This is a genomic window from Pseudomonas sp. NBB (genome assembly GCF_032701105.1).
Taxonomy (GTDB): Bacteria; Pseudomonadota; Gammaproteobacteria; order Pseudomonadales; family Pseudomonadaceae; genus Aquipseudomonas; species Aquipseudomonas asiatica.
The window spans coordinates 1,762,906-1,820,576 of the sequence record NZ_CP103994.1 but is presented as its reverse complement, the minus strand read 5'-3'; the positions used below and the strand labels follow the sequence as shown (position 1 = coordinate 1,820,576).

At 63.2% G+C, this 57,671-nt stretch carries 48 protein-coding genes and 4 tRNA genes (2 of these 52 only partly in view); 21 read left to right on the top strand and 31 right to left on the bottom strand.

Annotated features, from left to right (window positions below; translation table 11 throughout):
- From NY023_RS08515 to NY023_RS08500, 4 genes are all read left to right on the top strand, one after another.
- Positions 1-611, top strand: partial view of a winged helix-turn-helix domain-containing tetratricopeptide repeat protein gene (locus tag NY023_RS08515; protein ID WP_013971652.1) — the 3' end only. It extends 955 nt beyond the left edge of the window; only the last 611 of its 1,566 coding nucleotides appear in the window; its start codon lies off the left edge, out of view; its stop codon occupies positions 609-611.
- Positions 612-773: 162 nt separating this feature from the next.
- Positions 774-1,634, top strand: a complete 861-nt coding sequence (locus NY023_RS08510) for a CAP domain-containing protein (RefSeq protein ID WP_013971651.1) — start codon at positions 774-776, stop codon at positions 1,632-1,634.
- Positions 1,635-1,855: 221 nt separating this feature from the next.
- On the top strand, positions 1,856-2,638 hold the full coding sequence (locus NY023_RS08505) for an aldolase (protein WP_015269467.1): 783 nt from the start codon (positions 1,856-1,858) through the stop codon (positions 2,636-2,638).
- 44 nt (positions 2,639-2,682) lie between these two features.
- Positions 2,683-3,570, top strand: coding sequence for a dihydrodipicolinate synthase family protein (locus NY023_RS08500; protein ID WP_013971649.1), 888 nt, complete (start codon positions 2,683-2,685; stop codon positions 3,568-3,570).
- A gap of 37 nt (positions 3,571-3,607) precedes the next feature.
- On the opposite strand, the gene NY023_RS08495 is transcribed toward NY023_RS08500, so the two are convergent.
- Complete coding sequence (locus NY023_RS08495) at positions 3,608-5,119, bottom strand: PLP-dependent aminotransferase family protein (RefSeq protein ID WP_013971648.1); 1,512 nt, start codon at positions 5,117-5,119, stop codon at positions 3,608-3,610.
- 102 nt (positions 5,120-5,221) lie between these two features.
- Between NY023_RS08495 and NY023_RS08490 the strand changes: the two genes are divergently transcribed.
- On the top strand, positions 5,222-6,436 hold the full coding sequence (locus NY023_RS08490) for a benzoate/H(+) symporter BenE family transporter (protein WP_024086547.1): 1,215 nt from the start codon (positions 5,222-5,224) through the stop codon (positions 6,434-6,436).
- 59 nt (positions 6,437-6,495) lie between these two features.
- Positions 6,496-7,692: an MFS transporter gene (locus tag NY023_RS08485; RefSeq protein WP_013971646.1), complete on the top strand. Its 1,197-nt coding sequence runs from the start codon at positions 6,496-6,498 to the stop codon at positions 7,690-7,692.
- Between the two features lie 88 nt (positions 7,693-7,780).
- Here the strand turns inward: NY023_RS08485 and NY023_RS08480 are convergent, their stop codons facing one another.
- Positions 7,781-9,088 carry a T6SS phospholipase effector Tle1-like catalytic domain-containing protein gene (locus tag NY023_RS08480; protein WP_013971645.1) on the bottom strand — a complete coding sequence of 436 codons (1,308 nt, stop codon included), beginning with the start codon at positions 9,086-9,088 and terminating at the stop codon, positions 7,781-7,783.
- Between the two features lie 231 nt (positions 9,089-9,319).
- On the opposite strand from NY023_RS08480, the gene NY023_RS08475 reads away from it, so the two are divergent.
- The 7 genes from NY023_RS08475 to NY023_RS08445 all read left to right on the top strand — a co-directional run bounded on the left by NY023_RS08475 (position 9,320) and on the right by NY023_RS08445 (position 16,849).
- Positions 9,320-10,279 (top strand): AAA family ATPase, encoded by a 960-nt coding sequence (locus tag NY023_RS08475; protein ID WP_013971644.1) that lies wholly within the window; start codon positions 9,320-9,322, stop codon positions 10,277-10,279.
- A gap of 4 nt (positions 10,280-10,283) precedes the next feature.
- Entirely contained in the window at positions 10,284-11,228 is a 945-nt protein-coding gene (locus NY023_RS08470; RefSeq protein ID WP_013971643.1) for a DUF58 domain-containing protein, read from the top strand.
- A gap of 13 nt (positions 11,229-11,241) precedes the next feature.
- The gene (locus tag NY023_RS08465) at positions 11,242-11,736 is read left to right on the top strand and encodes a DUF4381 domain-containing protein (protein WP_013971642.1); all 495 of its coding nucleotides are present in this window, start codon (positions 11,242-11,244) and stop codon (positions 11,734-11,736) included.
- A complete protein-coding gene (locus tag NY023_RS08460) occupies positions 11,729-12,805 on the top strand; it encodes a vWA domain-containing protein (protein WP_013971641.1) in 1,077 nt (358 codons plus the stop codon). The genes NY023_RS08465 and NY023_RS08460 overlap by 8 nt, the downstream gene beginning before the upstream one ends.
- Complete coding sequence (locus tag NY023_RS08455; RefSeq protein ID WP_044046927.1) at positions 12,802-14,520, top strand: vWA domain-containing protein; 1,719 nt, start codon at positions 12,802-12,804, stop codon at positions 14,518-14,520. The genes NY023_RS08460 and NY023_RS08455 overlap by 4 nt, the downstream gene beginning before the upstream one ends.
- Positions 14,517-16,151 (top strand): BatD family protein, encoded by a 1,635-nt coding sequence (locus NY023_RS08450; RefSeq protein ID WP_316927891.1) that lies wholly within the window; start codon positions 14,517-14,519, stop codon positions 16,149-16,151. Before NY023_RS08455 ends, NY023_RS08450 begins: the two co-directional genes overlap by 4 nt.
- 431 nt (positions 16,152-16,582) lie before the next feature.
- Entirely contained in the window at positions 16,583-16,849 is a 267-nt protein-coding gene (locus NY023_RS08445; protein WP_023661137.1) for a hypothetical protein, read from the top strand.
- A 207-nt stretch (positions 16,850-17,056) separates the two neighbouring features.
- On the opposite strand, the gene NY023_RS08440 is transcribed toward NY023_RS08445, so the two are convergent.
- From NY023_RS08440 to NY023_RS08410, 7 genes are all read right to left on the bottom strand, one after another.
- The gene (locus NY023_RS08440; protein WP_013971637.1) at positions 17,057-17,488 is read right to left on the bottom strand and encodes a DUF2628 domain-containing protein; all 432 of its coding nucleotides are present in this window, start codon (positions 17,486-17,488) and stop codon (positions 17,057-17,059) included.
- A gap of 262 nt (positions 17,489-17,750) precedes the next feature.
- Complete coding sequence (locus NY023_RS08435) at positions 17,751-18,104, bottom strand: hypothetical protein (RefSeq protein WP_023662512.1); 354 nt, start codon at positions 18,102-18,104, stop codon at positions 17,751-17,753.
- A gap of 519 nt (positions 18,105-18,623) precedes the next feature.
- Positions 18,624-19,061 (bottom strand): YrhA family protein, encoded by a 438-nt coding sequence (locus NY023_RS08430; protein ID WP_044047230.1) that lies wholly within the window; start codon positions 19,059-19,061, stop codon positions 18,624-18,626.
- Between the two features lie 42 nt (positions 19,062-19,103).
- Positions 19,104-19,595: an SMI1/KNR4 family protein gene (locus NY023_RS08425; RefSeq protein WP_024086542.1), complete on the bottom strand. Its 492-nt coding sequence runs from the start codon at positions 19,593-19,595 to the stop codon at positions 19,104-19,106.
- A 51-nt stretch (positions 19,596-19,646) separates the two neighbouring features.
- The gene (locus tag NY023_RS08420) at positions 19,647-20,003 is read right to left on the bottom strand and encodes an HNH endonuclease (protein WP_023662515.1); all 357 of its coding nucleotides are present in this window, start codon (positions 20,001-20,003) and stop codon (positions 19,647-19,649) included.
- A 70-nt stretch (positions 20,004-20,073) separates the two neighbouring features.
- On the bottom strand, positions 20,074-20,490 hold the full coding sequence (locus tag NY023_RS08415) for an SMI1/KNR4 family protein (protein ID WP_013971636.1): 417 nt from the start codon (positions 20,488-20,490) through the stop codon (positions 20,074-20,076).
- Entirely contained in the window at positions 20,484-24,716 is a 4,233-nt protein-coding gene (locus NY023_RS08410; protein WP_316927890.1) for an RHS repeat-associated core domain-containing protein, read from the bottom strand. Before NY023_RS08410 ends, NY023_RS08415 begins: the two co-directional genes overlap by 7 nt.
- 307 nt (positions 24,717-25,023) lie before the next feature.
- Here NY023_RS08410 and NY023_RS08405 point away from each other — a divergent pair, with 307 nt between their 5' ends.
- From NY023_RS08405 to NY023_RS08395, 3 genes are read left to right on the top strand one after another with little or no spacing between them, the layout of a single operon-like run.
- Entirely contained in the window at positions 25,024-26,262 is a 1,239-nt protein-coding gene (locus tag NY023_RS08405) for an exonuclease SbcCD subunit D C-terminal domain-containing protein (RefSeq protein WP_013971635.1), read from the top strand.
- Positions 26,259-29,903 carry an AAA family ATPase gene (locus tag NY023_RS08400; RefSeq protein ID WP_013971634.1) on the top strand — a complete coding sequence of 1,215 codons (3,645 nt, stop codon included), beginning with the start codon at positions 26,259-26,261 and terminating at the stop codon, positions 29,901-29,903. The genes NY023_RS08405 and NY023_RS08400 overlap by 4 nt, the downstream gene beginning before the upstream one ends.
- Positions 29,900-30,493: a glutathione S-transferase gene (locus NY023_RS08395; protein ID WP_044046925.1), complete on the top strand. Its 594-nt coding sequence runs from the start codon at positions 29,900-29,902 to the stop codon at positions 30,491-30,493. The genes NY023_RS08400 and NY023_RS08395 overlap by 4 nt, the downstream gene beginning before the upstream one ends.
- A 164-nt stretch (positions 30,494-30,657) precedes the next feature.
- Here NY023_RS08395 and NY023_RS08390 read toward each other — a convergent pair whose 3' ends face one another.
- From NY023_RS08390 to NY023_RS08340, 11 genes are all read right to left on the bottom strand, one after another.
- Positions 30,658-30,837, bottom strand: a complete 180-nt coding sequence (locus NY023_RS08390; protein ID WP_012271225.1) for a hypothetical protein — start codon at positions 30,835-30,837, stop codon at positions 30,658-30,660.
- Between the two features lie 122 nt (positions 30,838-30,959).
- Entirely contained in the window at positions 30,960-32,090 is a 1,131-nt protein-coding gene (locus NY023_RS08385; protein ID WP_023660912.1) for a lactonase family protein, read from the bottom strand.
- Positions 32,056-32,346 (bottom strand): DUF5629 family protein, encoded by a 291-nt coding sequence (locus tag NY023_RS08380; RefSeq protein WP_013971631.1) that lies wholly within the window; start codon positions 32,344-32,346, stop codon positions 32,056-32,058. Before NY023_RS08380 ends, NY023_RS08385 begins: the two co-directional genes overlap by 35 nt.
- 135 nt (positions 32,347-32,481) lie before the next feature.
- Positions 32,482-34,857: an efflux RND transporter permease subunit gene (locus tag NY023_RS08375; RefSeq protein WP_024086538.1), complete on the bottom strand. Its 2,376-nt coding sequence runs from the start codon at positions 34,855-34,857 to the stop codon at positions 32,482-32,484.
- A gap of 20 nt (positions 34,858-34,877) precedes the next feature.
- Entirely contained in the window at positions 34,878-35,897 is a 1,020-nt protein-coding gene (locus tag NY023_RS08370) for a WD40/YVTN/BNR-like repeat-containing protein (RefSeq protein WP_013971629.1), read from the bottom strand.
- A gap of 267 nt (positions 35,898-36,164) precedes the next feature.
- Positions 36,165-38,822: an aminopeptidase N gene (gene pepN / locus NY023_RS08365; RefSeq protein ID WP_013971628.1), complete on the bottom strand. Its 2,658-nt coding sequence runs from the start codon at positions 38,820-38,822 to the stop codon at positions 36,165-36,167.
- A gap of 13 nt (positions 38,823-38,835) precedes the next feature.
- Positions 38,836-39,666 carry a DUF2797 domain-containing protein gene (locus NY023_RS08360; protein WP_013971627.1) on the bottom strand — a complete coding sequence of 277 codons (831 nt, stop codon included), beginning with the start codon at positions 39,664-39,666 and terminating at the stop codon, positions 38,836-38,838.
- Entirely contained in the window at positions 39,663-39,923 is a 261-nt protein-coding gene (locus tag NY023_RS08355; protein ID WP_003260154.1) for a YeaC family protein, read from the bottom strand. The genes NY023_RS08360 and NY023_RS08355 overlap by 4 nt, the downstream gene beginning before the upstream one ends.
- 13 nt (positions 39,924-39,936) lie before the next feature.
- Positions 39,937-40,824, bottom strand: coding sequence for a rhomboid family intramembrane serine protease (locus NY023_RS08350; protein ID WP_013971626.1), 888 nt, complete (start codon positions 40,822-40,824; stop codon positions 39,937-39,939).
- Positions 40,821-41,792, bottom strand: coding sequence for a metallophosphoesterase (locus NY023_RS08345; RefSeq protein WP_013971625.1), 972 nt, complete (start codon positions 41,790-41,792; stop codon positions 40,821-40,823). Before NY023_RS08345 ends, NY023_RS08350 begins: the two co-directional genes overlap by 4 nt.
- Positions 41,792-42,682, bottom strand: a complete 891-nt coding sequence (locus NY023_RS08340; RefSeq protein WP_013971624.1) for an NAD(+) kinase — start codon at positions 42,680-42,682, stop codon at positions 41,792-41,794. Before NY023_RS08340 ends, NY023_RS08345 begins: the two co-directional genes overlap by 1 nt.
- Before the next feature lie 88 nt (positions 42,683-42,770).
- On the opposite strand from NY023_RS08340, the gene NY023_RS08335 reads away from it, so the two are divergent.
- Both NY023_RS08335 and cybB read left to right on the top strand, forming a co-directional pair.
- Complete coding sequence (locus tag NY023_RS08335) at positions 42,771-43,703, top strand: DUF1853 family protein (protein ID WP_013971623.1); 933 nt, start codon at positions 42,771-42,773, stop codon at positions 43,701-43,703.
- A gap of 224 nt (positions 43,704-43,927) precedes the next feature.
- A complete protein-coding gene (gene cybB / locus NY023_RS08330) occupies positions 43,928-44,473 on the top strand; it encodes a cytochrome b561 (RefSeq protein WP_013971622.1) in 546 nt (181 codons plus the stop codon).
- On the opposite strand, the gene NY023_RS08325 is transcribed toward cybB, so the two are convergent.
- Entirely contained in the window at positions 44,464-45,354 is an 891-nt protein-coding gene (locus NY023_RS08325) for a 1-aminocyclopropane-1-carboxylate deaminase/D-cysteine desulfhydrase (RefSeq protein WP_013971621.1), read from the bottom strand. The two genes, cybB and NY023_RS08325, sit on opposite strands and share 10 nt — an antisense overlap.
- A 153-nt stretch (positions 45,355-45,507) precedes the next feature.
- Positions 45,508-47,544, bottom strand: coding sequence for an NADPH-dependent 2,4-dienoyl-CoA reductase (locus NY023_RS08320; protein ID WP_013971620.1), 2,037 nt, complete (start codon positions 47,542-47,544; stop codon positions 45,508-45,510).
- Between the two features lie 191 nt (positions 47,545-47,735).
- Between NY023_RS08320 and NY023_RS08315 the strand changes: the two genes are divergently transcribed.
- Both NY023_RS08315 and NY023_RS08310 read left to right on the top strand, forming a co-directional pair.
- Positions 47,736-48,854, top strand: a complete 1,119-nt coding sequence (locus tag NY023_RS08315) for a nitrilase-related carbon-nitrogen hydrolase (protein WP_013971619.1) — start codon at positions 47,736-47,738, stop codon at positions 48,852-48,854.
- Positions 48,855-48,858: 4 nt separating this feature from the next.
- On the top strand, positions 48,859-49,899 hold the full coding sequence (locus NY023_RS08310; RefSeq protein WP_013971618.1) for an AraC family transcriptional regulator: 1,041 nt from the start codon (positions 48,859-48,861) through the stop codon (positions 49,897-49,899).
- Between the two features lie 347 nt (positions 49,900-50,246).
- Here the strand turns inward: NY023_RS08310 and NY023_RS08305 are convergent, their stop codons facing one another.
- On the bottom strand, positions 50,247-51,656 hold the full coding sequence (locus NY023_RS08305; protein WP_044046924.1) for a PLP-dependent aminotransferase family protein: 1,410 nt from the start codon (positions 51,654-51,656) through the stop codon (positions 50,247-50,249).
- A gap of 121 nt (positions 51,657-51,777) precedes the next feature.
- Here NY023_RS08305 and NY023_RS08300 point away from each other — a divergent pair, with 121 nt between their 5' ends.
- Positions 51,778-52,647: a DMT family transporter gene (locus NY023_RS08300; protein WP_013971616.1), complete on the top strand. Its 870-nt coding sequence runs from the start codon at positions 51,778-51,780 to the stop codon at positions 52,645-52,647.
- A gap of 207 nt (positions 52,648-52,854) precedes the next feature.
- Here the strand turns inward: NY023_RS08300 and NY023_RS08295 are convergent, their stop codons facing one another.
- The 8 genes from NY023_RS08295 to purF all read right to left on the bottom strand — a co-directional run.
- The gene (locus NY023_RS08295) at positions 52,855-53,694 is read right to left on the bottom strand and encodes a DUF2242 domain-containing protein (protein WP_013971615.1); all 840 of its coding nucleotides are present in this window, start codon (positions 53,692-53,694) and stop codon (positions 52,855-52,857) included.
- Between the two features lie 200 nt (positions 53,695-53,894).
- Positions 53,895-53,971 (bottom strand) — tRNA-Asp (locus NY023_RS08290).
- 141 nt (positions 53,972-54,112) lie between these two features.
- A tRNA-Asp gene (locus tag NY023_RS08285) sits at positions 54,113-54,189 on the bottom strand.
- A 99-nt stretch (positions 54,190-54,288) separates the two neighbouring features.
- Positions 54,289-54,365: transfer RNA gene (locus NY023_RS08280), tRNA-Asp, on the bottom strand.
- Positions 54,366-54,431: 66 nt separating this feature from the next.
- Positions 54,432-54,507 (bottom strand) — tRNA-Val (locus NY023_RS08275).
- Between the two features lie 240 nt (positions 54,508-54,747).
- Positions 54,748-55,521 carry an SDR family oxidoreductase gene (locus NY023_RS08270; RefSeq protein WP_013971614.1) on the bottom strand — a complete coding sequence of 258 codons (774 nt, stop codon included), beginning with the start codon at positions 55,519-55,521 and terminating at the stop codon, positions 54,748-54,750.
- Positions 55,518-56,729, bottom strand: a complete 1,212-nt coding sequence (locus NY023_RS08265; protein ID WP_003258500.1) for an O-succinylhomoserine sulfhydrylase — start codon at positions 56,727-56,729, stop codon at positions 55,518-55,520. Before NY023_RS08265 ends, NY023_RS08270 begins: the two co-directional genes overlap by 4 nt.
- Before the next feature lie 16 nt (positions 56,730-56,745).
- A protein-coding gene (gene purF, locus NY023_RS08260; protein ID WP_013971613.1) for an amidophosphoribosyltransferase crosses the window boundary here: on the bottom strand, positions 56,746-57,671 show its 3' portion. 580 nt of this gene lie beyond the right edge of the window; 926 of the gene's 1,506 nt are visible here — the last part of the coding sequence; the start codon falls outside the window, past its right edge; it ends in the stop codon at positions 56,746-56,748.

Below are 57,671 nucleotides of genomic sequence, written 5' to 3'. Positions count from 1 at the left end.
GGCGCAAGCTCAATGGCTGGATGGATGATCGCGCCCAGGAAATCACCGAGGGTGCCCGGCTTGCGCGCCTGGCAGTGGAACTGGGGCGTGACGATGCCGTGGCGTTAACCCGCGGCGGCCATGCCCTGGGGCACCTGACGGGTGACCTGGACGGCGCGATAGCGCTGCTTGACCGGGCACGCCTGCTCAACTCCAACCTGGCGCCGGCCTGGTACCTGGGCGGGATACTCAGGGCGTTACGCGGCGAGACACAGACCGCCATCGACAATCTCAAGCACGCCACACGGCTGAGCCCACTGGACCCGGAGATGTTTCGCATGCAGGTGGGCATGGCGTTGGCGCATTTCTTTGCCGGGCGGCTGGATGAGGCTGTGGAGTGGGCGGAAAAGTCGCTGGGGAATCTGCCCAGTCTGCTGGCGGCGGTGGCCCTGCTGGCGGCCAGCCATGCACTGAGCGGGCGGATGGACAGCGCGCACCGGGCGATGGAGCGCTTGCGAGCACAAGACCCAGGGTTAAGGGTGTCGACCTTGCGCCAGTGGCTGCCGATTTACCGCGATGAGGATCTGGCCCGATTTGCCGAAGGGTTGAGGTTGGCGGGGTTACCGGCTTGATCGGGGATGCATGAAACCCTGGCCTGGATTGCCTTCGTTGGAGTACCGAAACTCCAACTACAAATTTGTACCCACCACCAGTGAACCTGGATTGAGGCGCACAGTCTTAGCCGAGCCCTAAATTCGGCCTTGCCGCCGCCATTCACCAGAGCCATTCACCCCATGCGCCACGCAGTCCGTCGCTCCCCCTTTGTCTCGCTCTGTCTCATTCCTTTTTTCCACCTGTTCGCCAACCCCGCCCATGCCAGCGGGGAAAGGCAACTGGTGGCAGCCATCAACGACTATCGCACCCAGCCACAGCGCTGCGAGCGGCGCATTATCCGGGGCTCGACGCCGCTGGTGCTGAAACCGAAACTGGCGTTGCCGGTCGGCTACGGCGGGGGGTTGCGGGAAGGATTGAAGGCTGCGGGTTATCAGGCCGTGAAGGTGCGGGCCATCCGCCTGGTCGGCGCGCAAGATGCCGAGGAGGCCTTCGACATGCTGCGCAGCGACTACTGCACGGCGCTGCTCGATAGCCAATATGCCGATATCGGTGTGAGTCGCTCACGCAACGAGTGGCGGGTGCTGCTGGCTCGGCCCCTGCTCGATGCCCAGCTCGGCGATGGGCGATCGGCAAGCAAAGCGTTGCTGGCACAGGTGAACGCTGCACGGGCGAAACCACGCCTGTGTGGTCGCAAGCGCTTTGCCGCTGCACGCCCGCTGGCCTGGAACACCGCCCTGGGAACAGCGGCGCAGCGCCACAGCCGGGCGATGGCCAACGACAATTTCTTCGCGCACCGCGACCTCGACGGTGATCTACCCGCGGATCGGGCATGGGATGCCGGCTACCGTGGGCGGCAGATCGGCGAGAACATTGCCGCCGGCCAAGGGTCACCGAGCAAGGCGATGGCAGGCTGGCTGGCCAGCCCCGGGCATTGCGCCAACCTGATGAACCCGATGTTTACCCAGGTGGGTGCGGCCTTTGCCGAGAACTCGCGTAGCGATAACGGCGTGTACTGGACGATGCTGTTCGGCGCACCTTGAAGGGCACGTGCCAGCCCTGTGACCAAGGCTGGCCTGCCGATCGTTGCCTGCACCACCTCTGACAACCCCGCCATACCTCCCCCGCGCAGTCTCAGATGACTGGCGCTGGCGATGACACATCGCTTGCATATGACACCTTGTGTCATTAATATCGCACTTGTGTCCTGACGGTGTCCTCGCCGATCAGCAATCCATCGCCCTTCCCCATGCAGGTACAGCCCATGACGACCACCATGCAGACCCCCAAGGATCAGCTCGTCAAACTCGCCCAGCAGCAGATGCTGACGGCGCTGGCCGACAACACCTACACTCCTCGCCAGAAACTCGCCCTTACCTGCCGCATCCTGTTCGACGGCGGCCACGATTCGGGCCTGGCCGGGCAGATCACCGCCCGCGCCGAGCAGCCTGGCACCTACTACACGCAACAACTCGGCCTGGGCTTCGACGAGATCGCCGCTTCCAACCTGCTGGTGGTCGACGAAGACCTCACCGTGCTGCAAGGCCGCGGCATGGCCAACCCGGCCAACCGCTTCCATAGCTGGCTGTACCGCGCACGCCCCGACGTCAACTGCATCATCCACACCCACCCACTGCACAGCGCCGCCCTGTCGATGCTGGAAGTGCCACTGGCGATCTCGCACATGGACCTGTGCCCGCTGTTCGACGACTGCGCGTTCCTCAAGGAATGGCCCGGCGTACCGGTGGGCAACGAAGAAGGTGAAATCATTTCCAGGGCGATCGGCGACAAGCGCGCGATCCTGCTTTCCCACCACGGTTTGCTGATCGCCGGCCGCTCGATCGAGGAAGCCTGCGTCCTTGCCATGCTGTTCGAGCGCGCGGCAAAGATGCAGCTGCTGGCCATGGGCGCCGGTGAAATTCGCCCCATCCCGGATGCCCTGGGCAAGGAAGCCCACGACTGGATCTCCACCCCCAAACGTCATGGTGCCGCGTTCAGCTATTACGCGCGCCGTGCCTTGCGTGCCCATGGCGACTGCCTGGGCTGACTGAAGCTGTACTCTTTCCCCAACAACGGCAAAGGTGCCTGGTTATGTCTACACCTGTAATTCGCGGCGTTATCGGCTACACCATCACTCCCTTCACGGCAGACGGCGCGCTCGACCTGGATGCCCTGGGCCTGTCCATCGACCGCCTGATAGAAGACGGCGTGCACGCCATCGCACCGCTGGGCAGCACCGGCGAAGGCGCCTACCTGTCCGACAGCGAATGGGAAACGGTGGTGCGCTTCAGCCAGGCACGCATCGCCGGCCGCGTGCCCAGCGTGGTCAGCGTCTCCGACCTGACTACCGCACGCACCGTGCAGCGCGCCCGCCTGGCACAGGCCTGCGGCGCCACGGCGGTGATGGTGCTGCCCATCTCCTACTGGAAGCTCACCGAAGCCGAAGTGGTCGCCCACTACATGGCGGTGGGCGCGGCCATCGACATTCCGATCATGCTCTACAACAACCCGGGCACCAGCGGCACCGACCTGTCGGTGGAGCTGATCCTGCGCATCCTCGGCGAAGTGCCCAATGTGACCATGGTCAAGGAAAGCACCGGCGACATTCAGCGCATGCACCGCCTGTTCAAGGCCACCGATGGCCAGGTGGCCTTCTACAACGGTTGCAACCCGCTCACCCTGGAAGCCCTGGTGGCCGGTGCCACCGGCTGGTGCACCGCCGCGCCCAACCTGATTCCGGCACTGAACCTGGCGCTGTGGGACGCGGTGCAGCAAGGTAACCTGGCCGAAGCTCGCGCGTTGTTCTACCGCCAGTACGAACTGCTGGAGTACATCACCCGCCGTGGCCTGCCCACCACCATCAAGGCCGGTTTAAAACTGCTCGGCCAGGATGTCGGCGCTCCACGCCTGCCCCTGCAACCGCTGGATGCGCAAGCCAGCGACTACCTGAAGAGCATGCTGGTAGAACTGGCCGACTGACCGTGACAACTGCCCGGCGGCGTCTTGCTGCCGGGCTTCATCCTGGCAACGTTGCTCGCCCTTGGCCAGACTCGACCTGGCGCAACACCTTCGCCAATTTCGCCACGGCCATCGCCAGCTCGCCAGGGGTATGCGCCGCAAACCCCATCAGCAATCCCGCCTCCCCTTTCGTCGACGCATACAGGCCACTTAGCCCCAGCAGGTCTATACCAGCGGCCTGCGCCGCCTTCACGACCTGCTCTTCAGGCATCGGCCTGGTGAAAACACAAGGCATCTGCATGCCGCCTGCGGGCACACGCGCGACAAGAAAGTCCGACAGCTGTGCCTGCACCAATGCCGCCAGGGCATCGCGGCGCTCCGCATAGATCGCCCGCATCAAGCGCACATGGGCGCCGAAGTGCCCGCCTTCGATGAACCTGGCCAAGGTCAGTTGTGCCAGCGAAGCCGTATGCCCGTCCTGCAAGGTTCGCGCAGCGGTCATCGGCTCGACCAGTTGCGGCGGCAAGACCATGTAGGCAATGCGCAAGCCGGCGAACAGGGACTTGGTGAACGTGCCGATGTAAACCGTACGGTCGTGGGCATCCAGGCCTTGCACGCACGCGGTGGGTTTGCCGGCATAGTGAAACTCGCTGTCGTAATCGTCCTCGATGATCCAGGCGCGTTGTTGCCGGGCCCACTCGATCACCGCCAGACGCCGGTCCAGGGACAGGGTCACACCAGTAGGGAACTGATGCGAAGGGGTCAGGAAAACAGCCCTGGCATGGGGAGCCAGCCGTGTTATCTGCGCGACCTGCATGCCGTCCGTGTCCACGGCCACGGCGATGCAATGCAGGCCAGCAGCACCCAGCGCCTTCCTGACCCCATGGTAGGCCGGGTCTTCGATAACCACCTGATCGCCCGCGTCGGCCAATACGTGAGCACACAGGCTGAACGCCTGCTGTGAACTGGTAAGGATTAGCACGCGGTCAGCCGTGGCCTGTGCGCCACGTTCAAGATTGACGTAATCGGCAATAGCCCGCCGCAGTGGCTCGGTACCTTGCGCGCTACTGGGCTGCAATGCCTGGGAGCCATGTTCCTTGAACACCTGCCGTTGCAGCTTTTCCCAGGCCTGCAACGGGAAATTGCGGGTTTCCGCCACCCCCGGCGCAAACGGCCGAGAAACGAAGAAATTGTGCACTCCGCCCTCCTGGCACAGCGCCTGGCCACGACGGCTGATTGCCGGCGGTTCGTCCGGGGCTTTCACCTTGCGGGCCCGGGGCGGGGCCGGAAGGTGCTGCGCACGGGGTGAAACGAAGCTGCCACTACCCACCCGGCGCTCGATGAAGCCTTCGGCGTGCAGCTGGCCATATGCAGCCTCGACCGTATCCCGTGACACAGCCAGCGAGGCCGCCAGCGCACGGGAGGCGGGCAACGCCTTGCCCACGGGCAACGCCCCTTCGAGAACAAGCTGGCGTATCGCACGCTGGATTCTTACGTGCAACGGCAGTGACGCGCGCTCTGGGTCGCCGATCCAGGCTTTCACCGACTCCAGTTGTGCATGCTTGAACATTGGTATGGCCATGTGTGGAAAAGTGGTGGGGCTATACCGGCCATTCTAGCGCTATAAAAACCAGCCTTTCCAACCCTATGCGCCAGAACGACCGAGGCCTCGATGAACACGCCCGCACACACTGTTCCAACCCCGCTACGGCTGACAGACATCCTTCACCCCGTGGTGGCGGGGATCGTTTCGGTAATAGTCAATTATGGCGGCACCTTCATCCTGGTGTTCCAGGCCGCCAAGCTGGCCGGGCTGAGCCCGGCGCTGACCTCCTCGTGGGTCTGGTCAGTGTCGATCGGCGTCGGGCTCAGTGGCCTGGTCCTGTCCTGGTACAGCCGCGAGCCGGTGATCACCGCCTGGTCCACGCCGGCCGCTGCGTTCCTGGTCACAGCGCTGGCCAGCGTGCCCTACAGCGACGCCATCGGTGCCTACCTGCTGTCGGCAGCCGGCTTCGTGATGCTGGGAGTGACCGGTTACTTCGAGCGCCTGGTGCGGGCCATCCCGGGCGGAATTGCCGCCGGCCTGCTGGCGGGTATCCTGTTGCAATTCGGCATTGGTGCATTCGGCGGCCTGTCGGTCGACCCCGCCCTGGCCGGGCTGTTGATCGCGGCCTATGTAACATTCAAACGCTTTACCGCCCGCTATGCCGTAGTAGGCATTCTGCTGCTAGGCCTGGGCTACCTGCTACTGCAGGGCCAGGTGGACCTGACAGCGCTCAGGCTGGAATTCGCCACGCCGTTGTTCACCGCGCCCACCTTCTCCCTCAACGCCGCCCTGAGCGTGGCCCTGCCGTTGTTCCTGATCACCCTTACCGGTCAGTACATGCCAGGCATGCTGGTGCTGCGCAACGATGGCTTCAAGACCAGCGCCAATCCGATCGTGGCAGTCACTGGCCTGGGGTCGTTGCTGATGGCACCGTTCGGGTCGCACGCCTTCAACATCGCTGCCATCACCGCCGCCATCTGCACTGGCAAGGAAGCCCACGAAGACCCGGGCAAACGCTGGGTCGCGGGCATCGCTGCCGGCGTCTGCTACATCCTCGTAGGGGTATTCGGGGTCACCCTGGCCAGTGTGTTCATGGCCCTGCCGGCCACCTTCATCACCACGCTGGCCGGCCTTGCACTGCTGGGCACCATCGGCGCCAGCCTGGCCAACGCAATGGCAGATGCCCGTTCACGCGAAGCGGCACTGATCACATTCCTGGCCGCGGCAGCCAACATCAACCTGTTTGGCATTGGCGGGGCATTCTGGGGGCTGGTCATTGGCTTGCTGGCCTATGCCGTATTGAACGGCCGCCTACCCGGTTTCTGCCACTTCTCCCGGTAAGCGGGCTTTCCACCATCCTGCCGTGCGCCAGGTGCGCACGCCGTACAACAGGTATCGACATGCCCAAAGCTGGCCCCAAGCTTCTTACCCAAATTGCTGCCGTACACTTCGTCAGCCATGTGCACATCATGCTTATCCCGGCGCTGCTACCCGTGCTCCCCGACTTGCTGGGGGTAGGGTTCGTCGAACTCGGCGCAGCCCTGGCCGTGTTCAATATCGTCTCCGCCCTGGTGCAGGCACCGCTAGGCTATGCCGTCGACCACTACGGTGCGCGCAAGGTGCTCAAGGCGGGCTTGCTGCTGGGCAGCATCAGTTTCCTGCTGGTTGCTGTCAGCCCCAGCTACATCCTGCTGTTGGTGGCGATGGCCATGGCCGGCCTGGCCAATGGCGTGTACCACCCGGCCGACTACGCGCTGCTGGCCAACGGCATCGAACAAGGCCGCCTGGGGCGGGCGTTCTCGATCCATACCTTTGCCGGCTTCCTCGGCTCGGCGGTAACGCCAGCGATATTTCTCGGCATCGCTGCACTATTCGGCACGCAGGCTGCCCTGATGGCGGGCGCGGCTGCGGGGGTTGCCGCCTTGCTGTTGATATCGGTTCCAGGCAGTGGAATCCACCACGTTGCCAAGCCTGGCAAAGGCGGCTCTGGCCCCACTGCAGCAGGTCGCGCGCGACTGTTCACGCCCATGCTCGGGCTGCTGACGGTCCTGTTCATCTTGCTCAACCTGAGCACCAGTGCCATCGAGAAGTTCTCCGTGGCCGCCCTGGTCCAGGGCCAAGACCTGACCCTGGCCTGGGCCAACACGGCACTCACGGCCTTTCTGCTCAGCAGTGCTGCAGGTGTACTGTGCGGTGGGGCCTTGGCTGACCGGACCCGGCGTCACGGCCTGGTGGCGGCCTCGGCCTTTGCCCTGGCTGCCGCGTTGACAACGCTGGTGGCCCTCGGGCTGCTTCGGGGCTGGGGGTTGGTGGTGGTTCTCGGTGCCATTGGCTTGCTGACCGGGATCATCGCCCCGTCGAGGGACATGCTGGTGAAGGCAGCGGCACCGAGCGGCGCCGAGGGCAAAGCGTTCGGGCTGGTCTCGACCGGCTTCAGCATCGGCGGTGCCCTAGGGCCGGTGGCGTTTGGCTGGATGCTCGACCAACGCCTGCCTCATGGCATCTTCGTGGCATCGATCGTGTTCATGCTGCTGACGGTGCTGCTGACCTTGGCACAGGAAGCCTACCTGGCCAGGAAGCACCGACAGCCTGTCTAGCCCCAGGGCTGCTTTGCAGCCCTTTCGCAATGCAAGGCAGATCCTGCGGAACAGCACATGGCCATTGATTCATCTGCGCACTGGCTACTCAGGTGACCGGATTGGCATGCACCACCCGCCCACCTGCCCCCGGCCGATTGACGAACAACACATCCAGCACACTGCCGTGCAACCCCTTCAACGCATTCCAGTTCGCTGATGCATGCACGTACCTGTCTCGCAACAATCGCTGCTCATCCTCGGTCAACCCAGGCTGTTCGCATTCACCCAGGGCAAACGCATGCAACTTGCGGCTGATGCCCAGCAGTTCATCCGGCAGCCGGTGCTCAACCTGCCCGCCCAGTTGCGCAAACGGCACACCAGCGCGCACCGCCAGCTCCCGCATGATGCTCAGGTACACCCGCGACAGCTGCCCCGCCACTTCCCGTTCGCGGTACACCGCCGCATACACCTGTTTCTGCGCCTCGCTAGGCAGGCCACCGGCAATCGGAACCTCCCAGGCCAGCACACGCGGCCTGGGCGCGCCCATTTCGCCAAACGACGACGCCAGCAACGCACTGACTGTGGCATGCACACGCGTGTGCTCGGCGCGCATTCTCAGCGGCACCCGCTGAGAATGCGGTTTGCACAGCAGCACCTGCTCCTGCGTGGTATCCGGGTAACCACCGCCAATGTTCGAGTGCACGCCTGGCAACACGATGTCATGGCCGCTGCGTACCAGCGGGAAGTTGTGCCGCTGCTCGTCCCCCGCCACCAGTTGCACCATTTGCCGGGCAATGCCCGCGACCAGACCCAGGCGCAAGCCACCATGGCGGTCGTCGGCAGGATCGAAGTCGCCCTGCAGCGGCGCGATAATCGCAGCAACCGTGTCGAACAGACCGATGAAGTTGATCACGATGCCACAGGGCACAGCCAACAGGCTGCTGCCGCCATCATGCAGCAGGTTGGCCAGATGACGCACAGCCGCAGCGCCGCGGCTGAAACCGAACAAGTCGAACTCGACCCGCTCGAGCCTTGCCTGTGGGTGCGCCTGGCGCCAGTCCCGCAGTTGCCCGGCTATCCCCGCCAAGGCCTCGGTGACCCGCGCCTCGGCCCCTCTACGCCCACACCCGGTGGCCGAGGCATAGGCATGATCCGCCTCCCCCGCCAGGGTGCCCACGCCCTCGACATAGCGCTTCAGAAACGCCATGGTCCCATCAGCATTGGCCCCCTTCGTCGGGTACAGTGCATGCAACAGGGCCACATTGCTCATGGCATTGGCATAACTGCCCCCTTTACCCACCGGTGCATCCACCGCCATCACATTGTTCAGGTTGTTACCGGTGCCATCGAAGAACACGCCAAAACGCAGAGTGACCGGCGTGATGCGTGCAGTGCTACAGCTGTTCAGGTCCATTGTCCTGCCTCCTGCTTGTACAAAAAGCACAAGCAGGCGCCAGCACACCGCCGCGGAACATCAGCCAATGGCCAGCCATATGCAGGACATTTCCGGACCTGCATGGCCCCCGGCAAGGATAAATTTCCCTACCGCCATTGGTCGCCACCCCCCCGGATGGATTAAAGTATCACCCCTTGCCAGGGCAGCTGCTTCCAGCCGCCTGCGGCCCCATACCAGGAACCGTCACCGATGGAACACCGTGAAGCGCTGATCGCGCTGCGCACCTTTCTTTCTTCCCAGATCCTAGGCCAGGAGAAACTGGTCGAGCGGCTGTTGATCGTGCTCCTGGCAGACGGCCACATGCTGGTCGAAGGCGCGCCGGGCCTGGCCAAGACCAAGGCCATCAAAGAGCTCGCCGAAGGCATCGAGGCGCAGTTCCATCGCATCCAGTTCACCCCCGACCTGCTCCCGGCCGACATCACCGGCACCGAGATATACCGCCCGGAAACCGGCAGCTTCGTGTTCCAGCAGGGGCCGATCTTCCACAACCTGGTGCTGGCCGACGAAATCAACCGCGCCCCGGCCAAGGTGCAGTCCGCACTGCTCGAAGCCATGGCCGAACGCCAGGTCAGCGTGGGCCGCAGCACCTACGACCTGTCGCCGCTGTTCCTGGTCATGGCCACACAGAACCCGATCGAGCAGGAAGGCACCTACCCGCTGCCCGAAGCCCAGCTCGACCGCTTCCTGATGCACGTGAAAATCGGCTTCCCCGACGCTGCGGTAGAGCGGCGCATCCTGTTGCAGGCCCGTGGTGAAGCCCTGGGCGGCGAGACCAAGCCCGAGCGCCGGGTCAGCCAGCAGGCGATCTTCGCCGCCCGCAAGGAAATCCTTGGCCTGTACATGGCCGACGCGGTGGAGGAATACCTGGTGCAACTGGTGATGGCCACCCGCACTCCGGCCAAGTTCGATGCCGAACTGGCCGACTGGATCGCCTACGGCGCCAGCCCGCGTGGTTCCATTTCGCTGGACCGCTGCGCGCGCGCGCACGCCTGGCTGGCCGGGCGCGACTTCGTCAGCCCCGAAGACATCCAGGCGGTGCTGTTCGACGTGCTGCGCCACCGCATCATCCTCTCGTTCGAGGCCGAGGCGGCAGGGATCGACCAGGACCGCGTGGTCCAGCGCATCCTCGACGTCGTCGCCGTTGCCTGAGCCCATGCCCACTGCATCGCTGGCCGAACCCGGCATCCGCATCGGCCTTGCCGAGCTGATCGACATGCGCCACCGCGTGCGCGAAATCCAGCTGTTTTCCCGGCCCGGCCAGCGCAGCCCGCTGGTGGGCCTGCACCACTCCAAGCTGCGCGGGCGCGGCGTGGACTTCGACCAGGTGCGCGTCTACCAGGCTGGCGACGATGTGCGCAACATCGACTGGCGGGTTACCGCGCGTACCCAGGAGCCGCATACCAAGCTGTTCCACGAAGAGCGCGAACGGCCAATCTTCATTCTTGTCGAGCAGAGCCAACGGCTGTTCTTCGGCTCGGGGCTGATGTTCAAGTCGGTGCTGGCCGCCCAGGCTGCAGCGCTGTTCGGCTGGGCCGCGCTGGGCCATAACGACCGCATTGGCGGGTTGGTGTTCGGCGACAACGAGCACCACGAAATCAAGCCCCGGCGCAGCAAACAGAGCCTGCTGCAACTGCTCAACCGCCTGGCCAAGGTCAACCAGGCGCTGCACACCGAGGCCACGCCCGGTGCCGACAGCCTCGGCCTGGCCCTGCGCCGCGCCCGCGAAGTGCTGCGCCCCGGCAGCCTGGCCATCGTGATCTGCGATGAGCGCTCGCTCACTGCCCAGGTGGAGCAGCACCTGGCCATGCTCTCGCGCCATTGCGACCTGCTGTTGATGCCGGTGTCCGACCCGCTCGATCATGCCCTGCCCGCCGCTGGCCTGCTGCGCTTCGCCCAGCGCAGCGCGCAGCTGGAGCTCGACACCCTGGACGCCAACCTGCGCCAGGCCTACCGCCAGCAGGCCGAAGCGCGCATCGAGCGCTGGGAGCTGATGGCGCAAAAGCTGCGCGTGCTGCTGATGCCACTGAGCACCCAAAGCGACATGATCGAGCAGCTGCGCGAGTACCTGAACGCCCAGCGGCCACGGAGCGCGTCATGAAGAGCAGCGGCCAATGAACCCGCTTGATCAACTGCAGCCGCTGATCGCCCCCGCGCCGATCGGTCTTTGGCCACCGGCACCCGGCTGGTGGCTGCTGCTGGCCATGCTGCCGCTGCTGGCCTGGGGCCTGTGGCGGGTGCGCCACTGGCGCCCGGGCAAACGTCGTATCGTGCGTGCCGAACAACCCTTGGACCCGGTACGCGTGGAAGCACTGGCCGAACTGGCCCGCCTGCCGCGCCCCTACGATGGCGCGCCGGCCGGGGCGTGGCTGCAACAGATCAACGCCCTGCTCAAGCGCTTGTGCCGCAGCCACTACCCAGGCGCCAACAGCCATACCCTCAACGGCCGCCAGTGGCTGGCGTTTCTCGACAACCGCTGCCCGGCCGCCGGCCTGACCCGCTGGATGGTACTGGTCGAAGGCGCCTACAAACCCGAGTGCAAGCTCGACGACAAGGCCATCGCCGGGCTCAGCCAAGCCGTCGAAACCTGGATTCGCAAGCATGTTTGAACTGGCCTGGCCGTGGGTCTTCGCCCTGTTGCCGCTGCCGTGGCTGGCGCGCCTGGTGCTGCCAGCAGCCGACAGCGGCGAACCGGTGCTCAAGGTGGGCTTCCTCGACGAACTGGAAGGCCTGGCCGGGCGCCGCGCGCGGCTCAACCTGCCAACCTGGCGCCAGCAGGCGCCCTTTGTCGTCATCTGGCTGTTGCTGCTGTGCGCCGCCGCCCGCCCGCAATGGCTGGGCGAGCCGGTGCCAGTGGCCGCCAGCGGCCGCGACCTGCTGGTGGCAGTGGATGTGTCCGGGTCTATGGACTTCCCCGACATGCAGTGGCAGAACGAAGAGATCAGCCGCCTCGACCTGGTCAAGGCGCTGCTCGGCGACTTCCTGCAGGACCGCGAAGGCGACCGCGTGGGCCTGATCCTGTTCGGCAGCCAGGCCTACCTGCAGGCCCCGCTCACCTTCGACCGGCGCACGGTGCGTACCTTCCTCGACGAGGCGCAGATCGGTATCGCCGGCAAGAACACCGCCATCGGAGACGCCATTGGCCTGGCGGTCAAGCGCCTGCGTCAACGCCCGGCACAAAGCCGGGTGCTGGTGCTGATCACCGACGGCGCCAACAACGGCGGGCAGATCCACCCGCTGACCGCCGCCCGCCTGGCCGCCCAGGAAGGCGTGCGCATCTACACCATCGGCATCGGCGCCAACCCCGAAGCCAGCGGCACCCCTGGTCTGCTCGGCCTGAACCCGAGCCTGGACCTGGACGAAGCCTCGCTCAAGGAAATTGCCGACATCACCCACGGTACCTACTTCCGCGCCCATGACGGCGCCGAACTGGACGCCATCGGCGACACCCTCGATCAGCTCGAACCGGTGGCCCAGCAACCGACCCAGGCGCGCACGGCCAAGGCCCTGTATGCCTGGCCCCTGGCCCTGGCCTTGCTGCTGAGCGTGCTGCTGGTGCTGGCCGTGCAATGGCCGGACAACCTGCTGCACCGCCTGCAGCGCAAGCCGCGCTTCCTGCAACCGCACCCGGAATGGCGCCAGCGTCTGAAGCGCCTGCGCCTGAGGAGGCGGCGATGATCGAACTGTGGCCCGAATGGCTGCGCCCGCTCTGGCTGCTGGCCGTACCCCTGCTCGCCTGGCTGCTGTACAAACTGTGGCACCGGCGCAAACGCGCCGGGCGCTGGCAGATGATTCTGCCGCCGGCGTTCCATGGCGTCCTGCTCGGCGGTGGCAGCGGCAGCACCAGCAAGCTGCCGTGGGTGGCGCTGGGCCTGGCCTGGGTGCTGGTGATCCTGGCGCTGCTCGGGCCCAGTTGGCAGCGCGTGGAAGAAAGCCGCCAGCGCCCGGCCGACCCGCTGGTGATCCTGCTCGAACTGACCCCGCAGATGCTCGCCGAGGACAGCCCGCCCAACCGCCTGGAGCAGGCGCGGCGCAAAATCCTCGACCTGCTGGAGCACCGCCGCGACAGCCAGACCGCGCTGGTGGTCTACGCTGGCTCCGCACACACCCTGGTGCCGCTGTCCGATGACTTGGCCACCAGCCGCAACCTGCTCGAGGCGGTCGACCCATCGATCATGCCCAAGCCCGGCCAGCGCGCCGACCTGGCCGTGCAAAAAGGCCTCGCGCTGCTTGCCCAGAGCGGCCTGGGCCAGGGCCGCCTGCTGCTGATCGGCTCGTCGCTCAGCGCCCCGGAGCGCGAAGGCATCGCCCAGGCCCTCGGCCGCCAGGGCCCGAGCCTGCTGATGCTGGGCATCGGCAGCAGCGAAGGCGCACCGGTGCGCCAGGCCAATGGCGAATACCTGAAGGACGACCAGGGCGGCATCCTGTTGCCACGCCTGGACAGCGCCAGCCTCAAGGGCTTCATCAACGGCACCGGCGGGCGCTACCGGCATGCCCGCATCGACGACCTCGACCTGCGAGGCCTGGGCCTGTTCGACAGCCCGCGCACCGGGCGCAATGATGGCCAGACCCTGCAACTGGACAGCTGGGCCGACCAGGGGTACTGGCTGCTGCTGCCGCTGTTGCTGCTGGCCGCCTGTGCCGGCCGACGCGGCTGGCTGTTCTGCCTGCCGCTGCTGCTGGCCCTGCCCCAGCCCAGCCAGGCCTTCGAGTTCAACGACCTGTGGCTGCGCCCCGACCAGCAAGGCCAGCGCCTGCTGGAGCAGAACCGCCCGGCCAGTGCCGCGCGCCATTTCCAGGACCCGCAATGGCGCGGCATGGCCCTGTACCAGGCCGGCGACTATGCCGGCGCTGCCGAAGCCTTTTCCCAAGGCGACACCGCCGCCGCACACTACAATCGAGGCAATGCCCTGGCCCGCGGCGGTGAGCTGGAAGCTGCGCTGGACGCCTACGAACAAGCCCTTGAACGCCAGCCCGACCTGCAAGCGGCGCTGGACAACCAGGCACTGGTGCAGCAACTGCTGCAACAGCGCGAGGCCACTGCCGAGGAACAACCGGCCAGCAGCGATACCCAAGGCACGCCCGGCAGCGAAACCGAAGGCAACAGCAGCTCGGCCAGCAGCCCGGCCCAGGGCACGCCCGGCAACGACGAACAGGCCAGCGCCGAACAGCCCGGCGAAGGCAGTAGCAACAGCCAGGTAACGCCCGGCAACCAAGCGGGCGCGGACGACAGCGTCACCCAGCCGCCGCAGCGCCCGGTATCGACCAGCCTTGATACCGAACAGCGCCAGGCCCTGGAACAATGGCTGCGGGAGATCCCCGACAACCCGGCGGAGCTGCTGCGGCGCAAATTCTGGTATGAACAGCAATTGCATCAGGAAACCTCACGATGAGTCGCTTCGGCGTCTTTCTCCTCTGTCTGCTGTGGGCCGTGCTGGCCCAGGCCGAACCGTTGCTGCGTGCCAGCGTCGACCGTACCCGCCTGGAAGCCGGCGAAAGCCTGGAGCTGACCCTGGAAAGCCAGGACGTCACCCAGTTCGGCAAGCCCGACCTGCGCGCGCTGGAGGGTGACTTCGAAGTGCGCGGCACGCGCCAGCTGAACAGCCTGCACAGCCTCGATGGCGAAACCCGCGCCAGTACCCGCTGGATCATCACCCTGCTGCCGCGGCGCAGCGGCAGCCTGCGCATCCCCGAACTGCAACTGGGCCAGTCGCACAGCCAGGCCATCGAACTGCAAGTGCTGCAGGCCGATGCCAGCCGCCAGGACAGTGCCTCGCAGGTGTTCATCGAAGCCACGCTCGACAGCAGCGAGGTCTACGTCCAGGCCCAGGCCGTGCTCACCCTGCGCATCTACCATTCAGTGGCACTGTACGACGACAGCAGCCTCAGCCCGCTGCAACTGGAAAACACCAAGGTCGAACCGCTGGGTGAATCGCGCACCTATGAAAAGGAAATCAACGGCGTCCGCCACGGCGTGATCGAAACCCGCTATGCCGTGTATGCCCAACAAAGCGGCACCCTCGACATCCCACCGTTGACTTTCACCGCCACCGCCGCCGCTAGCCAGGACGAGGCCCCGCAAGCCAACGGCACGACCCGGGCCGGCCACCAGGTGCAGGTCAGCTCGTTGCCATTGCGCCTGGCCGTGCGGCCGATTCCGGCGGCCTGGCCTGCTGGCGTGCCCTGGCTACCGGCCCGCAGCCTGACACTTGAAGAGCACTGGAACCCCGACCCTGGCAACCAGCAGGTGCAGATTGGCGACTCGCTGACCCGCAACATCACCCTGCGTGCCGAAGGCTTGTCCAGCACCCAGCTGCCACCGCTGCCAGCCACCGAAATCACCGGCCTGCGCCGGTACCCCGACCAGCCATTGCTGCGCAACGAAATCAGCGAACGAGGGATGATTGCCAACCGCGAAGAGCGCGAAGCCTTGGTGCCGACCCACAGCGGCGCGCTGGCCCTGCCGGCGCTGGAAGTGGCCTGGTGGAATACCCGAGAAGAGCACCTGGAGCACAGCAGCCTGCCGGCGCGCACGCTGAATGTGCAGGACAACCCGGCGCTGAGCGCCGACACCCCGGTCGGCGACAACAGCAGTGCCAGCAGCTTGCTGTGGCCCTGGCAGCTGGCCACCCTGGTGTTCGCCCTCACCACCGTGCTGGGCTTTGCCCTGTGGTGGCGCGCCCGCTCGCAGCCAGCGGTGCTGCGTGCCGCGCAGGCCGGGCCGAGCCCGCGTACCTTGCTGGATGATCTCAAGCGCGCGTGCCAGGCCAACGACCCACAGGCAACCCGCCAGGCGCTGGACGCCTGGGCCCGCCAGCAGCCGGAGACCCTGGCCGAGATGGCGGCGCGGTTCGTGCCGTTGTCGGATGCACTGGATGGGTTGAACGGGGCGCTGTATAGCGAGAGCGGGCAGTATTGGCAGGGTGAAGATTTGTGGCGGGCGATCGGTACGATTCCCCCGGCTGAGCAGGTATTGCTGCCGACCGGCGAGAACGGCAGCCTGCCGCCGCTCTATCCCAAGTGATGTGCTGCCTATGCGGGCCTCTTCGCGGGTAAACCCGCTCCCACAAACCTTGCGCAGTACCTGTGGGAGCGGGTTCACCCGCGAACACCGGCGTAGCCGGTGCCACCCGCCGCCGTACGACATTTCTGAACCTGCACCCCAATGCTTCAGAATCAACCCACTTAGGAATTATCCTACGCGCGCTGCCGAACTATCGCTGTTGTCGGGGAAACACCTCACGGATAACGTTTCCGGGTCGCTTCGGTGACCGGGTGTGAGAACCCGACAGAGATTTTACGCAGCACCTCTATGGTGGCCGTACGTGGGCGGGCCTTGGCCTGGCCGAGTCTTTGCGTATTTCTCCTCGGTTTCTCACCCCGCGTACGGCTGCCACCCTCAATCCGTGAGAAAGATTCAGGTGGCAGTTCCCTTCTCCTTCAGAGGAATACGCCATGAAGAAACTCGTCCCCAATCCACCCGTAAAACTAACGGCCCGCCCCTTCTACACCATCAACCAGGACACACCCTCGGTTGACGCCCTGATCCACACCCTCCAGCTGATGGCCGGCATCGAAGACTCGCTGGACGAATACATCTGCGCCAATGCCGGCGAGCCCGGCATCAACATGCTGGTCAACGCGGTGCATCACGTACAGATGACCAAGGCCCTGGCCGAGTTGCTGTTGCACCGGCAAACCGGGGATATCACCTGGCACTGACTACACAGCCCCAAGACATGCGCGGCCCCTGTAGGAGCGGCCTTGTGTCGCGAAAGGGCCGCAAGGCGGCCCCGGCGATTTTGTGGTGGAGCGGAGATCGTGGGGGCGCTTTGCGCCCCTTTCGCGACACAAGGCCGCTCCTACAGAGACCGTGGTGGGAAAGAGGGCTTCATCAACCTGTGAGCAACTGTTTAACTGGCTGACAGCTCAGATGAACCGCTGCCCCTCGAACGGGTTCCAGCTCTGCTGTCCTTTGGTCTGCTTCAGGTAGTAGGCACGGTTGGTCAGGAAGCTGTACAGAAACGCAAACGCCATGCTGATGCCGTTATCCAACGGGCGCGGGATTTCGCTACCCGTCGCGATCTCGTAGTAGCTCAGGAGAACGCCGATGGCGATCATGATGGCCAGCATGACCAGGTTCTTCTTCCACAACCCCAGCACGAACCAGTAGATCGGGCCGAAGAAAAAGGCGATGAAGTTGTTGTTGATCAGCAGCTTCTTACCAAATGGCAAGGCGCGGAAAGCGGCTTTGTAGGGCTCGGAGGTGGGTGCGCCGTACTGATCGAAGAAAGCGAAACGCTCCCGCCATTTTGGCTTGAGGTTATCTGGGGTGGATTGGGTTTGTGGGATGCCTTCCATTGGTGACTCCTGTGATTATCGTCCGTGTGTGTCGAATAGCCATGATCATGGCCGGTTTGGAGGGTAAAACAGCATGCTTTTGAGGGCAAGCTTAATACCTCCCGCAAAGCGAGAGCCAAGTCACGAAACACTCAAGGCTTCCAGATCGGCGCGATCAGAAATTCGTTGTTCACCAATTGATGTCGGTCAGGCGACCCAGCGGGTTGTCGTAGTGCAGGTGAACGCGGGTGCCGCTGAGGAACTTCGTATACCCCCTATTAGACTAACTATTGAGCTGTCGCTCCACCTCATCATCAGCCGCACTCAATATACCCTCCACCAGACTTGAATCGATTTTCCAAATGGATAATTTGGGGTTCCCTACATATTGCTGACCATAGGGAATTTCGTAATAAGACGCATCTACTTTTTCCGCAGTTAGCACAGCACAAACTGATCGAATCATTTTTGCATGATCGTGATAGTCGCCGTCAAAAATTTCCAACTCTAATACTGGCTCATGCGCCAGAATCGTTGATTTCAACTGCAACAATGGGACACCAAGTACACGATGGAGCTTCATAAGGGCTGAAGCTGAGACCCCAGCCCCCTCCATGACAATCGCAATGACAGACATTGTTCTAGGAACATCGTAAGGTGAAAAATATACATCATAACCTTTTAGCTCGTTACAATACGCCGCCTCAAAGATTCAGGCCAATTCATTTTCATACACCTCAATACCCCGAAGGCAAACCATTGACCCGCTGCAGTTCCGAACCCAATTTAGCAGCCTTAGCAATCATGGAAAAACGAAACCCTGGATCAACAGGGATATCTCCATTTTTATATAACCCCCATCCGGAAAATGATCTTGCCCTCTTCTAGGTATTTACCACTTCACTCGACCCTTGGAAGTTTGATTCATAGTTTAACACCTTTACTTGATCCTCGAAGCCAATCGAGAAAAACCTTCCATTTCTGTATATTCCTTCATCGGAACAATCCGCATGCAGAGGTCTCGTAACCTCAAACCCAGGAGGCGCAGGGTTTTTCATGGGGCCAGAGATGCCACGGCAAATTGAGCCCCATCTTGTAGCAGGGGGAGTTCATGGATCACACTCTATCAGAAATTGGAAAACTGCCCCTTAAAAACTCACCCGACCGCCATAAAACCAAACATATTACTTACCATTTCATTAAATGTTGAAAACTCATAGTAAACATTATCGAAGGCCTGGCGATCTCTCACCTGATATATTTTTGAGGACATTTCCAGCACATAAACATCCATATCACTCTCTCCAAAAACCAAGTAATCCTTCATCCATTCCAAATCACGCCAATTCAAATTCATCTCTATAAAATCATTGGTCTCACCGGCACAATCCGAAAATGGTATTCGGCGAGTTGAATACAAAAATACGCCATTCTCCGCAGCCCCATTACAAACACCTAATAGCTCCAGATACTCTGAGGGCGGCATAGCAAGCAACGCCAACTGACAGCGCTGAACAAATAATTCCAGATCTTCTTCGGATGCACCGGGAATAAGTGCAGGCGCACCAGACAACTTGTCGATCATCATTTTCATTTCAATCATCTAATGACCTAATATGCACGCCCCTCAAGGAATCTACTGATCGACCTCACCCTCACCAACCAAGGAGTCAATAAACACACGAAACGAAGAGGACAACATCTTTTGAGCGTTAATGTGATTTATGCGCATGTCAATATCCGGCTGAAAAACATCAACCGCAAAATAAATAACACTACCTCCTTCTTTATCAAGGCAAATAAAATTACCTGCCTCATCAACGGCAAAAGGTACCAAATGTGCTGGCAATACGTTCCTATGCACCATCAAATTGAAGCATCCGCCTATGTATTTAGTCTCGTCTTTGTCAACGATTTCAGCGCTGGCGATGCTTTTAAAATCTTCAATTCTAATCGGCTCATAATTTTCATCGCCCGCCCAAAACTCCCGATTCGGAGTGCCTCCATTGAAAGACAGGTAAAGCTCCCTGAAGTCCGTTGGAAATTGCATGCCAATTTCAGACTCAAGGTTATCAATATCTAATATCGAGACGGGAGCACCAGAATCAAACAGTTCAAAGTCATCCATTATAGAATCTTCAACAAGTTTTTAATGTTGTTTTCTGTGGGCGGCCTTTAGTCAACCCTTATCCTGTGAGATAGCTATAGCTTCAGGTATCCCATAAGATCCAGAAGGCAAACCAAAATATTTTTCGAATTGCGCGACTGAGCCAGTATGCGGCAACGAAGCCTTGTGAGCAGACTGCATTACTAACTGCATAGTACCTTTGCCCGTCACAGGATCGAAATCGTCCAAGTGGTGCCAAGTGTATTTGCCTATTGATTTCACTTGAGCCTTTGTCAGTCCAGCCTGTTTGTAAGCCTCGGTAAAGTCAGAGCACAGTTCAGGCGCACGCTGTTTAGCAAAATCAAAGCGAGCGAAAACCTCAACGCACTCCGGTTCAACCTCGATTGCCGCAACATCTATCAACCCCACAAGCAGTTCTTGCTAAGCGATTGAATCCAGCACTTTAACAACTGAACCTCACCTTAATAAAACAACTATCTCACCCAATGCTCAGCGAATTTACGAAATCATCAAAGCTCGCACAGACCCTCTCCATTTGCAGACCATCTTGAATTAGTAAATATACAGTTCCAGCGTCTTCCTCCCTCAGAGAAAGCATGAAGCTGTTGCCGCCATCGTCATATGCAAAAGGCACATAGCCATGCAAAGCCTTATCTTGAGCATTATATTCTTGCATTAATTTTTCTATCGGTAGCTCCCCGAATTTTACCGAATTGAAACCATTTATACTAAATACATACTCATCACCTTCCACCTCGGTAATCCTGGGAAATCCGCCATTGTTCCTAAGATAAATTTCCTTAAATAGGATCGGAAGCTTACCATTTGCCAAAGTTTCAATTTCTGAAAAATCACCGACATCAATACTGGATTCAGACCCTTCGAGATCTAACATGAAATTCCTCCTGCTTTTTTCGCGGCCACTGGCTTTCTGGCTGGGAATGTATAAGCTTTTCCGGTTGCAGCTTTATATTGAGATACTCCTCCATTATGAGGAACACCTTGATGAGCCCTCTGCTCTACTAATTGCATAGTGCCTTTATTGGTTTTAGGATTATAGTCATCCACATGATGCCACACATAGCCTCGCGGCGTGGTTTTTTGATTTAATTCGGCCACTTTGTTTGCAGCCTCAAAGTCCTCAATATAATTTCCCGTATATTCAATTACCACTATGGGATTGACCCCTGGATTTTTCGCATAAAGCGCATTGCTACCAGAATAATCTAGGCCACCACCTAGTGTTTTAGTTATACCAAAATAACCACGCTCGGCAAGAGTGCTTAATGCATCCAACCCAAAGGGATCAACCCAAACAACCGGATTGTTGGCATATTTATAGAGATTCCATCCCCCGCCCAAGCCAATTGGGTCTTGGGTGATAAATTGCCCTATCTCAGGACCATAGTACCGGAACGTGTTGTAGTGCAGTCCCGTTTCACTATCAAAGTACTGACCTTGGAAACGCAAATTCTGCTCGATCTCATTGATCGGCAGACTCTCTATTGCCCCCCACGAGCGATACGTCGCCTGCCAGACGATCTTACCGTCACTGTCCGTGACCTCCAGCGGCGTACCAATCTGGTCAGTATGGAAATAATAAAGCTTCTGCTCCTCCCCTTCCGCCTGATCGACCCGCGCCAACGGCGCATAGCTACCCGGCTCATACAGATACAGGATGCTCTGCCCCGGCGTCTCCTCCCGCAGCATTCTCAGCCCTTGCCAGAGGAAGCGCTTCTGCTCGACCTGGCCATTGATCTCAGCCAGCTTGGCCACCCGCCGCCCCAGGCTGTCATAACGGTAGTGCCCGGTACTCTCCAGCTTGCCATTGACCCATGTCTCCGCCCGCACCAGCCGGTTTTCACCGTCATAACCGAAGCGCTGCAACCGGTTGCCATATTCCGAGCATTTTTCGATCAGGTTGCCCCACGGGTCGTAACGATACTCCTGGTCCCGCCAGTGTGTGATGCGGTTGTCCCTGGACTTGGCAAATTGCCGGGCATTGAAATCCAAGCGGTTGCCCGCAGGGTCGTAACGAAACTCTTCGCTGCCAACCAGCGAGCCCGTATCGCGGCTGCGCAACTGGCCGTTCGCTTCGTACTCGTACTTGATCTCGCCACGCAGCTTGTCGAGCGTACGCACCAGTTCACCTGCCGGGTCGTATTGGTAACGGCGGTGAATCGGGTTGTACGCATGCTCCACCAGCAATGAGGTATTGATACCGGTGTTGTGCACCTGCGAGAGCTTGTCGGCGGGCAGCATCGAGGCGTATTGCCGCGCCTTGCGCCCCATCTCGTCATAACCGAAACAACTGGTGAGCTTGCCCTGGGTCCGGTAAACCTCGCGGTGCAGGTCATCACGCTCCATGTCGCTGATCACCTGACCGTCCAGGTTCAGTTGGTGCAGATGCCCACAGCCGTAGTACAGGTGATTGACCTTGCGGCCATCCGGCAGGGTTAGCGTAGTCAGATTGCCGAGCGGGTCGTATTCGTAGCCGAGCGTGCCGTCGGAGGTGATTTCTTTGATTAGCCGGCCCAGCAAATCGTAGGTGTACTCCAGCTTTTCTTCGCTGATCCCTAGCTGCTTGCCGATCCCGGTCGGCTGCCGCTCGATGCTCAGCAGCCGGTCGCCGTCGTCATACGCATAGTCTTGACGCGCATCGCGGTTGATCTTGCTGATCAGTCGGCCAATGGCATCGCGCTCGAACAACGTATGCCGCTCCGGGCGCTCGGCATTTTCGCCATAGCCGATCTCATCCAGTCGGGTGAGATGGCCACCCGTGTTGTAGCTGAAGCGCCGGGTCAGGTTATCGATCCGCACCTCTTCAATCAGCCGATCCGAGGCGTCGTAGGCAAAGCTGTACGTGGCGTTGTTCTCGTTCACCAACCCGGTCAGACGCCAGGCCTTGTCGTACTCGTAACGAACCGTCCCTCCTTTCGGGTCCCGGCGGTTACTCGGCAAACCACGGGAAGTGCGTAGCAGGCGGGTGATCTGGCCTTTGCCATCGGTGTGGTCGAGCACCTGACCAAGGTCGTTGTAGGTAAAAGTTTCCGCCGTGCCGTCGGGATGGCTGATGCGCAGCACCTCACCGTCGGGCTTGCGCTCCAGCGTGGTGGTCTGGTTCAGCGCATCGGTTACCGCGACGAGGTGCTGGCGTTCGTCGTAGCGGTACCAGGTATTCTTGCCCGAACAATCCTGGTAACGCTCGACCTGTGCCAAGGTGTTCCACCACAGGTACTTGGACTTGTAGGTCGCGTCGATAATGGTGTGCGGCAGGCCGTCATCGCTGTTCAGGTATTCGGTCATTTGACCCAGGGCATCGAATTCGGCGAGCAGGTTGCCCTTTTCGTCGTAGCGCGCCCGCCAGGTGCTGCCATCCGGGTAACTGACCTGGGTCACCAGCGTGGTCAGGTGGTGATATTCGTAGGTGGTCTTGCGGCCCAGCGGGTCGGTTTCTTCGAGCAGGCGGGAGAATTCGTCGTACTTGAATTGCAGGCGGTTACCGTCCGCCAAGGTCAGGTCGACCATGTTGCCATTGTCGTCCAGCTCGGTGGCGTAGCGTTCGCCGCCGTAGTCGCGGCTGGCGATCACCCGGTGGTCGGGGTTGTACTGCACTTCCAGCTCGCGGCCGAGCACGTCGGTGGCCCAGCTGGTGCGGGCGTCGAGGTCGTAGCGGAAGTGGAAGCGTTCGCCATCGGTGGTCCAGTGCTCGACCACGCGCGGCTGGCCGCCGAGAGTTTCCCAACGGTAATGGCAGCCCAGGCCCAGCGCGTTGCTGTGGGTTACCATCAGGCCTTCGGCGTAGCTGAAACTGCGCACGGTGTGGCCGTTGCGGTTGATCACCGCGCTCAGCTGGCCGTGTTCATCGTAGCGGTACTGGGTGAGCGTTTCGACCGCCTGGTCGTTCACCACGCGCTTGATGTCGGTCAGGCGGCCCAGCGGGTGGTCGTAGTGCAGGTGCACGCGGGTGCCGCCGGTGCCGCTGATGTCGGTCAGCGTACCGTCAGGCGTGCGGGTGAAATGCAGGAAGTGACCGAGAACGTTCTCGATGCGTTGCAGCGGCACTTCGCTGTTGGTGTCTGGCACTTCGCCGAAGTAGAAGAACAGGTTGTCCCGCGTTTGCAGGATGTAGTGGCCGCCCTCGGTGCACACCAGGTACACCTGCTCGTGCGGGTTGTAGATCCGTTCGCCCGGTTGCAGGGTCACGAACGGAACTTTGCGGCCTTGGTTGTCGGTGAGGTAAATGAATGAGCCCCGCCGACGCAGGCTTTGCTCCCAGGGCAGCACCCAGCCGCGCCCGAGCACGCTGTCGACGGTAAGGTCGCTGGCGTAGAAACGTGACCACTCGATCGGCATCAAGCCCGGGAGGCTGAAGTCAATTTCATCGGGGATCAGCTTGCGGCCGGTGGTGAGGTCGACCGGGTTGCCAACCAGTCCACCCAACACCCTGCGTGCCACAGGCTCGACCATGTAGCGGGCGGCCACTTCGCCAGCAATGAAGCCGGCCGTGAATTTCAGGGCACAAGGTAGGGCGGCCTTCATACCGGCCTGGGTACCCATCTTGAGCACATTCGCAAGGCCACTGGCTGCGCCAGCAATCGCCATCAGCACATCCACGGTGGTGCGCAGCCACTCCGGGACTTCGTCATCCACGGGCAGGTAGCGGTAAGTGCCACCGCCGATGAAGACGTTGTTCGAACCCCCGGAAATGGTCGCGCCGCAGGTCAGCTTGTCGCCCTTGCGCACCGCCGCGACGCCATTGATGAAGACATTGGTCGAGCCCTCGGCGATCTGCACCGGGCCGGGGTGCTTGTCGCAGGCACCGATGCTTTTCTCGACGCGGGCGGCCTTGCGGCTATTTATGAAGACGTTGGGCGAGGCCGTCAGTATCGTCCCTGAGGGGGATGAGAACAGACTGCCCAGTGCCTCGCCGGCAGCGGTCAGCAAGCTGCCCCCGAGACCTGCCGCGATGCCGGCCAGCAAAGCCACGCCTAACCCGCAGGTGAAGGTGGCGATGGCCACCGTGGCCACCAGTGCGATACCCAGGGCAGCGCCCAGCAGGAAGCCGCCCAATGCGCCGGTGTGTGAAATCTCGTCGCCAAACCTGGCCGCTTCGAACATGAGGGGTTACTCCTGTTCGGCCAAGTTGTGCAACGTGAATGAACGACAAGACTGAAGCAGCGAGCGCTCGGTCAGATCCTTGATCATTGTTGCGTCCTTGAGGCTTGAAACCCAAGGACGCTAGGAAAACGCCGTTAGGCCGTCAATGAACAAGGCGTTCAGTGCGCGGACCTGCTTGTAGGAAAGCACTTACCCGCCAGGAGCGACTGCCTTGCCGCATAGGCTTGGGTTACCATACCGCCCTTGCGCAACACCCATCACCCAAGCCAAGCCCCCGCTTGCTCGACTCGACACCAACAGGTCATCCATGCGTCTGTTTCATACTTCCGACTGGCACCTGGGCCAAAGCCTGCACGGCCAGGAACGCGACTTCGAACACGCCTGCTTCCTCGACTGGCTGCTCGGCCAGCTGCGCCTGCGCCAGCCGGATGCGCTGCTGATCGCCGGCGATATCTTCGACACGGTCAACCCGCCGGTCAAAGCCCAGGAACGTCTCTACGACTTCATCGTCCAGGCCCACGAGCAACAGCCGAAGCTGGACATTGTGATGATCGCTGGCAACCACGACTCCGGCTCGCGCATCGAGCTGCCCGCGGCGCTGATGCGCCGCCTGCGCACCCATGCCCTGGGCCGTGTGCACTGGCTGGACGAGGGCCAGCTGGATGCCGAGCGCCTGCTGATTCCGCTGACCAACGGCCGTGGCAAGGTCGCCGCCTGGTGCCTGGCCCTGCCCTTCCTGCGCCCGGCCGAGGTGACCGGCCCGCAACTGGGTGACGACTACCTGCAAGGCATTACCCAGGTGCACCAGCAACTGATCGCCGCCGCGCAAAAGAAGCGCAAGAAGGACCAGGCGCTGATCGCCATCAGCCACGCGCACATGGCCGGTGGCGCGGTGTCGGAGGACTCCGAACGCAGCCTGATCATCGGCAACGCCGAAGCGCTGCCGGCCAAGCTGTTCGACAAGGCCATCAGCTACGTCGCCCTGGGCCACCTGCACAAGCCGCAGAAGGTCAACCGCGAAGAACGCATCCGCTACAGCGGCTCGCCGATCCCGCTGTCGTTCGCCGAAATCAACTACCCGCACCAAGTGCTGGAAGTGGAGCTGGACGGCACTGGCCTGGTCAGCGTCGAACCGCGCCCGGTACCGCGCGCCGTGGCCCTGCAACGGGTCGGCCCGGCACCACTGGGCGAACTGCTGGAGCAGTTGGCCGAGCTGCCAGTGATCGACCTGCTCGAAGACCCCAACCGCCAGCCCTGGCTGGAGGTGCGGGTGATACTGGATGAGCCGCAACCCGACCTGCGCCAGCAGATCGAAACCGCACTGCAAGGCAAGGCCGTGCGCTTGATCCGCATCAGTGCCGAATACGCCGGCCGCAACAATGCCGAAGACGATGACCTGGCCTTTGTCGAACTGGCCCAGATGACCCCGCAGGACCTGTTCAGCCGCGCCTGGGAGCAGGCCTATGGCAACCCCGCCGACGAACAGGCGCTGGCCGACTTCGCCCTGCTGTTGCAGGACGTGCAGCAGGAAGAGGAACAGCCATGAAGATTCTCGCCATCCGCCTGAAGAACCTGGCATCCCTGGCCGGCCCGGTCGATATCGATTTCACCGCCGAACCGCTGGCCAGCGCCGGCCTGTTCGCCATCACCGGGCCTACCGGGGCGGGCAAAAGTACCCTCCTCGACGCCCTGTGCCTGGCGTTGTTCGGCACCGTGCCACGGCTGAACGACATTGGCCGCGAGGCCAAGGTGCCGGATGCAGACGGTGAAATCCCTACCTCCGACCCGCGCAACCTGCTGCGCCGCGGCACCGGCAGCGGCTTTGCCGAAGTCGATTTCGTCGGCATCGATGGCCGCCGCTATCGCGCCCGCTGGGAAGCCAACCGCGCCCGCGACAAGGCCAACGGCAAGCTGCAGCACAGCCGCCAGAGCTTCTATGACCTGGACAGCGAGCAGGTACTGGGCAGTGGCAAGAACGAGTACAAACAACTGGTCGAAGCCCGCCTGGGCCTGAACTTCGAACAGTTCACCCGCGCGGTGATGCTGGCCCAGAGCGAATTCGGCGCCTTCCTCAAGGCCGACGACAAAGAACGCAGCGAGCTGCTGGAAAAGCTCACCAACACCGCCATCTACACCCGCCTGGGCCAGCGCGCCTTCAGCAAGGCACGCGAAGCCGGCGAGGCCCACAATGCCCTGAAGGACCGTGCCAGCCACCTGCTGCCGATGGCCGCCGAAGCGCGCGCCGAACTCGACCAGCGCCTGGAGCAGGCGCAACAGCAGTTCAAGGCCGACCAGGCTGGCGAGCGCCAGCTGGAACAGCAACGCAACTGGCTGAACGAGCAGCGCCAGTTGCAGGCCCAGCACGCCGAAGCCGGCACCGCGCTGCAGGCCGCCGAACAGGACTGGCAACAACTGGCTGACCAGCGCCTGGACCTGGTGCGCCTGGAGCGTCTGGCCCCGCAGCGTCACCAGTTCCACCGCCAGCAGACACTGACCGCGCAACTGGCACCGGTGGCAGCGAAGATCGCCGAGCAACAGCAGCAGCAAGCCGAACTGCAAGTGCGCACCAGTGAGCTCGAACAGGCGCTGGACGCCGCGCGTCAGGCGCTTGCCGATAGCCAGGCCCAACACAGCGAGAACGCCCCTCGCCTGCGCCAGGCCTTTGCCGCCCAGGACAACCTGGCCCGCCTGGACCAGGAGCTGGCAGCACAGCGCAGCGCCGGCCAGCAGGCCGAGCAGCAGGTCGCCGAAGGCCAGCAGCACCTGCAGCAGCTCGAAGACAACCAGCAGCGCAGCCTGCAGCAACTGGCGCAGATCGACACCGCGCTCGCCGACAGCCAGCATCTGGCGGGCCTGGCCAATGCCTGGCACGCCTACCTGCCGCAACTGAAGCAAGTGATGCTGATCGGTGGCCGCCTGGCCAAGGGCCGTGAAGAGCTGCCCGGCCTACAAGCCCAGGCCAGCCAGGCCAATGCGCACTTGCAGGCCGAGCGCGATGCCTTCGAGCTGCTGTTCCGCGAAGCCAAGGCCGAACCCCAGGCCCTGGCAGAACAGATCGACCTGCTGGGTGGCATGCTGCAGGACAACCGCAAGCAGCAGCGCGCCGTGGAAGAGCTGTCACGTCTGCATGGCCGTGAACTGGAGCTGCGCCAACAGCTGGAGGCCGTACGCGTGCGTCAGCAGCAGGCCATGCAGCAGCGCCAGCAACTGATTACCGAAGGCACCGCCGCCAAGGCCGAGCTGGAAGCCGCCGAGCAAGCGCTCAACCTCACCCGCCAGTTGCTGGAACGCCAGCGCCTGGCACGTAACACCAGCGTCGAAGAGTTGCGCGGCCAGTTGCGCGACGGCGAACCCTGCCCGGTGTGCGGCAGCGCCGAGCACCCGTTCCACCAGCCTGACGCGCTGCTGCAAAGCCTGGGTCGCCATGACCAGGCCGAGGAAGACGCCGCGCAGAAGCAGGTCGAAACCCTCAACAGCAAGCTGGTGGAGCTGCGCACCCAGCTGGGCGTGGTCAACGCCCAGCTCAAGGATTATCAGCAGCAACAGCAGCAACTGGGCGAACAGCTACAACCGCTGGTGGCCCAGGTGCAGGCGCACAGCCTGTGGCCCGCCCTGGCCCCGCAGGACGACAATGCCCGCAGTGCCTGGCTCGACAGCCAGCTGCGGCGCCTGGACGAAGAAATCGGCCAGGACGAGAAACGCCAGAGCGCCCTGCTCGCCCTGCAAAAAGATGCAGCCCGTCTCAACCAGCAATTGCAGGCCGCCCAGCAGGCGCAACAGCAAGCCCAGCGCCACCTGGAGCAACAGCACCAGGCCCTGGCCAGCGACGAGCAGCAGTTGCAGCAAGGCCTTGAGGACCTTGCCGGCGTATTGCCCGAAGAGGCCCTCAAGGCCTTGAACGACGACCCGGCCAATGCCTTCCTCGCCCTGGACCAGCAGATCGCCCTGCGCCTGCAGCAACTGGAGCAGCGCAAGGACGAACAGGAAGAACAGCAAGCCCGCCAGGCCCAGCTGGACAAGCTGCGCGACCAGCAGCAGGCACGCGTGCAGACCCAGCAGCAGCTGCAGCAGAAACTTGCCGCCCTCGACGAGCAGCGCCAGCAGGCCCAGGCTTCGCTCGGCGAACTGCTGGGCGGACACGCCAGCGCCGAAGCCTGGCAACTGCATATGGACGCCGCGCTGGAGCAGGCCCGCGCCCTCGATGCCGACACTGCCCAGCGCCTGCAGGACTTGCGTACCCAAGGCGTGCAACTGGCCAGCGAACTCAAGGCCAACACCCAGCAGCAGCAGGCGCTGGACGCCGAGTGCCAGCAGTTGCAGGGCCAGATCGCCCAGTGGCGCGCAGAACACCCGGAACTGGACGACGCCGGCCTGGATCGCCTGCTGGGCATGGAGGACGCGCAGGTAAATGAGCTGCGCCAGCGCCTGCAAGGCGCCGAAAAGGCCATCGAACAGGGACGCGTGCTGCTGCAGGAACGTGAACAACGCCTGCAGCAACATGCCGCGCAAATGACTGTGGACACCTCGGCCGACGCCTTGGAACAGGCCCTGACCGAACTGCGCGAACGCCTGGCCGGCCATGAGCAGCAATGCGCCGAACTGCGTGCACAGCAGGCCGATGACCAGCATCGCCAACAGGCGCACCAGGCGCTGGCGGCGGAAATCGAACAGGCCCACCAGCAGTGGCAACGCTGGGCTCGCCTGAACGCCCTGATCGGCTCGGCCTCTGGCGATGTGTTCCGCAAGATCGCCCAGGGCTACAACCTCGACCTGCTGCTGCACCACGCCAACGCCCAGCTGCGCCAGCTGGCCCGCCGTTACCGCCTAAAGCGCGGCGGCAGCGCCCTGGGCCTGCTGGTGCTGGACACCGAGATGGGTGACGAACTGCGTTCGGTGCACTCGCTGTCTGGCGGGGAAACCTTCCTGGTGTCGCTGGCCCTGGCCCTGGGCCTGGCCTCGATGGCCTCCAGCACGCTGCGCATCGAATCGCTGTTCATCGATGAAGGCTTCGGCAGCCTCGACCCCGAGTCGCTGCAACTGGCCATGGACGCCCTTGACGGCTTGCAGGCCCAGGGCCGCAAGGTGGCGGTGATTTCCCACGTGCAGGAAATGCACGAACGCATCCCGGTGCAGATCCAGGTGCGCCGCCAAGGCAATGGCCTGAGTGACGTGGAGGTGTGCGGGTGATCCTCTACTCGTTCCGCCGCTGCCCCTGGGCCATGCGCGCGCGCCTGGCCCTGCGCTATGCGGAGTGCAAGGTGGAGATTCGCGAGGTAGCGATGAAGAACAAGCCGGCAGAACTGCTGGCCTTGTCACCCAAGGGCACGGTGCCGGTACTGGATACCGGTGCCGGGGTGCTCGAAGAAAGCCTGGACATCATGCGCTGGGCGCTGGCGCAAAACGACCCGCAGGACTGGCGGCTGCAGGCCGACCCTGCGGCGGCGCAGCAGGCTGAAACACTGATTGCGCGCAACGACAGCACGTTCAAGGCGCAGGTGAACCTGTACAAGTATGCCGAGCGCTACCCCGAGCATACCCGCGAGCATTACCGCCAGCAGGCCGAGGCCTGGCTGGCGGAGCTCGAGGGCCTGCTGGCAGGCAGGCCCTACTTGCTGGCCACGCACCCGAGCATTGCCGATGCCGCGTTGCTGCCCCTGATGCGCCAGTTTGCCGGGGTCGAACCGCAGTGGTTCGCCGAGGCGGCTTATCCGCGGGTGCGGAGCTGGCTGGAGGGGTGGTTGGCTTCGGAGCTGTTCAGGTCAGTCATGGCCAAATGAACAACTATCAGCATTGCACAGTCCCCTGTGGGAGCGGCCTTGTGTCGCGAAAGGGCCGCACAGCGGCCCCGGCAATCCTGGGGTAAACCGCTGAAATCCTGGGGGCGCTTCGCGCCCCTTTCGCGACACAAGGCCGCTCCCACAGGATCCGTGTCAGGCTTGAGTCAGTGGTTGTGCTTGCCACTCAATGCCGCATGGAAGTTGGCACTCTGGCGCAGGTACTGTTCGGTGTAGCTATGGGTAGCGGACGCCTTGCCGCTGCTGTCGGCATGGGCATGCGCTGGCAATACGACCGAAGCGGAAATGGCGGATGCGGCAATGACCGGGAAGAGATTGAAGTTCATCTGGGCTGACCTCGACGGCGGTGGTTTGACGTTGGCCTGTTTGGGCCTTGGGTCAAACTTACGCCGCCGAAGCCGCAGGCAAAAATTCATTGCGCCAGTATCGACTATCACGCCGATCGATATCACTCGATGAACTTCAGGTCCGACGGCGCATCCTGCTTCAGCGTCTGCACCGTCTCCAACAGCTTGCCGCTGCGCGGATCGCGGCGCATCACCACGATCTGGTTGCTCTTCTGGTTGGCCACCAGCAAGAAGTTGTCACTCGGGTCGAGGGCGAACTCGCGGGGATGATCCCCCTCCACCGAACGGCGCTGCAGGAAGGTCAGCTGGCCATCCTGCTTGCCCACGCTGAACGCCACGATCTCGTTGGCCGTGCCTCGGTTGCTCACATACAGGAAGCGCCCGTCTGCCGACAAGTGCAAGCCACCTGCCGCTTTCGCCGCAGCTTCCTTGCTCTCGGTCAGGGGCAGGCGCTGGCGTTCGACCAGGTTGCCCTCCTGCACGTCGAACATCACCACTTCGGCACTCATTTCCAGGGTCAGGTAGGCGTGCCGACCCTTGGCGTCGAACAACAGGTGGCGCGGCCCGCTGCCCGGCGGCAGGTCCACCGACGCGGGGATCGCCGGCGTCAACGGGTGGTCTGCGCTGGCACCGTCGTAGCGGTAGATGAACACCTTGTCGGCCCCCAGGTCGCTGGCATACAGGTGGCGGCCGTCGGGTGACAGCACCAGCGAATGCACATGGGCGCCAGCCTGGCGCTCGGGGTTGACCCCGCTCGCCTTGTGCCGGGCCTGTTGCACCACCGGCTTGAGCTTGCCGTCCTTGGCCACCGGGACTACCACCAGGCTGCCGCCGGGATCGGGCTTGACCGCGTAGTTGGCCACGAACAGATAACGCTGGTCCTGGCTGAGGCTGGCGTGGGTAGGCTCGTCACCTTGGCTGGGTACCTGGTTGAGCAGCTTGATCTCGCCTTTTGCACTGACGGCGAAACTGCTGACCCCGCCCTTCGGCGTTTCGTTGACCGCAAAGAGCTGACGTTGATCGGCCGACAGCACCAGCCATGAAGGGCTGACACTCTCCACCACCTGCTGCGGCGACGGGTCGATATGACCGGTCTTTTCGTCGAACCCGTAGCGGTAGATGCCCTCGCTGGCGCCATCGGTGTAACTGCCCACCAGCAAGGTGGCGGCGTGGGCATGGATGGTCAGGCTCATCAGGCTAGCGGTCAGCAGGCTCGTCCAGATCCGATTCATCTTCGTCATCATCCGGGGCGCGAAAGGCACTCATACAGACTAGCCGATGCGCGCCGTCGGCATCGTCGAGTTGCCACTCGTCACCCACGGCGATGGCAGCTGTGATCTGCTCGGGGGTGAAGGTCCAGCGGCGGAGCTGGCGGCCGTCCATGCATTCGATGGTGAGGCCGGATTCATCGGAGGTGAAGTCGAAGGCGTGCAGGCCGTCGATCAGGAGCATGTCGCAGGACTGCAGGGCGGTGGCGAGGGGGGACATGGGGGTACCAATCTGAAATGAGTTGGCATTATAGCCCTGGGGCTGCTTTGCAGCCCATCGCGACACAAGGCCGCTCCTACAGGGATCGCATCAGCCTGCCGATACGCGTTCCCCTGCAGGAGCGGCCCCCTGCGGTCAATGAGCGAAAATGGAGCCCCCCTCCTTGCCCACCATCTTCTCAGGCTTGATCAGGAACCTTGCCAGCGCCGGCAGCAGCCACAGCGCACCGAACATGTTCCACAGCAGCATGAAGGTCAGCATCAGCCCCATGTCCGCCTGGAACTTGATAGCCGAGAAGATCCAGGTGCACACGCCGATGGCCAGGCACAAGCCGGTGAACAGCACTGCCTTGCCGGTCGAGCGCAGGGTCTCGTAATACGCCTCCTGCAACGGCAACCCGGCGCGCAGGAAGCTTTCCAGCCGGCTGTAGATGTAGATGCCATAGTCCACGCCAATGCCCACACCCAGCGCCACCACCGGCAAGGTCGCCACCTTGACCCCGATACCCATGTAGGCCATCAGCGCGTTGCCCAGCACCGAAGTCAGCACCAGCGGCAGGACGATGCACAGGGTGGCGGCGAACGAGCGGAAGGTAATCAGGCACATCACCGCCACGCAGATGTACACCAGGATCAGGATGGTCAGCTCGGCCGACTTGATCACCTCGTTGGTCGCCGCTTCGATCCCGGCATTGCCCGCCGCCAGCAGGAACTGCAGGCCTTCCTTGTTGTGGCTGTCGGCAAACGCCTTGGCCACGGCAGTGACCCGCTCCAGGGTTTCGGCCTTGTGGTCGTTGAGGAACACCAGCACCGGCGCCAGCGAGCAGTCGCCGTTGTACAAGCCGTCGGCGCGGGCGATGGAGTTGTTGAGGATGTCCGGGTTGCGCGACAGGGTTTCCCATTTCAGGCTGCCCTCGTTCATGCCCTTGATCACCTGCTTGGACACGGTCACGAGGGAAATTGCCGACTGCACGCCCGGGGTGTTCTGCATGGTCCACATCAGCTCGTCGATCGGCGCCATGGTCGAGTGGATCGAGCAGCTTTCCGGCGGGGTCTTGACCATGATCACCAGCACGTCGGAACTGGTCGAGTAGTTGCTGATGATGAAGTTGTTGTCCTGGTTGTAGCGCGAGTCGGGGCGCAGTTCCGGCGCACCCTGGTCGAGGTCGCCGATCTTCAGGTTCTGGCTGTACCACAGGCCACCGGCGAAGGCGACCAGCGCCAGGGCCACCGACACCGGCGCCACCTTGGCACTGGCGAAGTTCGACAACAGGCGCCAGAACGGGTGCTCGCGGGTGGCGTCCTGCTTGCTGCGCTCGACGGCCTTCTTGCTGATGCCGACGTAGGAGATCGCTACCGGCAGCAGGATGAGGTTGGTGAACACGATCACCGCCACACCGATGGAGGCACCGATGGCCAGTTCACGAATCACGCCGATGTCGATAATCAGCAGGGTGATGAAGCCCACGGCGTCGGCGAGGATGGCGATCATCCCCGGCAGGAACAGCTGGCGGAAGGTGCGCCGGGCGGCGGTCAGGGCGTTGTCGGCGTCACTCGACTGCAGGGCGATACCGTTGATCTTCTGCACCCCGTGGGAAATGCCAATGGCGAAGATCAGGAACGGCACCAGCATCGAGTACGGGTCCAGGCCAAAGCCCACTGCATGCATCAGGCCCAACTGCCAGACCACTGCCACCAGGGTGGTGATGAGCACGGCGATGGTACTGCGGATGCACCAGGTGAACCAGTACAGCAGCACCCAGGTGATGGCCAGGGCGACGCCGAAGAACATCGCCACCATCACCAGGCCGTCGATCAGGTCGCCGACCTTCTTGGCGAAGCCGACGATGTGCACCTTCACGTTGGGGTTCTGCGCCTGGAACTTGTCACGGATCTTTTCTTCAAGCTGGTGCGAGAACTGCTGGTAGTCCAACTTCACCTGCTTGCCTGGGTCCTGCGGGTCGGGGTAGCTCTCCAGCAGTGGCACATCGACGATGCTGGACTTGAAGTTGTTGCCCACCAGTCGCCCCACCTGGCCCGACTTGAGCACGTTGTCGCGCAGGGTGTCGAGGCTGTCCTGCGAGCCGTTGTAGGTGTTGGGAATCACCTCGCCACCCGAGAAGCCTTCCTCGGTGACCTCGCTCCAGCGCACGCTGGGGCTCCACAGCGACTTCAACCCGGCACGGTCGACGCCAGGGATGTAGAACACTTCGTCATGGATCTGCCGCAGGGTCTCCATGTAGTCCTTGTCGAAGATGTCGCCATTCACGGCCTCCACCGAAATGCGCACGGTGTTGCCGAGGTTGGCCAGGTCGTTGCGGTGCTCCATCATCTGCTCGATGAACGGGTGCTGCAGCGGGATCATCTTCTCGAAGCTGGTGGACGGGCGTATCTGCGTGGCCTGCCAGAACAGGAAGATGCTGACCAGCACGCACAGGGCGATGACCACGGGGCGATTGTTGAAGATCAGGCGTTCGAGCAACGTGGCCTTGTCCTGGTGATGCGGGTGCATGGTGATGCTCTCCCTGCTGGTCATGGACGCACCTCCTGGTCAGCACCCTGCGGGTCAGCCAGGTGCACGCCACCCTGCCCTACCAGCAGCAGGCCGCCATCGGCCAGGCCGCTGACGCCGGCCAGGGCAATGCGGTCGGCGCGGTTGTAGACACTGAAGGTCTGGCCGTCATCGGTACTGCGCAGCACGCTGCCGCCATTGCCGACCAGCACCAGGCTACCGTCCTCGACAAGCGTAGCGCCTGCCAGGCCGAATTCGAGGGTGCCACGTGCGGCCTTGAGCTCGATCGGTTGCCAGCTGTCACCGAAATCGGTGGAGCGGAACAGGTTGCCGCGCAGGCCGTAGGCCAGCAATGTGCGCGGCTGTGCAGTGCCTATCACGCCGAACAGCGAGCCCTCGTAGGGGCCTTGAACCTTGGCCCAGGTCTGACCGTTGTCGGCCGAGCGGAACATGCCGCCCTGCTCGCCGACAATGAACAGGCCCGCGTCACGCACCTGGGCGATACCGTTCAGGTGCAGCTGGTCGGGGTTGTCCAGGCGCTCGGCCACGTCCTGCCAGTGCTGGCCGCCGTCGGTGGTTTCCAGCAAGGCGCCGTAGGCACCTACGGCAAAGCCGTGCCGGGCGTCGAGGAAGGCGACATCGAGCAAGGGTGCTTCGCGGGTCAGGTCTTCGAACTGCTTGCTCCAGGTGGCACCACCATCGCTGCTGGCGAGCACCAGCGCATCGTGGCCGACGGCCCAGCCGCGCTTGTCGTCGAGGAAGAACACCGCGGTCAGCAGTTGCCGGGTGGGCACCCGCGCCTGGGTCCAGGTTCTGCCCTGGTCGTCGGAGAACAGGATATGACCGCGATCGCCCACTACCACCAGGCGCTTACCGGCATGGGTGGCGTCGATCAGCAGGCTTTGGCTGGCCTTGGCCGATTCGGTGGAATATTCGTCGGCGGCAGCGGCTTGCACGCTGTCAGCCCACACGCCGAGCCCCAGCGCCAGTACCGCGCTGGCTGCCAATGGCCAGGCAAAGCGCCTGTTCTGTTCCCTCATGACTGTCCCCCTGTTGTGTTCTTGTCTGGTGGGTCAATGCACTGCAGGTACTGCGAAAAGCCTGATCTAGAGGCCCGCAATAGCTTGAGGGGATCGTAGCGGGGATATTTGCGGGAACACAACGGGCGGGGTGTTATGTTTTGTTGTCGGCTCCAAAAGCTTCGCGGGTAAACCCGCTCCCACAGGTCCTGCACAGCCCATGAAAGCGGTGCAGTACCTGTGGGAGCGGGTTTACCCGCGAAGAGGTCGGTTCAGGCTACGGAAAACTCAAGCCAGGCTCTTGCTCACAACCTCATACACATCACTGGACAGCTCACCAGAAGCCAGAATCCGCTCCAGCTCGCCCTTCATCAGGGCCTGACGCGCATCGTCATACTTGCGCCAGCGGGTCAGCGGTGCCAGTTGCCGCGAAGCGATCTGCGGGTTCAGCGCATTCAGCTCGATCACCAGGTCCGCCAGGAAGCGGTAGCCGGAGCCATCCGCCGCATGGAAGTTGACCAGGTTCTGCCCGGCAAAGGCGCCGATCAACGCACGTACCTTGTTCGGGTTCTTCAGGGTGAACGCCGGGTGCTGCATCAGCGCCTTGACCCGCGCCAGCCCGCCCGGCAGCGTACTGGCCGCCTGCACGCTGAACCACTGGTCCATGACCAGCGGGTTGTCCTTGAAGTGCTCGGCAAAGGCTTCCAGCGCCTTGGCCCGCTCGGCTTCGAACGGTGAGTTGACCAGCACGGCCAGGGCGGTCAGGCGCTCGGTCATGTTGTCGCAGTGCTCGAACTGCTCCAAAGCCGCCTGCAGCACCTGCGGCTTGCCGCTCTGCATCAGGTACGACAGCGCGATGTTCTGCAGGCTGCGGCGAGCGAAATGCTCGGCCGAGGCCACGTAGGCGGTGCTGCGCGACACTTCGCGGTTGGCCTGGTAGCGCGCCCACAGGGCGTCGAACAGCTGCTCGGCGATCTGCTGGCGGGCGAACTCGCGGGCAGCGTGGATGGCGTCCACGTCGGCCACCTGGCTGATCTCGGTGAGGTATGCCTCACCCGGCAGCGAGAGCATTTCGGCAACCATGGCCGGGTCCAGCGACTCATTGCCGAGCACGGTGCCCAGGGCGGTGATCAGGCGCTGGTCGAGCTTCAGTGCCTCGCCGCGCTGATGCTGGCCGATCAGCTCCTGCAGCACCTGCACCGACAACTGCTGCCCCGCCTCCCAGCGGTTGAAGCCGTCGCTGTCGTGCTGCATGAGGAACATCAGCTGGTCGCGGTCGTAGGGGAAGCTCAGCTTGACCGGTGCACTGAAGCCACGCAGAAGCGACGGCAGCGGCTTGGCCTGGATACCCTGGAAGGTGAAGGTCTGCTCGGCCTCGGTCACCGACAGCACGCGGCTGGTGCCCTGCGCCGTATCTTCGCCGGCCAGTTGCAGCGGCAGGTCGTTGCCTGCGGCATCCAGCAGGCCAAGCTCCACCGGGATCACGAACGGCAGCTTTTCGGCCTTGTCCGGGGTCTGCGGGCAGCTTTGGCGGAAGGTCAGGCTGTAGGTTTGCGCGGCCGCGTCATAGGCCTCGCTGACTTCCAGGCGCGGGGTGCCGGCCTGGTTGTACCAGCGCTTGAACTGGGTGAAGTCGACGCCGTTGGCGTCTTCCATGGCCTTGATGAAATCGTCGGTGGTCACCGCTTGGCCATCGTGGCGTTCAAAGTACAGGTCGCTGCCCTTGCGGAAGCCGTCGGCGCCCAGCAGGGTACGAACCATGCGCACCACTTCGGCGCCCTTCTCGTACACGGTCAGGGTGTAGAAGTTGGAGATCTCGATGAAGCTGTCCGGGCGCACCGGGTGGGCCATGGGGCCAGCGTCTTCGGCGAACTGGTGAGTACGCAGGTAGGCCACGTCTTCGATGCGCTTGACCGTGCGCGAGTTCATGTCGGCGCTGAACTCGGCATCTCGGAACACCGTGAAGCCTTCCTTCAGCGACAGCTGGAACCAGTCACGGCAGGTGACGCGGTTGCCCGACCAGTTGTGGAAATACTCGTGGGCGACCACGCCTTCGACGCGCTGGTGGGCGGCATCGGTGGCGGTTTCGGCACGAGCCAGCACACAGCTGGAGTTGAAGATGTTCAGGCCCTTGTTTTCCATGGCGCCCATGTTGAAGTCGTTGACCGCGACGATCATGAAGATGTCCAGGTCGTACTCGCGGCCATAGACTTCTTCGTCCCAGCGCATGGACTTCTTCAGGCTGACCATGGCGTGGTCGCACTTGTCGATGTTCTCGGGCTCGACGTAGATGCGCAGGGTCACGTCACGGCCGGACTGGCGGGTGAAGCTGTCCTCGACGCACCACAGGTCACCGGCCACCAGGGCGAACAGGTAGGCCGGCTTCATGAACGGGTCTTCCCAGGTCGCCCAGTGGCGGCCATCGTCTGCCGGCCCGCTGCCGATCGGGTTGCCGTTCGACAGCAATACCGGGTAGCGATGCTGCTCGGCGATGACCGTGGTGGTGAAGGTGCTCATCACATCCGGACGATCGAGGTAGTAGGTGATCTTGCGGAAGCCTTCGGCCTCGCACTGGGTGCAGAACATCTTGCCCGACTTGTACAGGCCTTCCAGTGCGGTGTTGCTCTCGGGGTGGATCTTCACGCTGGTGTCGAGGGTGAAGCGCTCGGCCTTGGGCTGCACGGTCAGGCTGTCAGCGTCGAGCTGGTAGTCGCCCGGCTGCAGCTCCTGGTCATCCAGCGAGGCGCGCAGCAGCTCCAGCTGCTGGCCATCGAGTACCAGTGGCGGCAGGCCGGCACCGCGTGCCGGGTTGCGGCGCATGACCAGTTGCGCGTGAACCAGGGTATGGTCCTCGAACAGCTCGAAGGTCAGGTGCGTCTCGTCGATCAGGTACTCGGGCGCCTGGTAGTCCTTGAGATAGATCACTTGCGGTTGTTCGGTACGCATGTGCAGGTCCTTTTTACTGGAGCACGGCCAACTGGTAGGCCGTGTACTTGCGAATATTGATCACACCGGTGTCGAAGATCAGGTACTGGCCCTTGATGCCCAGCAGCGTGCCTTCCACTACCGGGTCCTTGTCGAGGTTGAAGCTGACGATCTTCGATGGGTAGGCCTCGACCGGGTACTTCATCTGCACCACTTCGGCGTCGGCCAGCGGCTGGATCGCCTGCAGGCCGAAGCGCCCCTGCAGCTCGCGCAGGCCCTCGGCACAGGCGTCGAAGACCTGTTCACGAATGGCCACCAGGTCGAGCTCCTCGGCATCGCCCTTGAGCAGGGCGCGCCAGTTGGTGCGGTCCGGCACCTGGCTGCGCAGCAAGTCTTCGACCAGGCCGGACTGCTGGCGGGTGGCCACGCGCACGATCGGCAGGGCCTGGGTGGCGCCCTGGTCGAGCCAGCGGGTGGGCAGCTGGGTGGCGCGGGTGATACCGACCTTGATCCCCGACGAGTTGGCCAGGTAGACCACATGGTCGGTCATGCAGAACTGTTCGCCCCACGACGGTTCGCGGCAGGTGCCGGCGTCGTAGTGGCACTTTTCCGGGGCCATGATGCACACGTCGCACTGGGCCAGTTTGGTCATGCACGGGTAGCAGTAACCCTGGCTGAAGCTGGTCTTGGTGCGCTTGCCACAATGGCTGCAGTGAATGGCGCCAAGGTACTCAAGGCGCAGGCGCTGGCCGATCAGCGGGTTGACCGGCACCTGCGTGTCATCCAGGCGAAAGCTGTACTGCACCACTGGCGCCTGCAGGCTTACCGCCATCTTGCTCAACGAGCCACGAGCGAGTTCGATCAATGTACCGAGTCCGACTTGAACAGAATGTTGGCGATCGGCGCGGACTTCGAGGCGCATTCCTGCGGGCCCATGTAGCCGGTACGCTGGTCTTCGGGCAGGTTTTTCATCTCCCAGGCGATTACCGCCTGCAGCGACAGCTCTTTCTGCTCGGCAGTGAGCTTGCGGCCATCCGACCATTTGCCGATTTCCACGGCCAGTTTCAGGCTCTCGTAGATTTCCGGGGTGATGTTTTCAATCATTTGCGCGAAAGTGGACATAGTGTCTCCTGATTCAAGCCGACAGTTTACGCCGGGCCAGCGCCCCACCCAAGAGCCCGGTCAGGCATCCGATGAGCAGCCCGCCGACGTGGGCGGCGTTGGCGATCTGGCCAAGGCCCAGGGTGTCGATCACGCCGCTCAGGCACACCACCAGCCAGATCAGCATCATCACCAGCACGCCCTTGGGCAGGTTGAAGTAACGGTCGGGTGCCAGCCACTGGTACAGCCAGATGTGCCCGAGCAGGCCGTACAGCACGCCGGACAGGCCACCGAACAGGCTCGGCCCGCTGCTGTAGTGCTGGGCCAGGTTGGACACCAGGCTGAACAGCAGGGTCAGGCCCAGCAGCGCCCACGGGCCCTGGCGCAGTTCGATGCGTTTGCCCAGCTCCCAGTACCACAGGTTGTTCATGGCCAGGTGCAGCACGCCGAAATGCAGCAGCATGGGCGATACCAGGCGCCACCACTGGCCTTGGTCCAGGCTTTGCGCCAGCGGGCTGAAGTACAGGTAGTCGCCCTGGACGCGGAAATCGAGGAAGGTGAACCAGCTGATGGTGGTGAAATTGTCGCCAAGGCCGGTGAGGCCGGCGACGATGAAGCACAGCAGCAGGGTGATAGTGGTGACTTTGCAGGCTTTGGCCTGTTCTGCCAGGGAGGGTTGTGTGGGGCTATTCGCGGGTAAACCCGCTCCCACAGGGTCCTGTGCAAGTTCGAGGTCGGCGTTGCCGTCGGGGTAGCGCTGGTAGAGTTCGCGGACGTCCGCTGCCAGGGTGTCGGGGGCCCAGAGCACCTGGGCATCGCCCTCCTCGCTGACCCGGTGCGGCACCTGCAGGCGCTGCAGCAGGTGAACGAAGCCGCTGAGGTCGACCGACAGCGGCAGGCGCATCACTTCGATAATGTTCATTGGTTGGCCTGTGGGCGGTCGACGTCGACCCAGACGAACTTGTGCGGGTCGATGCGGGTTTCATCATCCAGCCGGTAGGCTGCCAGCTTGCCATAGAGCACGGCGCTGTAGTCCAGGCAGGCCAGGTTGGCGCGGATCGGCGCCGGGCGGCCGCTGCGCCAGTAATGGCCGACGAACAGCATGGGCTCGTCTTCGGCATAGCGCAGCAAGGCGTTCTTCTGGCTGTGACTGAGCGGGGTGCTGGCCACTTCCGCGGGCAGGGCGTCTGGCTGGAACACGATGTCGCCGTAGGTTTGCGGGTCTTCTTCCCAGAACTTGGTACGGAAGAAGGCACGGGTCAGGCCGTCGCCACCGGTGAGGGTCAGGCCGTCCGGCAGGCGCATGTCGGTACCGCGCAGCAGGCGGTTGCACACGGTGGCGGCAAAGCTGCCGTTCACCGCCGAGGCCTGGATGAAGTGTTCGTCGATGCGCCCGTCGGGGTACTGCTGGCGCAGCGGCTCGATCAGCCGCGGGTCCCAGCAGGCATGCACCAGGCGGAAGCGCCCGGCGTCGACGAACAGCGGCAATTCGTAGAACCAGTTGACGAAGTCGTGCCAGTCAGCGGGGTGGTGGGCAAACTGGGTCAGGGTTTCGTCGATCAGCCGGGCGTGGCGTGGCGTATGCTCGCGCACGAAGGCCTTGCCGCTGCCAGGCAGTGCCGGGGTGACCCAGCCCAGCGCGTTGTACTCGTGGTTGCCCATGATGCAGAACGCCTGGCCGGCCTCGACCATGTCGTGGACGATGTGCAGCGCCTCGCGGATGCGTGGCCCGCGGTCCACGATGTCGCCAAGGAACAGCGCCTGGCGCCGCGGGTGGCGCCACACGCCTGCCACACGCTTGTAACCGAGGGCGTCGAGCAGGCGTTCAAGGGTCAGCGCACAACCGTGCACGTCACCGATGATGTCGAAACTACGCGCCGGATCGAGCATCAGTCGTCCCTGCTTCCCAGCCGGCTGCCCCAGCCGAGCTTGGTGCGGCAGACCTCGTAGTAATTGTGGTCCAGCGGGTGGATCAGGCGCAGCTTCTGCGGTTTCTTGCTCACCGTGATGGTGTCGCCGGGGGCACAGGTGAAGTGGTTCTGGCCGTCACAGGATACCTGCGGGTAGATCTGCAGGTCCTTGGACACCACGATCTTCAGTTCGCTGTTGCCGTCGACCACGATCGGCCGGCCTGACAGGGTGTGCGGGTACATCGGCACGATGACGATGGCATCGAGCTTGGGGTGCATGATCGGGCCGCCGGCCGACAGCGCGTAGGCGGTGGAGCCGGTGGGGGTGGCGACGATCAGGCCGTCGGCCTTCTGGCTGCAGACGAACTGGCCATCGATGTAGATCTCGAACTCGATCATGCGCGTGGACTTGCCCGGGTGCAGCACCACATCGTTCAGCGCATCACCCTGGCCGATGGCTTCGTTGTGGCGGCGTACCTCGGCCTGCAGCAGGAAGCGGTTTTCCACCAGGTAGTGGCCGTCGAGCACTTCGGCGACCTTCTCTTCCAGCTCGTCGGGGCGGATGTCGGTGAGGAAACCCAGATTGCCACGGTTGATGCCCAGCACCGGAATGTTGTGCCGGGCCAGGGCGCGGGCGGCGCCCAGCAGGCTGCCGTCGCCGCCGACCACGATGACCAGGTCACAGACCTCACCCAGCAGCTTGCGGGTGGAAGTTTGCAGGCCATGGCCAGGCAACACTTCGGCGATGGTGTCCTCGAGGATCACGTGCAGGTGGCGCTCGATAAGAAATTTTTTCAGTCGGCGAATGGTGTCGAGCACCTGGGAGCTGCCAAGGCGGCCAATGATACCGATATTGCGAAATTGCTCCATGGGGCTCCTGCGAGGCTCTGCGGCGGGTGACTATGCCGCGATTATGGGCGAAACCACCGGGTAGCGGCAAACCGGCTATGCTCGCAGGATGATGCCATTCGCCCTGCTCCACGACCTGCCCCGGCAGCTACGCCGCCCCAACGTGCGCGACCTGGCCTGGGCCCTGCTGTCGCCTCCGTTGCTCAGCGCCCCGCCCTGCCCCCAGCGCCACCCGCTGGCGGGCAGCCTGTGGGCGGACCAGCCACAGCGCCTGGCAGACTGGCTGCGGGCGCTGGATGACGATGACCGCCCATTGCGCGACTGGCTGGCGCAGCTGGGTAGCCGGCGCCTGGGGCACTACTACGAACGGCTGTGGCAATTCGCCCTGGGCCAGGCCCCGGGCATCGAACTGCTGGCGGCCAACCTGGCGATTCGCGACGGCGGGCGCACCCTGGGCGAGCTGGATGTGGTGCTGCGCGACCGCGACGGTGTGCACCACCTGGAACTGGCCATCAAGCTGTACCTGGGTCCGGAACACCCCGGGCATGACCCCGACGCCTGGCTGGGGCCGGGCTGCCATGACCGACTGGGAAGCAAACTGGCGCACCTGGCACGGCACCAGTTGCCCATGTCGGCGGGGGCACACAGCCGCGAGGTGCTGGCTCGGCTGGGGGTGGAGCAGGTGCAGGCGCATGTGTGGCTGGGTGGCTATCTGTTCTACCCGTGGCCCGGGCATGCGCAGCCACTACAGGGCGCCAACCCGCAGCACTTGCGCGGGCGCTGGCTGCGGCGGCGGGACTGGGTCATGGGCGAAGGTGAGCAATGGCAGCCGCCGCAACGGCATGCCTGGCTGGCGCCAGCGCGGGTCGAGGCGCATGAGTGCTGGGCGGTGGAGCAGTTTGCGGCATGGCTGCATGTGCTGGAGCGGCAGGCTCCGGCGCAGTTGCTGGTGAGGTTGGAGCAAGAGGCTGACGGGGCGTGGCAGGAGGCCGAGCGGGTGTTTCTGGTGGCTGACAGTTGGCCATTTACATCCAAGGCATGATGCAGGCTGTTCCGGCCTCTTCGCGGGCTTGCCCGCCCCCACAGGTACTGCACAGGTCTCTGGCTCAGCGCTGTGCCTGTGGGAGCGGGTTCACCCGCGAAAGGGCCGGTGCAGACAACACAATTTTCACAGACCTGGCGCAAAGATTTGTTACCCCGTAGCCACTACAGTACTTCCTGAGCGCCGGCAAGAGCGCTATTCCGACCTGATGACGAGGACCGATCATGGTTTCATCCACCCCCACGACCCATTACGCGCGCCTGTCCATCGCCCTGCACTGGCTGATGCTGGTGCTGCTGGCCGCTGTCTACGCCCTAATCGAACTGCGTGGCCTGTTCCCCAAGGACAGCGTCGAACGCAACCTGATGAAGGACCTGCACTTCATGCTCGGGCTCAGCGTGTTCGTGCTGGTCTGGTTGCGCCTGGCCATCCGCCTGAGCCGCCCGACTCCACCCATCGTGCCCAAGCCTGCGGCCTGGCAGACCGGCCTCGCGCACCTGATGCACCTGGCGTTGTACCTGCTGATGATCATCCTGCCGCTGGCCGGCTGGCTGATCCTCAGCGCCGCCGACAAACCAGTGCCGTTCTTCGGTCTGGAGCTGCCGCACCTGATCGGCCCGAATCCGGACCAGGCCAAGTTCATCAAAGGCTGGCATGAACGCATCGGCAGCTGGGGCTACTGGCTGATCGGCCTGCACGCTCTGGCCGGGCTCTATCACCACTATGTGCAGCGCGACAACACGCTGCTGCGCATGCTGCCCTACAAGTAACCGCGCCGGCCCTGCAGGCCGCCGGTGTGCACCACGATCAGGCGGGTGCCGGGCGCGAACAGCCCGGCCTCGACCTGCTCACGCAGGGCCAGCAGAGCCTTGCCAGTGTAGAGGGCTTCGAGCGGCACGCCTGTGTGCCGCTCGCAATCAGCGATGAACGCCAACAGATCAGCGTCGAATTTGCCGAAACCGCCACGGCAGGCGTCGTGCAGTTGGTAGCCATGCGCGCCGGCCAGTGCTGCTACCGCCACCGGCACACCATGGTCCCTGGGTACCGCCACTGCACCATGCACCACATGTGCGCCCGCCTCGGCCATTACCAGACCGGCCAGGGTAGTCCCCGTTCCAGCAGCCAGCCACCAGGCGTCGTAGCCCGACCAGCCCAGTGCCGCGATCTGCGCCCGTGCCTGCTGCATGATCAGCGCGCAGCCCTGTGCACCGGCCAACCCGCCGCCCCCTTCAGGGATGCAGTACCAACCCGGGTAGCGCGCTTGCCAGGGCTCCCAGAAACCCGCTTGATTTCGTGCGCGGTAGCCGCCATAGCCCAGCCAGTGCAGTTCCATGCCCAGCGTCTGCAGGTCACGCACGGTTGGCGTGTCCTGGGCGTGACCACGCAGCAGGCCGGCGGTGGCGAAGCCGAAGCGCTTGCCGGCAGCGGCCAGGGCGTGCAGGTGGTTGGAATGGTTGCCGCCGAGGCTGATCAGGCCCGGGGCGTTGCTGGCGCTGGCCTGTTGCAGGTGATGGCGTAGCTTGAACCATTTGTTGCCGCTGATCAGCGGATCGATCAGGTCCAGGCGCAGGATGGCGGCTTCTACCTGGGCTTGTTGCAGCCAGGGCAGGATCAGGGGCTGCAGGGGGGCTTGGGGCAGGTCAAAGTGCATCGTGCGAGTTTACCAGTGAAAGCCTGGGGCTGCTTTGCGTCCCTGTGGGAGCGGGTTCACCCGCGAACACCGGCGCAGCCGGTGCCATGCACCGCGCAGCCCTATTCGCGGGTGAACCCGCTCCCACAGGGCCGCAAAGCGGCCCCGGCGATCTCAGAGCTCAGCCGCCAATCTCGAACCTTGGTTGATCGCCCGCTTGGCATCCAGCTCGGCCGCCACATCTGCCCCACCAATCAGGTGTACCGACTGCCCCGCCGCCACCAGCCCGTCCTGCAGCTCGCGCAGCGGCTCCTGCCCTGCACAGATCACCACGTTGTCCACCGCCAGCACCTGCGGCTCGCCATCGGCCACGCGAATGTGCAGGCCGGCATCGTCGATGCCCAGGTACTCGACGCTGTTGAGCATCTGCACCCGCTTGTTCTTCAACCCGGTGCGGTGAATCCAGCCGGTGGTCTTGCCCAGGCCGTCACCCACCTTGGATTTCTTGCGCTGCAACAGGTACACCTGCCGCGCCGGGGCATGCGGCTCGGCCTTGATCCCGGCCACGCCACCACGCGCCTGCAGATGGGTGTCGATGCCCCACTCCTTCCAGAACGCCTCACGGTCCTGGCTGGTGGCAACGCCCTGATGCACCAGGTACTCGGAAACGTCGAAACCGATGCCACCCGCACCAATCACCGCGACAGCCTTGCCCACCGGCTTGCGCTCGAGCAGCACGTCGAGGTAGCTGAGCACCTTGGCATGCTCGACACCGGGGATGGCCGGCGTGCGCGGAGCGATGCCGGTGGCCAGGATGATCTCGTCGTAGCCACCGTCCACCAGGGACTGCACATTGACCCGGGTGTTCAGGCGCAAGTCCACGCCCGTGCTTTTGACCTTGTTGCGGAAGTAACGCAGGGTTTCATGGAACTCTTCCTTTCCCGGTACCCGCTTGGCCACATTGAACTGCCCGCCGATCTCGCTGGCGGCATCGAACAGGGTCACCGCGTGGCCGCGCTCGGCCGCCACCGTGGCTGCCGCCAGGCCGGCCGGGCCTGCGCCGACCACGGCAATGCGCTTCACGGTGCGCACGGGCAGGTAGTTGAGCTCGGTCTCGTGGCAGGCACGCGGGTTGACCAGGCAACTGGTCAGCTTGCCGCCGAAAGTATGGTCCAGGCAGGCCTGGTTGCAGCCGATGCAGGTGTTGATCTCGTCGCCGCGGCCAGCAGCGGCCTTGTTGACGAAGTCCGGGTCGGCCAGGAACGGACGTGCCATCGAGACCATGTCGGCATCGCCTTCGGCCAGCACCGCCTCGGCCACCTCCGGAGTATTGATGCGGTTGGTGGTGATCAGCGGAATGTTCACCACGCCGCGCAACTTGGCGGTGACCTTGCTGAACGCCGCGCGCGGCACCTTGGTGGCAATGGTCGGTATACGCGCTTCGTGCCAGCCGATGCCGGTATTGATCAACGTCGCGCCGGCCTTCTCGATGGCCTTGGCCAGCAGCTCGATTTCATCCCAGGTGCTGCCGCCCTCGATGAGATCGAGCATCGACAGGCGGAAGATGATGATGAAGTTCGGCCCGACCGCGCCGCGCACCCGGCTGACGATCTCCACCGCCAGGCGCATGCGGTTTTCATAACTGCCACCCCAGCGGTCGGTGCGGTGGTTGGTGTGGGCGGCGAGGAACTGGTTGATGAAGTAGCCTTCCGAACCCATGATCTCGACGCCGTCGTAACCGGCGCGCTGGGCCAGCACCGCGCAATTGACGAAGTCGGCGATCTGCTTCTCGATACCCGCCTCGTCCAGTTCCCTGGGCTTGAACGGGTTGATTGGCGCCTGGATCGCGCTGGGTGCCACCTGGCGCGGGCTGTAAGCGTAGCGCCCGGCATGCAGGATCTGCAGGCAGATCTTGCCGCCGGCAGCGTGTACCGCCTCGGTGACGATGCGGTGCTTGTCGGCTTCTTCCTCGGTGCTGAGCTTGGCCGCCCCGGAATACACCCCACCCTCATCGTTGGGCGCGATGCCGCCAGTAACCATCAGGCCGACGCCACCGCGGGCGCGCTCGGCAAAGTACGCCGCCATACGCTCGAAGCCGCCCGGGCGCTCTTCGAGGCCGGTGTGCATCGAGCCCATCAGGGTGCGGTTGCGCAAGGTGGTGAAGCCCAGGTCCAGCGGTGCGAGCAGGTGCGGGTAGCGGTCGGCGGCCATGGAAAGGTCCCCAGGTGGCGTATTCACGGAATGCGGGTGCCTCACCGGCTGGCGGACCCCGTCGTTTGTCTGCCTGCGACATTAAACAGACGTTTGAACGGGCTCAATGATCGAAACTGACAAGTTATTGATCCTCGCGCACAGCGCGACTACCCTAGGAAACTCTTGTTTCCAAGGCGCTGTCCTGCTTCATGCGAAAACTCCTGGCAAGCGCCCTGGCGCTGGTGATGATCGCCGCCCTCTGCGGCTACGGTTTCTGGACCCAGCAGCGCCCGGAAGGCCATTACCTGTCCGACCTGCGCATCGAACTGGCGCTGAACCATGGCGTGCCGGGCGAGCACGGCAACCTGCTTGGCGTCGAACCGCTGCTGTTCCCGGGCGACTACCAGAACCTGCAGCGCCTGCATCGCAAGCTCGCGGCCTACCTGGAGCAAGCCCGCACCCAAGGGCTGGTCGGCCCGCGCACGGTGGTGGTGCTACCCGAGCACATCGGCACCTGGCTGTGGGCGCGTGGCGAAAAGAACGAGCTTTATCAAGTCACGCAAAGCCGCGAAGCCCTGCAATGGCTGGAACTGAGCAACCCGCTGCGCTATGGCCTGGCCATGCTCCGTGCCGACGGGGACGACTGGCGCGCCGACGCGCACCTGCGCATGAAAGCCGAGCAGATGGCTGCGGACTACCAGCAACTGTTCGGTGGCCTGGCCAAGGAATTCAATGTCACCCTGGTGGCCGGCTCTATCGTACTGCCCGCCCCCTACGTGAAACAGGGCGTGCTGCATGCCGGCAGCGGCCCGCTGTTCAACAGCAGCGTGGTGTTCGCCGGCGACGGCTCGCTGCTGGGCCAACCGCAACGCCAGCAGTTCCCCGACAGCGAAATGCGCCGCTATGTACATGATGGCCGCCAGCACCCGCTGCAGGTATTGCAAACCCCTGCCGGGCGCCTGGGCGTGCTGGTGGGCAGCGACAGCTGGTACCCGGAAAACCACCAACAACTGGCCCAACAGGCAGTACAACTGATCGCCAACCCGGTGTTCCTCAGCGGCAAGGGCAGCTGGCAAGCGCCCTGGCGCGGCAATCGCCATCAGGATGCCAGCGCCGGGCTGCCCTTGCGGCGCGGCGAAGTCAGCGAACAGGCTGCATGGCAGCGACTGACCCAATCGGCCGGAACCAGCGTCAGCAGCATGAGCGTGTTCATGCGTGGGCAGTTCTGGGAACAGGGCAGCGACGGCCAGGGCTTTGCCCGCCAGGCGGGTGAATTGCTGGCAGGCACCCCCAGCCCTGGAGCCCGCCTGTTGAACCTGTGGTTGTAAGCCCATGGCCCGCCCCCGCGTGCGCCTGGGCGACCTGTCGGTTGGCTTTGTCCAGCCGCTGACCGAAGCCCTGCGCGAACTGGGCCATGACCCCGAGCCGCTGCTGCGCCGCTATGGCCTGGATGCGGCGCGCCTGGGCGAAGCCGGCGCGCGCTTGTCGATCCCGCGCTACATGCACCTTGGGCACGCTGCCATCGAGCTGTGCGGCGAGGCCGCACTGGGCCTGCACATGGGGCGCCTGAGCCGCCTGGCGCATGCCGGCCTGGCCGGGGTCACCGCTGCCCAGGCACCGAACCTGGGCGAGGCGGCACGTACCCTGTTGCGCTTCGAGCCGCTGTACGCCGCCAACTACCGCGGCCACTCCAGTTTTCAGGAAGATGCCGAGGGCGCCTGGCTGCGCTTCTACTCCATCAGCCCCTACAACGCCTACAACCGTTTCGTGGTCGATTCGCTACTTGCCGGCTGGCTCGCCCAGCTTGCCGACCTGGCCGGTACGGCGGTGCAGGCCGAACATATGGACATCGAGTTCGCCGCACCCGCTTATGCCGCGCGCTACCAGCCGCTGTGCAGCACACCCGTGCAGTTCGCGGCCGCTGGTAACCAGCTGCGCCTGAGCCGCGCCACGCTGCAGTTGGCCAATCCCAGGCATTGCCCAAGCACCTGGCACCACCTGCTGCAGCTGTGCGAGGCGGAAATGCTGCAACGCACGCGGGTACGCAGCCTGGGTGAGCGCATCACCCACCTGCTGGGCCCATTGCTCAACGGCGGTCGTGAGCCGGATCTGGAAGAAGTGGCGCTGCACCTGCAACTTCCGACCTGGACCTTGCGCCGGAAGCTGGCCGAGGAAGGCACCCGTTTTCGCGACCTGCTCAGCGAAACACGGCGCGACCTGGCCCAGACCTACATCCGCGATACGGAACTGGCCTTTGGCGAGATTGCCTACCTGCTGGGGTTTGCTTCGGCCGAGGCCTTCCAGCGCGCATTCAAACGCTGGACGGGCCTTACACCGGGGGAGTTTCGCCGCAGCCAGCGGCGGGTGGGCTAGAGCTCGGTGGCGTCGTCAGCCGGTTCCGGGGTGTCCAGTTCATAAGCCTGGAATTCGAGAAGTTCTTCTTGGTATTCGTCCATAGCCCTAAGCCCTCTTCACTCATTTTTCCTGGTAACTGTCGCCTCACCCTAGGCAGGAAGGATGAAGGATTGATGACAAGCTTATGATCCGGTGCCCAGCAATCGTTAGCCCCGTGCTACTTGATATTAGCCGTTTGTAGGTCATGCAGGCTTTAGACGGCAGGCCCAAGCCGAACTACGCGTGCGCAGTGCTGGCTGCGCTCCCCCGTGCGGTGCGCGAGCATGCCGTAGCCATTTCTGTCGCAGGTGTGCCCCATGACAAGCTCAGCTTGGCACTAAGTGCTCTGGCGACTGCGCACTCAGCGCCCTTTTCAACACTTCGTAGAGTTTGCCGTCACCCGATTGAGCAACGTTGAAGCGCAGGAAATCCCCCGCCGTCATGGATTGGCTGAACGCATTACCGGGCGCCAACACTACACCTTCATTCAGGCAGGTCCTGGCCAGCGTTGCTGCATCCTTGCCTTGAGGGAGCTGGCACCAGAGGTACATGCCTGCCTGGGGAATTATCCACGGCTTGATACCAATGGCCTGAAGCCTCGGCACCGTTCTGTCCATTGCCTCGCCTAACCGGTGGCGGACACCTTCCATGTGTTTTCGGTACCCGCTATCCGTAATCGCTTGATAGATGATGTCCGCGGCCAAGCGTCCGCCGCCGAAGGTGGTCGCGATCTTCAGGTCGACCAGGCTCTCGATCCATTCACCACGGGCGGCGATGTAGCCGCATCGGATTGAAGCAGAGATGGTCTTGGAAAAGCTGCCTATCTGAATCACACGCGAGAGGCCGTCGAAGGCAGACAGCCGTGGCGCGGGCGTATTCTCGAAATCAGCGAAGATGTCGTCCTCCACGATCACCAGGCTAGAGGTGTCGGCCAGCTTCAGCAGCCTGTGCGCGGTGACCGGGGACAGGCTGGCCCCGGTTGGGTTGTGGATGCCGGAATTGGTGATGTACAACCTGGGTGCGTGCCTGAGCAGGGCTGCGCCGAACGCCTCGATGTCCGGGCCTGTCTGCGTGTAGGGTACCCCGACAATGTTCACCCTGTGGGCTTTGAGCAGTGCGTGAAAATTGAAATAGCAGGGGTCGTCGACCAGGACCGTGTCCCCCGGTTCCAGCAGAAAACGGCAAATCAGGTCGATGGCGTGGGTGCCCGATTCGGTGAGCATGATCTGTTCCAGCGGGGCTTCGATGCCGATGCCAGCCAGCCGTCGCGACAGGAACTGCCTGAGCGGCGGATGCCCGAGCGGCGACGCGTACTCGGCCAGTTTTACCGTGTCGGAACGGGCAGCGACTCGCAGCGCTTTACGCATGCCGGCTTCGTACATCCAGGAGGCAGGCAGCCACCCGCACCCTGGTTTCAGCGCATCGCTGGAGGTTTCAAGAGACTGGCGCGAGATCCACAGCGGGTCGACCTCACGATCGAGCCTGGGGCCGAGTTCGGTCAGTGCCAAGGGCGCCACGGGCCCTGCCACGTAGTAGCCAGAGCCAGGGCGGGCGCTGAGCACCCCCTCTGCCATCAACCGTTCATAGGCCTCAAGTACGGTAGAAACCGATACCGGCATGGCCTGTGCCATTGCCCGGACCGAAGGGATCCGCGCACCGGGCGTGTAGGTCCGGGAGGCTATCCTCGCCTGCACCTCACCCATGACGGTCCGAATCAGCGTTCCACTGCGTTTCATCGCACCCTCAACTGTGCTGGATTAATGTGCATAACAGTTCGGTAAAACTGTATTGGATTGTACATGGCCTTGGTGAGCGCGTCAGTGATGTACTGAACCCAGACTTATCGAGGACTGGGCGATGGAAAAATCAACAAGCGGATGGATCAACGGCTTCATAGGCGTCGCCATCTTCGCCGGCTCGCTGCCGGCCACCCGTGTGGCAGTGACGGCCTTCGAACCGACGTTCCTGACCTGTGCCAGGGCAACGATTGCCGCTCTGTTGGGGGCGCTTTTCTTGCTTGTGCTGCGCCAGCCTCGCCCTGAACGCGGTGACCTGTGGTCATTGGCGGTAACAGCGTTGGGCGTGGTAATCGGTTTCCCGCTGCTGACGGCACTGGCCCTGCAGCATGTAACCTCTGCCCATTCCATTGTCTTTGTCGGGCTGCTGCCGCTGTGTACCGCAGGGTTTGCCGTGCTGCGGGGCGGTGAGCGACCTCGGCCACTGTTCTGGTTATTCTCGTTGACGGGTGCCGGAATCGTCGTTGGATATGCGCTTATGAATGGTGGGGAGGCATCGGCGCTGGGCGATTTGCTGATGATGGCGGCGGTCATCGTCTGTGGGTTGGGTTATGCCGAAGGGGCGCGCCTGTCACGGACGTTGGGGGGTTGGCAAGTGATCAGTTGGGCGTTGCTGGTGGCGTTGCCGCTGATGCTACTACTGACAATCACTAATCTTCCGACACCAGATGCCTTCGCCAAAGTAAGCGCCCCTGCGTGGTTCAGCCTCGGCTACGTTTCACTGTTCAGCATGCTGATCGGTTTTGTGTTCTGGTACCGAGGGCTCGTCCAGGGTGGCATTGCAGCAGTGGGCCAGTTGCAACTCTTTCAGCCGTTCATGGGGCTTGGGCTGGCAGCGTTGCTGCTGCACGAACAGGTCAGCTGGATGATGCTTGTGGTGACGCTGGGGGCTGTCATCTGTGTTGCCGGGGCCAAGAAGTACGCCTTGTAGATGTCGATCCAGAAAAAAGCGAATTGGGAAGGCTTCGCCAAGCCGCAGCGCGCCTTGGGGACCTCCGTAAGCTGTTCGCACCGGGGCAGTTGCACAGCACAGGGCCAAGTTCATGGGCACGGAGGATTTTGCCCCATGGCGGTACTGCGCAGATGTTGAGAACTGCGCAGTACCTGTGGGAGCGGGTTTACCCGTACAGGCAAGCCATCAAAGGGCGGGGGACGCGGGCTCAGCGGCCTCGGCAGGCTGTGCTTGCTGTTGTACTTCAATAGGCGCAGCCTCAGCCGGCGGTGCCACTGGCTGCGAGCCCTGGCTGTCATCCAGCACCGGCGCTGCTACCGCCTCGCTGGCCGGGGCTACAGGGGCCGGGGCTGGCGCCGCATCAACCAAAGGCTCAGCAACCGGGGCCGGTGCCACCGGCGCTGCGGCGGCCTGCTCCGGTAGCCCCAGGGCTGCCGCCGGCTTCTCGACATTCGGCGCAGGCGCCTCGACCTCGGCCTTATTGGCCTGCTTCGGCTTGGGCTTGGGCAGATAGCTCTCTACCAGGGCGAAATAGCGGTCATAGAACTGAGCCGCTGTCACAGTCTCGCTGGCCACCTTGACCATCGAGTCGTCGCTGGAGCCGATCGGCATCGATACCGACCCCAGTACACCAACCCCCAGGCTGGCGGAGGTGTTGGACTTTTTCAGGGCGTAGCGGTCCTGCAGGGCGTTGGCGAACATGGTCGAACGCTGCTCGTCGCTCACATCCGGCGCACAGGTGACGTTGAAACTGATCTGCAGGTGGTTCTCGCTGTTCTGCTGGAAGCTCTTGTTGCCCACCACCTGGTTGGCGCCGCTGCTGGTGATGATGTAACCCTGGCTGAGCAAGGCGCGTCGGGCGGCCTCGCAGGAGCCGGCATCGCTCACCGGGAAGCTGCGCGAGAAGGTGCCCGAGTCATCGAAGTTCTCGTGCTCGTAGACGGCGGCTTTTTTCGAGGAACAACCGGTCACGCCCGCCAGCACCAGGGCCAGCCCGAGCGCACCAAAGACGGAAGATCTGGTCATTGCGAATTCCGGGTAAGTCAAGAAGGTGCCTATTGTGCAACACAGCAGGCAGGCACAGGAACCGCTGATCGGTGAAGAGTCTGTCAGGTTCGTGTAAATCTGGGTCAAGGGCGGCAATTGCCAGACGCAGAAACGAAAAAAGCGACCCTAAGGTCGCTTTCTCGTGGCTTCGAGACGTTCAAGGGGCCTCGAAGCGAAGATGGCGCAGCGGACGGGACTCGAACCCGCGACCCCCGGCGTGACAGGCCGGTATTCTAACCGACTGAACTACCGCTGCGTATCATTCAGGCTTGCACCCGATTGAAACCTGGGTCTACCCTTCCGGCGCGATGGCCTCAGGACAGGCACAAAAAAAGCGATAACGTGATCGCTTCTCTTGTGTTTGCTTCAAGGTGTTCAAGGGACCTTGAAACGAAGATGGCGCAGCGGACGGGACTCGAACCCGCGACCCCCGGCGTGACAGGCCGGTATTCTAACCGACTGAACTACCGCTGCGTATCGTTCAGGCTTTCGCCCGATTGAAACTGGGATCAGCCCAAGGCGTTTACCTTGTGGCTTCAGACCGGTGCCAGGCACCCATCTGATACTAAAAAATGGCGCAGCGGACGGGACTCGAACCCGCGACCCCCGGCGTGACAGGCCGGTATTCTAACCGACTGAACTACCGCTGCGCAGTGCGTTCCTCTCTGGCTATCGGTTTCTTGCGAAACCTGAAGCACCAGGAACATCTCAGGAAGTGGTGGGTGATGACGGGATCGAACCGCCGACCCTCTGCTTGTAAGGCAGATGCTCTCCCGGCTGAGCTAATCACCCTCGCGATGTTGCTTGTTGCGTTTGCTTCGCTGAGGCCGCGAAATTTACGCAGGTGGCGAAGCTAAGTCAATAGCCCCATTGAATTTTTTTCAGAAAAGCGCAAAAGCGGTGCGGTTGCCTGTGGCGGCCTCTTCGCGGGTAAACCCGCTCCCACAGGTACCGCACAGGTCTTGAGAACTGCGCTGCACCTGTGGGAGCGGGCGTGCCCGCGAAGAGACCGGTACAGGATATGCACAAGGCTCAGGTGTAGATCATCTTGCGGGTCATGCCGCCATCGACCACGAACTCCTGGCCGGTGACGAACGCCGCTTGCCGAGACAACAGCCAGGCAACCATGGCCGCCACGTCTTCCACCGTCCCTACCCTGCCCGTCGGGTGCTGGGCATGGTCCGCCTCGGTCAACGGCTCGGCACGGCGCTGCGACGGATCACGGGCATCGATCCAGCCCGGGCTCACCGCATTGACGCGAATCTCCGGGCCCAGGCTCATGGCCAAGGCATGGGTCAAGGCCACCAGCCCGCCCTTGCTCGCTGCGTAGGCCTCGGTATCGGGTTCGGATTGCCGCGCCCGGGTGGAGGTGAGATTGACGATCGCCCCATTGTGCGCACGCAGGTACGGCGCACAATGCTTGGCCAGCAGCATCGGGCCGTTGAGGTTGACCGCCAGCACCCGGTTCCACTGCGCCAGGCTCAGGCTTTCCAGGGTCTGGTTGTGCGGGTTGGCGATGGCCGCATTGCACACCAGCGCGTCCAGGCGACCAAACTGCCCCAGCACCTCCGACACCCCGGCGCTGACCTGGGCCTCGTCGGCAACGTCCATGGTGATGAACCAGGCATTGTCACCCAGCGCCTTGGCCGCCTTTGCGCCGCGCTGGCGGTCGAGGTCGCTGAGCACCACCTGCCAGCCTTCGCAGATCAACCAGGCGGCAATACCCAGGCCGATGCCGCGTGCGGCACCGGTCACCAGGGCTACCCGGCCGTTATGGCCGGGCGTACCGCCGCGGATTTCAATCACAGTGCAGCCAACCCGCGCGCCAGGTCGGCCTGCAGGTCGGCCACATCTTCCAGGCCCACGGCAACCCGGATCAGGCTGTCACGGATACCCGCGGCTTCACGCTCCTGCGGCGTCAGGCGACCGTGGGAGGTGGTGGCCGGGTGGGCGATGGTGGTCTTGCTGTCACCCAGGTTGGTGGTGATGGAAATCACCCGGGTAGCGTCGATGAAGCGCCAGGCGCCTTCTTTGCCACCCTTGACCTCGAAGCTGACCACCGCACCGAAGCCACTCATCTGGCGCTTGGCCAGTTCGTGCTGCGGGTGGCTCGGCAGGCCGGCGTAATGCACCTTCTCCACGCCCTCCTGCTGCTCCAGCCATTCGGCCAGCAGCTGGGCGCTTTCGCAGTGCGCACGCATGCGCAGGCGCAGGGTTTCCAGGCCCTTGGTGAAGATCCAGGCGTTGAACGGGCTGAGGGTGGGGCCTGCGGTACGCAGGAAGCCCACCACTTCTTTCATCTGCTCGGCACGGCCGGCAACCACGCCACCCATGCAGCGGCCCTGGCCGTCGATGAACTTGGTGGCCGAGTGGAACACGATGTCGGCACCCAGCTTCAGCGGCTGCTGCAGCGCCGGGGTGCTGAAGCAGTTGTCCACCACCAGCATGGCGCCGTGGGCATGGGCGATTTCGCTGAGCGCGGTGATATCGACCAGCTCTGCCAGCGGGTTGGACGGCGATTCGACGATCAGCAGCTTGGTATTGGCCTTGATGGCCTTTTCCCAGCCGGCGAGGTCGACCAGTGGCACGTAGTCCACCTGCACGCCAAAGCGCTTGAAGTACTTCTCGAACAGGCTGATGGTCGAGCCGAACACGCTCTGCGAAACCAGCACATGGTCACCGGCACTGCACAGCGACATCACCACGGCGAGGATCGCCGCCATGCCGGTGGAGGTGCCCACAGCCTGCTCGGCGCCTTCCATGGCCGCCAGGCGCTCCTCGAAGGCACGCACAGACGGGTTGGTGTAGCGCGAATAGACATTGCCCGGCGTTTCGCCAGCAAAGCGCGCGGCGGCATCGGCAGCCGTGCGGAACACATAGCTGGAGGTCAGGAACAGCGCTTCGCTGTGCTCGGCCTCCGGTGTACGGTTTTGACCGGCGCGCACCGCCAGGGTGTCGAAACCGACACCCTCGAGGTCACTGTCCAGTCGTCCGGCATCCCATTGATCCGTCATGCCGTCGCTCCCGAAATCAGTTGTTGTAGAGGTCGATGATCGCACTGACCGCCTGGTTCTTGGCCTTGGCCAGGTCGTTACGAGCCTGCTCGATGCGGTCGAGGTAGGCTTCGTCGATATCACCAGTGACATACTCACCGTTGAACACCGCACAATCGAACTGATCGATCTTGATCTTGCCGCCACCGACCGAGTCGATCAGGTCCGGCAGGTCCTGGTAGACCAGCCAGTCGGCGCCAATCAACTCGGCCACCTGTTCGGTGGTACGGTTGTGGGCGATCAGTTCGTGAACACTCGGCATGTCGATGCCGTAGACGTTGGGGTAGCGCACCGCAGGAGCTGCGGAGCAGAAGTAGACGTTCTTGGCGCCGGCTTCGCGGGCCATCTGGATGATCTGCTTGCAGGTGGTACCGCGCACGATCGAGTCGTCCACCAGCATCACGTTCTTGCCGCGGAACTCCAGTTCGATGGCATTGAGCTTCTGGCGTACCGATTTCTTGCGCGCGGCCTGGCCTGGCATGATGAAGGTACGCCCGATGTAGCGGTTCTTGACGAAACCTTCGCGGAACTTCACGCCCAGACGGTTGGCCAGCTCCAGGGCCGCGGTGCGGCTGGTGTCCGGGATCGGGATGACCACGTCGATGTCATGCTCGGGACGTTCGCGCATGATCTTGTCGGCCAGTTTTTCACCCATGCGCAGACGGGCCTTGTACACCGACACGCCATCCATGATCGAGTCCGGACGGGCCAGGTAGACATGCTCGAAGATGCACGGCTGCAGTTTTGGTGCTTCGGCGCACTGCTTGGTGTACAGCTGGCCTTCTTCGGTGATGTACACCGCTTCGCCCGGCGCCAGGTCGCGGATCAGGGTGAAGCCGAGCACGTCCAGGGCCACGCTTTCCGAGGCGATCATGTATTCCACGCCTTCGTCGGTGTGACGCT

Coding starts and splice junctions, on each gene's coding strand:
- NY023_RS08370 (WP_013971629.1), bottom strand. CDS start 35,897: ATGAGGGAACAGAACAGGCGCTTTGCCTGGCCATTGGCAGCCAGCGCG.
- NY023_RS08455 (WP_044046927.1), top strand. CDS start 12,802: ATGATCGAACTGTGGCCCGAATGGCTGCGCCCGCTCTGGCTGCTGGCC.
- NY023_RS08300 (WP_013971616.1), top strand. CDS start 51,778: ATGGAAAAATCAACAAGCGGATGGATCAACGGCTTCATAGGCGTCGCC.
- NY023_RS08480 (WP_013971645.1), bottom strand. CDS start 9,088: ATGGACCTGAACAGCTGTAGCACTGCACGCATCACGCCGGTCACTCTG.
- NY023_RS08415 (WP_013971636.1), bottom strand. CDS start 20,490: ATGTTAGATCTCGAAGGGTCTGAATCCAGTATTGATGTCGGTGATTTT.
- NY023_RS08265 (WP_003258500.1), bottom strand. CDS start 56,729: ATGACGGATCAATGGGATGCCGGACGACTGGACAGTGACCTCGAGGGT.
- NY023_RS08315 (WP_013971619.1), top strand. CDS start 47,736: ATGCGAAAACTCCTGGCAAGCGCCCTGGCGCTGGTGATGATCGCCGCC.
- NY023_RS08375 (WP_024086538.1), bottom strand. CDS start 34,857: ATGCACCCGCATCACCAGGACAAGGCCACGTTGCTCGAACGCCTGATC.
- cybB (WP_013971622.1), top strand. CDS start 43,928: ATGGTTTCATCCACCCCCACGACCCATTACGCGCGCCTGTCCATCGCC.
- NY023_RS08340 (WP_013971624.1), bottom strand. CDS start 42,682: ATGGAGCAATTTCGCAATATCGGTATCATTGGCCGCCTTGGCAGCTCC.
- NY023_RS08465 (WP_013971642.1), top strand. CDS start 11,242: ATGAACCCGCTTGATCAACTGCAGCCGCTGATCGCCCCCGCGCCGATC.
- NY023_RS08505 (WP_015269467.1), top strand. CDS start 1,856: ATGACGACCACCATGCAGACCCCCAAGGATCAGCTCGTCAAACTCGCC.
- NY023_RS08355 (WP_003260154.1), bottom strand. CDS start 39,923: ATGTCCACTTTCGCGCAAATGATTGAAAACATCACCCCGGAAATCTAC.
- NY023_RS08310 (WP_013971618.1), top strand. CDS start 48,859: ATGGCCCGCCCCCGCGTGCGCCTGGGCGACCTGTCGGTTGGCTTTGTC.
- NY023_RS08390 (WP_012271225.1), bottom strand. CDS start 30,837: ATGAACTTCAATCTCTTCCCGGTCATTGCCGCATCCGCCATTTCCGCT.
- NY023_RS08295 (WP_013971615.1), bottom strand. CDS start 53,694: ATGACCAGATCTTCCGTCTTTGGTGCGCTCGGGCTGGCCCTGGTGCTG.
- NY023_RS08510 (WP_013971651.1), top strand. CDS start 774: ATGCGCCACGCAGTCCGTCGCTCCCCCTTTGTCTCGCTCTGTCTCATT.
- NY023_RS08400 (WP_013971634.1), top strand. CDS start 26,259: ATGAAGATTCTCGCCATCCGCCTGAAGAACCTGGCATCCCTGGCCGGC.
- NY023_RS08495 (WP_013971648.1), bottom strand. CDS start 5,119: ATGTTCAAGCATGCACAACTGGAGTCGGTGAAAGCCTGGATCGGCGAC.
- NY023_RS08450 (WP_316927891.1), top strand. CDS start 14,517: ATGAGTCGCTTCGGCGTCTTTCTCCTCTGTCTGCTGTGGGCCGTGCTG.
- NY023_RS08440 (WP_013971637.1), bottom strand. CDS start 17,488: ATGGAAGGCATCCCACAAACCCAATCCACCCCAGATAACCTCAAGCCA.
- NY023_RS08305 (WP_044046924.1), bottom strand. CDS start 51,656: ATGAAACGCAGTGGAACGCTGATTCGGACCGTCATGGGTGAGGTGCAG.
- NY023_RS08445 (WP_023661137.1), top strand. CDS start 16,583: ATGAAGAAACTCGTCCCCAATCCACCCGTAAAACTAACGGCCCGCCCC.
- NY023_RS08425 (WP_024086542.1), bottom strand. CDS start 19,595: ATGGATGACTTTGAACTGTTTGATTCTGGTGCTCCCGTCTCGATATTA.
- NY023_RS08490 (WP_024086547.1), top strand. CDS start 5,222: ATGAACACGCCCGCACACACTGTTCCAACCCCGCTACGGCTGACAGAC.
- NY023_RS08410 (WP_316927890.1), bottom strand. CDS start 24,716: ATGTTCGAAGCGGCCAGGTTTGGCGACGAGATTTCACACACCGGCGCA.
- pepN (WP_013971628.1), bottom strand. CDS start 38,822: ATGCGTACCGAACAACCGCAAGTGATCTATCTCAAGGACTACCAGGCG.
- NY023_RS08325 (WP_013971621.1), bottom strand. CDS start 45,354: ATGCACTTTGACCTGCCCCAAGCCCCCCTGCAGCCCCTGATCCTGCCC.
- NY023_RS08470 (WP_013971643.1), top strand. CDS start 10,284: ATGCCCACTGCATCGCTGGCCGAACCCGGCATCCGCATCGGCCTTGCC.
- NY023_RS08430 (WP_044047230.1), bottom strand. CDS start 19,061: ATGAAAATGATGATCGACAAGTTGTCTGGTGCGCCTGCACTTATTCCC.
- NY023_RS08320 (WP_013971620.1), bottom strand. CDS start 47,544: ATGGCCGCCGACCGCTACCCGCACCTGCTCGCACCGCTGGACCTGGGC.
- NY023_RS08435 (WP_023662512.1), bottom strand. CDS start 18,104: ATGTCTGTCATTGCGATTGTCATGGAGGGGGCTGGGGTCTCAGCTTCA.
- NY023_RS08485 (WP_013971646.1), top strand. CDS start 6,496: ATGCCCAAAGCTGGCCCCAAGCTTCTTACCCAAATTGCTGCCGTACAC.
- NY023_RS08500 (WP_013971649.1), top strand. CDS start 2,683: ATGTCTACACCTGTAATTCGCGGCGTTATCGGCTACACCATCACTCCC.
- NY023_RS08380 (WP_013971631.1), bottom strand. CDS start 32,346: ATGTCCCCCCTCGCCACCGCCCTGCAGTCCTGCGACATGCTCCTGATC.
- NY023_RS08385 (WP_023660912.1), bottom strand. CDS start 32,090: ATGAATCGGATCTGGACGAGCCTGCTGACCGCTAGCCTGATGAGCCTG.
- NY023_RS08335 (WP_013971623.1), top strand. CDS start 42,771: ATGATGCCATTCGCCCTGCTCCACGACCTGCCCCGGCAGCTACGCCGC.
- NY023_RS08405 (WP_013971635.1), top strand. CDS start 25,024: ATGCGTCTGTTTCATACTTCCGACTGGCACCTGGGCCAAAGCCTGCAC.
- NY023_RS08350 (WP_013971626.1), bottom strand. CDS start 40,824: ATGAACATTATCGAAGTGATGCGCCTGCCGCTGTCGGTCGACCTCAGC.
- NY023_RS08460 (WP_013971641.1), top strand. CDS start 11,729: ATGTTTGAACTGGCCTGGCCGTGGGTCTTCGCCCTGTTGCCGCTGCCG.
- NY023_RS08475 (WP_013971644.1), top strand. CDS start 9,320: ATGGAACACCGTGAAGCGCTGATCGCGCTGCGCACCTTTCTTTCTTCC.
- NY023_RS08345 (WP_013971625.1), bottom strand. CDS start 41,792: ATGCTCGATCCGGCGCGTAGTTTCGACATCATCGGTGACGTGCACGGT.